Raw genomic sequence first — 57,671 nt, forward strand, 5'->3', positions numbered from 1 at the left:
AAATATGTTTTTATCTACTTACGAGAACAGAATAGACAAAAAGGGAAGGGTGTCAGTGCCAGCTAATTTTAGGTCTCACCTTTCAAATTTGGGATATAATGGAGTTATTTGCTATCCATCATTCAATAATCAATCTATTGAAGCTTGTTCACAAGACAGAATTGAAAAACTTTCATCAAGTATAGACTCTCTTAATCCATTTGAAGAAAAAAGAGACTATTTTGCAACATCAATATTGTCTGAAAGTATAAATTTACAATTTGATAGCGAAGGAAGAATTTCGCTTTCAACAAAATTATTAAATCATGCAAAAATAAAAAATAGCATGTTGTTTGTAGGTCAAGGTCAAACATTCCAAATATGGGAACCAACATCATTTGAAAAATTTAAGGTCAATGCTAGAAAAAAAGCGAATTTAAATCGTGCAAGCCTTAAATGGGAAAAACATTTTAATAATAATGAGGGGAATAAAAATGACAATTAACTTTAAAGCACCAGAGATAAAAGAATTGCAGCCACGATTACTAGTTGTGGGAGTTGGAGGTGCAGGTGGAAATGCACTTAATGAAATGATTGATAATGGATTGCAAGGGGTGGAATTTATTGCTGTCAATACTGATGCACAAGATTTAAAATCAAGTAAAGCAAAAGCAAGAATTCAAATTGGTTTAAATTTAACAAAAGGTTTAGGTGCAGGAGCCAAGCATGACATTGGTCAAGCAGCTGCAGACGAGTCTTTAAATGATATTATTAATACACTCCAGGGTGCAAATATGGTTTTCATTGCTGCTGGTATGGGAGGTGGAACTGGTACAGGAGCAGCACACGTGATTGCAAGAGCCGCCAAAGAATTAAATATTTTAACAGTAGGTGTTGTTACCCTACCTTTTTTATATGAAGGACCCTCAAGAATGAGAACAGCTCAGCAAGGTCTTGAAGAATTAAGAAAACATGTAGATACAATTATTGTAATTCCAAATCAAAATTTATTTAAAATTGCGAATGAGCAAACTACATTTGAAGAGTCATTCAAGCTTTCAAATAATGTTTTGATGCAAGGTGTACAAAGTGTAACTGATTTAATGGTTAGACCAGGGATAGTTAACTTAGACTTTGCAGATGTCGAAACCGTAATGTCATCAATGGGAAAAGCTATGATGGGAACAGGAGAAGCTGAAGGAGAAGATAGAGCAACAAAAGCGACAGATATGGCAATCAGCAATCCGTTGATTGATGACTATACATTAAAAGGTGCAAAAGGTTTGTTAGTAAACATTACTGGTGGAAAGGATCTTAAACTTTTTGAAGTTGATGAAGTTGTAAACAAGATAAGAGCCGAAGTAGATCCAGAGGCTGAAGTTATCATTGGAGCTATCACTTCTAGTGATCTTGATGGAAAAATCAGAGTATCAATTGTTGCTACTGCATTAGATGGACAGCAACCAGACAGTAAATCTGTGATTAATATGGTTCATAGAATACAAAATAGGAATCCTGGGTATTCAGACTTTAATACTACGGGTACAACTCAATCATTTAATTATTCATCTACAGTAACGAGTCCTATTTCAGATGGAGCAAATGCATTAAAGTTAGAAAATGAAATTATTGCAGAAACAACTATAAATAACTCATCATCAAAAATTATGAATGAACAGACTGTTGCAAATCAAGAAGTTGAAAGTATTGTTGGAGACAATAATCTTAATGACTATGAACAATCTTTTGCTGAGGAAGCAGTAAGTACAACTAGTGAAATTAAGGAAAAAAATGTTATGGAGACAAAGCATATTTCTAATGGATTGGAAAACTTTGGTGTAGAAGGCGAGAGTGCACCAGATTTATTTAATGCAGATTATGAAAATCCAGAATCAGAGAGCTTATTATCTTCGGAAGGTTTAGAAAATATTTCAGACGATGATGATCTAGAAATACCTGCATTTTTAAGAAGACAAAAAAATTAATGGTCTTCGAGAAAATAAATGATAGCCACCATAATACCAGATGTGAGAAGTCACTATCCGGTGTTACTAACTGAACTAATTAGTATTATAACCCCTCAATATGGTGGCACATTTATTGACTGTACATTTGGTCAAGGTGGATACACAAAAAAAATACTAAATTTTAAAAATACAAAAGTTATCGCTTTAGATAGGGATTTAGAGACTTTACAAAAAGTTGAAGAAATTCAAAATAAATATGGAAAAAGGTTTTTATTTAAAAATATTAAATTCAGTCAATTAAATAATTTAAAACTCAAAAATGAAAGCGTAAAAGGTGTTATTTTTGATCTGGGATATTCTTACACACAAATAAAAGATCCAAAAAAAGGTCTCTCCTTTGAAAGTACTGGACAACTTAATATGAAGATGGGAATTAACAATTTTTCTGCGAATGAAGCAATTAACATTCTAGATGAAAAAGAACTTTCTCAAATATTTAAGTTTTTTGGAGATGAAAAAGATAGTAATAGAATAGCACATAACATTGTAGAAGATAGAGAGACGAGAGAAATAACAACAGAAGAATTAGTAAGAATTATTGAGTCATCAAAAAGAAAAAAAAAATCGAAGACACACAGTGCAACAAAAGTTTTCCAAGCATTAAGAATTTTTGTTAATAAAGAAATAAGTGAACTAATTTATGGGTTAATAAATGCAGCAAGAGTTGTCAAAAAAGATGGAATTATAGCAGTTGTTACATTTCACTCATTAGAAGATAAAATAGTAAAATATTTTTTTAAAAGTTTATCAGAAAATAAAAGTGTTTCACGATACATGCCAAAGGGTGAAGAAAAAATTAATCTGTTTAAAACTATAAATAAGAAAGCAATCTTTCCATCAGAAATTGAAATTAAAAATAACCCTCCATCAAGATCTGCAAAATTAAGATATGTTATAAAGAAAGAAGATTTTTATGACTTTGAAACTGACATCCTAGAAAAATTTGATTATTTAATTAAAATTGAAAACTTTTCTAAAAAATTATGAAGAAAGTAGTATTTATATCTATCTTCATACTAATACTAGCTACATCACTAGTAAAGAATTCCACAAAAGAAATCGAAGATAAAATTTTTATGGTAAATGAAAATATCAGACCATTAAAATCAGAGTTAGGTGATGTACTTTTAGAGTATAATTACTTAACTTCCCCAGAAAAATTAACCCAATATCAAAATCAGTATTTTGAAAAAAATTTAATAAAAATTGATATTACTAAAATCAAAAAGTTAATTGAAATGAATACTCAAATCAAGATAAGTGACTATATAGAAAAAACTAACAATGAATGATAAAAAAAATAACGTTACTCTGGAAGAGTATGAAAATAAATTTTCATATAAAAAAAGTAAAACAAATTTAAATATAGAGTTTAATAGAATAGCCTTCATTTTTTTTTTATTTCTAGCAATTTCAATAATATACTCAATACAACTTCTTCATTTAGGATCATTAAAAATAAAGAATGAGAACAAACTTTTAAGTGTTAAAAAAAATTACAGAGCAGATATAGTGGATAGAAATGGAAATTATTTAGTCAAAACAGTTAGTTCTATAGATATCGGTATCAATCCTACAGAAGTTATTGACAAAAAAAAACTTTTAATCAATTTAAAACTGATATTTCCAAATAAAGATTACATTGATATTTCAGACAAACTCAAAAAAAAAAGATATTTTTATTTAGAAAAAAAAATATCAGCAGATAATTATGAAAAGATAATGTCACTTGGAGACAAGTCTATTAAGTCAGAAGAAAAATTAACAAGAATTTATCCACAAAAAAATCTTTTTAGTCATATTATAGGACAAATAGACGATAATAATAAAGGGATATCAGGTCTAGAAAAATCTTTTAATAAGAGATTAAAAGAAAAAAGGGAACCTCTTCAATTAACTTTGGATACCGATATACAGTATTTAATCAGAGAAGAGCTGGTAAAATTTCAATCAATATTTAGAAGCAAAGGTAGTACGGCAATTTTAATGAATGTTAATAATGGTGAAATACTTTCAATGGTTTCTTACCCAGACTTTGATCTAAACAAAAGAGAAGTAGTGAATGATTTAAATTTTATAAATAGAGCAACAAAAGGTGTGTATGAATTGGGATCTGTATTTAAAACTTTTACCGTTGCTGCAGGATTAGAAGAAGGTTTAATTAAAACTAATACAGAATTTTTAAATCTAGAAAAAAAATTAAAATGTGGAAAAAATAATATTTCTGAATATGATAATAAAATTCCATCAGATCTTACAGTTGAGCAAATTTTAATTAGATCAGGTAATATAGGATCTGTTAGAATTGGACAAAAGCTTGAAATTGAAAAATTAAAATCATTTTTACAAAAAATAGGTATTTTAAGTAAAATAAATTTTGACATAGAGGAGGTTGGTGTACCAATTCCTTTTAAGTGGGGTAAATGTAAACTAGCAACTGTCTCATTTGGGCACGGTATAACCACAACTCCACTCCAATTAGCAAAAGCTTACGGAATTATTGTAAATGGTGGTTTTGAAATTCAACCAAGTGTTATTAAAAAAAATTCAGAAAATAATCAAAACCAAAAAAGAATTATTAAAAAAGGAGTTTCAGAACAAATAAATGAAATATTAAGAAAAATTGTAACAACAAAAGAGGGCACAGCGGGATTGGCAAATATAGAGGGATATGAGGTTGGTGGAAAAACTGGTACAGCTGAAAAGGCTACTGTTGGAGGTTATACAAGAAAAGCAAAAGTTAATACCTTTGTATCCATTTTTCCTACATCAAAGCCTAAATACGTGATGATAGTATTACTAGACGAACCAAAAACATCAGAAGACTATATTTATAAATATAAGAATAAGAGTGGATCTTACAAAGGGACACCATTTAATACAGCTGGATGGACATCAGTTGAAGTTGCTGGAAAAATTATACAAAAAATTGGGCCTATTTTAGCCACAAAATATAAAGAAAATTAGCCTATTCATGATCATCAGCAATTTTATTAAAGAAATAGAATTAAAATATAAGAATCATTATTTTTCAGGTATTTGTTTTGATAGCACAAAATGCAAAAAAGATAATATTTTCTTTGCGATAAAGGGAACTAAAATAGATGGTAATAAATTTATTAACCATGCTATTCAAAAAGGTGCAAGAACTATTGTTTCTAATCAAAAATTCGAAGGTATAAAAAGGAATATACTATTTATAAGATCTTCTAATGTAAGAAAATCTTTAGCAGAATTTGCTTACAAAGTTTATAAAAATAAACCAAAAAACTTAATTGCTGTAACTGGAACTAATGGTAAATCTTCAGTAGCTGATTTTTATTTTCAAATTTTAAAGTTAAATAAAAAAAAAGTAGCTTCAATAGGTACTCTAGGTATTAAAACACAAAACTATTTAAAAAAAGTTTCAAATACAACTATCAATCCAATTACTTTAAGTAAAATTCTACACAAACTTAAAAAAGAAAAAATTAACAATGTGATATTAGAGGCATCTAGTCATGGACTTAAACAAAATAGATTAGATGGTTTGAAATTTAAAACAGGTATATTTACTAATTTATCTCATGATCATTTAGATTATCATAAAACATTTAGTGATTATCTTAAGTCAAAACTATATCTTTTTAAAAAATTACTTAAAAAAAAGGGGAACATAGTCACTGATGTAGAAATTCCCCAATATAGTAGAATTAAGAAGATATCCTTAAAAGAAAAATTAAATATTGAAACAGTTTCAAATAAAAAAGGGAACTTAGAAGTCATCTCTCATATATATCAAAATGAAAAACAAATAGTTGAAATAAAATATAAGAAAAATATTTATAAATTTAAAACAAAATTAATAGGAAAAGTTCAGGTTAAAAATATTTTAATGGCAATGATTGCGGCAACTAAAAGTAACTTAAGTTTTAAAAGAGTAATCAATACAATTGATAATCTTAAACCAGTAAGTGGAAGATTAGAACAAATTGGAAATATTAAAAATAATTCAAGAGTTATATTGGATTATGCACATACACCTGACGCACTGGAAGTATCTTTAAAGAGTATAAAAGAACAATTTAAAAATAGACAAATTTCAATAGTTTTTGGTTGTGGGGGAGATAGAGATAAAACAAAAAGACCAATGATGGGTAGAATAGCTAATCAATATTGTGATAACGTTTATTTAACAGATGATAACCCAAGATATGAAGACCCAAAAGCAATAAGAGCTTCCATTAAAAAAAATATTAGTCAATCTAAAGTAAATGAGATTCCAAATAGAGCTACTGCAATTAAAAAAGCAATATTTGACTTGAAAACAGGAAATATTTTAATTGTTGCAGGTAAAGGTCATGAAAAAATTCAAGAATATAAAAAAATTAAAAAATTATTTTCAGATCAACAACAAATATTAAAAAATATTACAATTAAAAATAAAACACTTTCAAGTAACCTTAAACTAAATATTTTAAAAGAATTAAGTAACACAAATAATATTTTTTCAAAAATAAAAATTAAAAATGCATCAATTAATTCGAAAGAAATTAGTAAAAACGATATTTTTTTTGCAATTAAGGGTAAAAATAAAAATGGCAATTTATTTGTTAAAGAAGCCTTTGCTAGGGGCGCATCTCTAGCAATAGTTAATAATCAAAAAAAATCTAAAAAAAAAATAATAGTAAAAGATACCTTAAAGTTGTTGACGAAATCATCTTCTATTTTAAGAGACAATCTATCAAGTAAAATTATATCAATCACAGGAAGTTGTGGTAAAACTTCACTCAAAGAATTAGCCGGAAGATCTTTAAATAAAATTAGTCAAGTAACCTATTCTCCAAAATCATTTAATAACAAATTTGGTGTTCCGTTAAGTTTATTTAATTTAAAAAAAAATGATGACTTTGGTATTTTTGAGGTAGGAATGGATAAAAGAGGGGAAATTGATTATTTATCAAAAATTATTAAACCTGATGTTGGTGTAATTACAAATGTTTCATACGCTCACATTAAAAATTTTAAAAGTATCAATCAAATAGCTTTAGCTAAATCAGAGATTATAAAAAATATAAAAGAGGAGGGTCACCTTATTTTAAACAAAGATGACCAATTTTTTAATTTTCACAAAAAAATAGGATTAAAAAGAAATTTAAAAATTCTTTCTTTTAGTTTGAGAGATAAAAGTGCAACAGTTAATTTAGACTCTATTTTAAAAAAGAAATCTAAATATAAAATCTCTATAGATATAGATAAAACAAAAAAATATTTTTATTTTAATTCTTTTTTTGAAAATGATTTAAAAAATTTATTAGCAACGATTACAATCATATCAATTTATAAGGATATACTTAAATTAGATAAGAATCTGTTTTATAACCACAAAGTAGCAAGTGGTCGTGGAGACTTAATAAAGGTAAAATTATATAACAAATTTATTTACCTTGTAGATGAAAGCTATAATTCAAACCCACTATCTCTAAAATCTGCGTTAAAAAATTTTAATATGATGAAAATTCATAATACAAAAAAACATTTATTACTTGGAGATATGTTAGAACTTGGTAAATATTCAAAAAAACTACACACTGAGGTTGGAAAAAGCATTAACAAAACTTCTCTCAAAAATGTTAATATTATTGGTAAGCACACTAAATGGCTATTCAATACTCTCGATAAAAGTAAAAGAGGAATTATTATTAAAAATAAATCTCAAATAATTGATTTGATTAAAAACGTTTTAAATAATAATGATTATTTAATGATTAAAGGTTCCAATTCTACAGGACTTAACAGTTTAACCAATCAAATCAAAAAAGGTAAATTAAATGCTTTATAGTCTCATTTCCCAATTAGTAGATCAGTACAGTTTTTTAAATGTTTTCAAATATCTTACTTTTCGAACTGGTTTGGCAATGTTCACCTCTATGATTGTAGTATTGTTAGTTGGTACACCATTTATTAAATTTTTTTCAGCAAGACAAATCTTAGATCCAATAAGAGAAGATGGTCCAACTGAACATATTGTAAAAAAAATAGGAACACCAACAATGGGAGGCGTTTTAATATTGCTTGGTTTATTTGCAGGAATACTTTTTTGGGGAGATTTATATAATTATCACATATGGTTTTTACTTTATATAGTAACAAGCTTTGGTTTGCTTGGAGCCTATGATGATTATAAAAAAATTAAATTTAAAAATTCTTCTGGAATTTCATTTAGATTTAAACTTATTTCACAAATTTTAATAGCAACAGTTGGTATTCTTGGGTTGTCTCAATTATCTCAAAATGATGAATTAACAAACTTATATTTTCCATTCTTTAAAAATTTAATTGTAAACTTGGGTTGGTTCTTTATACCATTTTCAATATTTATAATCATAGGTTCCTCAAATGCAGTTAATCTTACAGACGGACTTGATGGATTAGCAACAGTACCAGTTATATTAGTAGCAGGATGTTTTGCATTTATTAGTTACGTTACGGGCAATATAGTATTTTCAGAATATTTGAATATACCTTATCTAGAAGGTATGGGTGAGGTAGCTGTTTTTTGTGGATCAATCATTGGTGCATGTCTGGGTTTCTTATGGTTTAATGCACCACCTGCTAAAATATTTATGGGTGATACAGGATCTTTAGCGCTCGGTGGATCGTTAGGTGCAGTTGGTATAATTACTAAGCATGAAATAGTTTTAGCAATAACAGGTGGCCTATTTGTTTTAGAAGCTGTCTCAGTTATTGTGCAAGTAGTGTCATTTAAATTGACAGGAAAAAGAGTTTTTAGAATGGCTCCTATTCACCATCATTTTGAAAAAAAAGGTTGGCCAGAGTCTACTGTTGTAATTAGATTTTGGATTATTTCAATAATTCTTGCAATGATTGGGTTGGCGACATTGAAGCTTAGATAATGTTAAATAATCAAAATATTTTTTATAAAAAAAAAATTTTAATTTATGGTCTTGGAAAGAGTGGCTTATCAGCTTTTAAATTTTTAAAAAAAAATAATCAAATCACTACACATGATGATAAAATAAAAAGTGGTATAAAAAGAATAACATCTGTTAAATTTGATTACATAATAATCAGTCCTGGAATAGATATCCATAAATGCAATCTAAGTAAATTTTTAAAAAAAAATTCTAAAAAAATTTACACAGATTTAGATGTTTTTTATAGCCATCATAAACAAAATAATAAGATCACAATTACAGGAACCAATGGCAAATCTACTACAGCTAAAATTTTGTACGAGGTATTAAAAGATCAAAAAATAGATGTTCGTCTAGTAGGCAACATAGGAAACCCAGTTCTCTTAGAAAAAAAAGTTACAAATAAGACTGTTTTTGTCATTGAGGCCTCGTCATATCAGTTAGAATATAGCAAATTATTTAAATCTAACATATCTTTAATTTTAAATATATCGCCAGATCATCTTGAGAGACATAGGACTATTACCAGATATGTGGCTGCGAAATTTAAATTGATAAAAAATCAGTCTGAAAATGATTATGCAATTTTAAATACTAAAAATTTTTATATTAAAAGAGAATTAAAATTAAAAAATTTTTTGCCCAAGTTAATAAAAATTGAAAATAATATAGATGAGAGATTTTTAAAAAGAATAAATAATCAATATTTTAGTACAGATGGGAATAGAGAGAATATAAAATTTATTTTTGAGGTTACTAAAATATTAAAACTCAAAAAGAATATTTTAATTAAAACACTTAAAAAATTTAAAGGACTTAAATATAGGCAAGAAAAAATTTTTCAGTCAAAAAAGTTAACTATTATTAATGATTCAAAGTCTACAAGTTTTTCATCATCAGCAAGTTTGCTAAAATCATTAACTAATGTCCATTGGATAGTTGGAGGTCAAGCCAAAAAAGGAGATAAGCTATTGTTGTCTCAAAAAAATTGTAAAGATTTTAAAGCATATATATTTGGAGCTAATAAGAGTTTTTTTATAAGTAAAATAAAAAGACTTATGAAATACGAGTCTTTTGCAGATTTAAAAAGTTTAATTAAGAAATTATCTGTAGAGATTAAAACAGACAAAAAAATAGCTCATAAAACAATTTTATTTAGTCCATCAGCAGCATCATTTGATTATTTTAAAAATTTTGAGAAACGTGGAGAATATTTCAATCAACTGATAAAAAAATACTTAAATACTTAAATGCTTAATTTTAATTCTATATATAAATTTTATTATGAATGGTGGAAAAATCTAGATAAGGCTCTCTTTGTAATAATAATGTTTTTATTTAGCTTAGGGTTATTTTTTTCTTTGGTATCAACTTCTTTAATTGTATCCGACAGGTTAGACACTAACAATTATTTCTTCTTTTTCAAACATTTTATATATATTTTAATTGGAATCATCATTTTAGTATTTTTTTCATCATTGAGTGAGGATAATCTTTTTAAGATTTCTTTTTATCTTTTTTTTACATCTTTATTTTTTTTATTTTTGATTCCATTTTTTGGTACAGAAGTAAATGGATCCAAGAGGTGGCTTAACCTCTTTTTTTTACCAAGATTTCAACCAATAGAAATAGTTAAACCGTTCATAATAGTTTTTATTGCCACAATTTTATGTAGTGAAAAAAACTTTAATATTTATTTCAAATACTTATTGACTTTTTTTGCAATAATACCTGCTTGTCTTTTATTAATGATACAACCCGATATTGGTCAAACGCTACTCATTTTTTTAGCATGGGCTACGTTAGTTTTTATTTCAGGCATAAGTTTACCCATTATTTTAATTTTTTTTAGTTTTACATTGATATCCTTAGTTTACATGGTTTTTTTTATCTCAAAATTTGCCTACATAAAAAGTAGAATTCTATCTTTTTTTAATCCGAGTGATGGAACACATAATTTTCAATCTGATAAAGCAATTGATGCAATAAGTAGCGGTGGTTTTTTTGGAAAAGGGATTGGTGAGGGTACTTTAAAAAATAGAGTACCTGAGGCCCATACAGATTATATTATTTCAGTAATATCAGAAGAATTTGGTGTTGTAGCAATTGTGCTATTGTTGATTTTGTTCTTATTTTTTATCTATACTGTATTCAAAAAAATATATTTAGAAAAAAGTGAAAAAATTAAATTAATTTTAACTGGAACAATGTGTTTGATTATTTTTCAGGCTTTGATCCACATTGGAGTTAATATTAGATTATTCCCTACAACAGGCATGACCTTACCTTTTTTGAGTTACGGAGGCTCATCAATTGTAGGTGTATCAATATTATCTGGGATAATATTGAATTTAACAAAAAGAAAAATTGATTAAATGGCACAAAAAATTTTAATTAGTACAGGTGGATCAGGCGGGCATGTTGTGCCAGCCACAATACTATATGAACATTTGAAGAACCAATTTCAAGTATTTATGACAATAGATAACAGGGGTGTTAAATTTTTAGATAAAAATAAATATAATATAGAAATAATTGATGTACCACCGATATCAAAAAATTTTTTCTTATTGCCTTTTCAATTTTTTATGATGATTTATATAATTATAAAATCAGTAATTTTTTTAAAAAAAAAAAAAATAGATACATTAATTTCAACAGGTGGTTATATGTCTCTACCACTATGTTTGGCATCAAAAATTTTAAATATTAAACTACTTTTATTTGAACCAAATATAGTCTTAGGAAGGTCAAACAAATTTTTTATTAAATCTTGTAAAAAAATTTTTTGTTACACTGATAAGATTAAAAATTTTCCAAAAAAATATTTGAATAAAATTAATGTAATTCCAGCTTTATTGAGAAAGGAATTTTATGAAATTAAAAGAACTGAAAATATTGATAGTTGTGTCAATTTATTGATAGTAGGTGGAAGTCAAGGAGCACAAATATTTGATACGTTAGTTAAAAAATCAATAGTAGAATTGTCGAGAAAATATACTTTAAAAATTTACCAACAAACTAATGCATTTAATTTTGAAGAATTAGAAAAATTTTATAAAAATGAAAATATTAATCATTCAATATTTGATTTTGATGAAGATATTTCAAATATTATGAGTAGATCCAACCTATGTATTACTAGAGCAGGTGCCTCAACATTAGCAGAGATAGTTTTTTTAAATTTACCTTCTATTGTAATTCCATTACCTACTTCAAAAGACAATCATCAATTTGAAAATGCTATTTTTTATAACAAAATGGGATGTAATTGGATTTTAAACCAAAATGAAATTGAGGATGAGACTATTACAAATAAACTTGGTAATATTATAGATAACAAAGATGAATACTTATCAAAAAAATTGAATATGAAAAATTTTAGCTATCAAAATACTTGGAATAATATAAATCAGAAAATCACATTTGTTATTAATGAAAATTGAATTAGCAAAAACTGAAATTATACATTTTGTTGGTATAGGTGGGATTGGTATGAGCGGTCTTGCGCTCATAATGAGAAGAATGGGTTTCAATGTCCAAGGTAGTGATGTTTATATTAATAAGAATGTTGAGAGGTTAAAAAAAGACAAAATTAAAGTTAATATTAAACATACAAAAAAAAATGTAATAAATGCTACTATTGTGGTTGTTTCGTCTGCCATAAAAAAAAATAATCCAGAGTTAATAGAGGCTAAAAAAAAACAACTTCCAATTTACAAACGTGGAGAAATGTTAGCCAATATAGTGTCCTTAACAAAAAATATTGTTGTGACAGGGTCTCATGGTAAGACCACAACAACATCTTTATTGGCTGCAATATTCTCAAAAACAAAACTAGATCCGACTATAATAAATGGTGGAGTTCTTAATGCAATTAAAAGTACAGCAAAACTTGGAAAAAGTGATTGGTGCATATTAGAGGCAGACGAGTCAGACGGAAGCTTTATTTATGTTCCTCCAACTTATTCTATTGTGACGAACATAGATCGTGAACATATGGATTATTACAATTCAATGAACGATCTCAAAAATTTATTTATAAAATTTATTAATAAAGTACCTTCCTTTGGAAAGTCGTTTATTTGTATTGATAATAAAAATAATCGAGACTTATTAAAAAAGATAAAAATCAAAAATTTCTATACATATGGAATTAATTCAAATGCACAATTTCGTATTAAAAACATCAAACAAGCAAAAAATTTTTCAGAGTACGATTTAGCAATTAATTTACCAGGAAAAAAAGATACAGTTATTAAAACAATTAAGATTCCTCTTCTTGGTATTCATAATATATTAAATTCAACAGCAGCAGCAGCTGTTGGACTAACAATTGGAATTTCAAAAAAAATTATAAAAAATGGACTAAAAGAATTCAAAGGTGTTCAAAGAAGATTTAATAAAATTTTTACATATAGGGAAACTAACTTTTATGATGACTATGCGCATCATCCAACAGAAATTAAAGAAGTTTTAAATGGAGTTAGGGCCGCTTATAAGAAAGAGGAAGTTATATGCGTATTTCAGCCCCACAGAATATCTAGATTAAAAGATTTAAAAAAAGAATTTAGTTCTTCATTTAAAAAAGCAGATATAGTAATTTTATGTCCTGTTTATGCCGCAGGTGAAAAAATAAAATTAGGATTTGATTATAATAGTTTTGCAAAAAGTATAATAAGAAATTCAAAAGTTAAACTATTCATGATTCAAAACCAATATGAATTAGCAAAATTAATAAAAAATACTATCTATGGAAAAAAAATAGTTGTTGGCATGGGAGCCGGCTCTATTTCAGCATGGATGAGAGAATTACCAAGTTTAATATGATATTGTCAAAGGAAGTAAAAGAATTTTCAAATGAAGTTAGTAGTAAAATTTATTCTGATTATAATTTAAAAAAAAGCAATTGGTTTAACATTGGTGGCAAAACTAAAATCTACTTTAAACCTGATAATTTAGCTGATCTAATATTATTTTTAAAAAGATTTGGAAATAAAGAAAAAATACATATTTTAGGTGCAGGATCTAATACACTTATAAGTGATAAAACATTTGATGGTGCAGTTATTAAATTAGGAAAAAATTTTTCTAATATTTCTATATTACCTAGCGGTATAATAGTTGCGGGTAGTGCTTGTCTTGATAAGAAGCTATCAGACTTTGCTTTAGAAAATGAAATAGGAAATTTTGAATTTTTAGCATGCATACCAGGTACGGTTGGGGGAGGAATAAGGATGAACGCAGGCTGCTTTAATAAAGAATTTAAAGACATATTAATCTCAATACAAGCAATTGATAAAAATGGTAAGGTTTTAACAATACCAGCAAATGAAGTTATTTTTAACTATAGAAAAAATAATTTATCTGAAAATTTAATATTTTTAAGTGCCTCGTTTAGAGGAGAAAAGAAAGATAAAAATAAAATTAAAAAAGAAATTTTGAGATTGAAAAATAAAAAGGATGGTACCCAACCAACAAAAATTAAAACAAGCGGTAGCACATTTAAAAATCCAATTAATCAATCTGATAAAAAAGTTTGGGAATTAATAAAAGAATCAGTACCGTTGGACACAAGTTTTGGAGGCGCTTATATTTCTGACAAACATTGTAATTTTTTTGTAAACAAAAATAATGCTAGCTTTGAAGATATGAATAAATTGATAAAATTTGTTGAAGAATCTGTTAAAAAAAAAACAGGGATTGTTTTAGAAAAAGAAATTAAGATACTTGAATAGTTATGACAAAAAGAATTTTAGTACTTTGTGGTGGAATTTCCAAAGAACGTTTAATTAGTTTGGATACAGGAAAACAAGTAGCTAATGAATTGAGAAAAAATAGATATAAAGTTAAAACTTGTGAACCAGATTATACTTTATTAAAAAATATAAAATTATTTAAGCCAGATATAATTTTTAATGCATTACATGGGCAGTTTGGAGAGGATGGCTATATTCAAACAATTTTAGAAACTCAAAAAATTCCATACACTCATTCTGGGGTAATTGCATCATCTATTGCAATGGATAAAGAAATCTCAAAAAAAATTTTTATTAAAAATAAAATACTAACGCCAAAATATATTAAATTTGATTATAAAAAAAATAAAAAAAATATAATTAAAATTGTTGAAAAAAAATTAAAATTTCCTGTAGTATTAAAACCAATCAATGAAGGATCAAGTGTTCATGTATATATTTGTACTAAAAAAAACATAGTTAAAAATCTAAAAGCATTAAGTATATATAATCAAATTTTGATTGAAGAATTTATCGGAGGAAGAGAAATCCAAGTAGCTATAATGGGATCTAAAATGTTAGGTGCAATTGAATTAAAACCAAGAAGAAAATTCTATGACTACGAAGCAAAATATAATTTAAATGCAAAAACGAAACACATAATTCCCGTAAGTCTCAATAAAAAAGATTTAAAAAAAATTACTTCTATTACACATAAGGCTCATAAAATTATTGGCTGCAATGGTGTTACTAGGTCAGACTTTAAATTTTATAGAGGAAAATTCTATTTACTTGAAATTAATACTCAACCAGGAATGACAAAACTTTCATTAGTGCCAGAGATAGCCAGTTATGCAGGAATTAACTTCATACAATTAATTAAATGGATTTTAAAAGATGCATCAATTAATAGATAAAAAATTCAAAATAATTATATATTTACTATTTTTATTAATATTAAGCACAACAAGTAGAGAGTTTATAGAAAATCAAGATAACTATTTTTTTAAAATTAATCAAATTAATATTGAAGGACTTTCAAACAAAGATAACTTAAAAATTTACAATGAATTAAACATTTTACTTTATGAAAATATATTATCTATTCGTAAAAAAGAAATCCAAAAAATTATAAATCAGCATAATATAATAGAAGAACTTAGTATTAAAAAAATTTACCCATCAACAATTAAAATAAATATCAAACCAACCAGTTTTATTGCAAAACTTTCTGGTAGTGATCAACTTGTTGGTGAAAATGGTAAACTTATTAAGGATAAAGAAAATGTTAAGGTATTGCCTTATATATTTGGGGAATTTAGTTCTAAAGATTTTTTGATCTTCAAAAAAAAAATTGTGCTATCTAAATTTAATTTTGATAATTTTAAGATGTTATATTTTTTTCCTTCAAAAAGGTGGGATATTTTAACTTATGATGATATTTTAATTAAATTACCACAAGACAATATTTCTGATTCACTTAATCTTGCCTACAAAATTATAAATAGCAAAGATTTTAAAAAAACAACTCTTATTGATTTAAGAATGAATAACCACTTAATTACAAGAAAATGAATAATAAAAATTTTCAAACTTTTTTTGACTTTGGTTTTTCTAAAATTAGAGCTGGCACATTTAATACAAACAACCAAAATGAGTCCTTTTATCTTGATAGTGAATTCTTTACAGATCGATCAAATTTAGAATTAAAAATTCAAAAGATTGTTACGTCTCTTGAGAAAAAATCAAATGAATATATCAACAATATAAGCCTGATGATAGACAGTCCAGAAATGTTTTCTGTAGGCATTTCATTATCTAAAAAGTTTGATGGATCTATATTAAAAGAATCAAATATTCAATTTTTAGTTCAGGATGCTAAACAGCAAATTTTAAAACATTACATAAATTATAATGTTGTTCATATTATTATTAATAATTATAAAATTGATGGTGTTGATTATTCTTACTTTCCCGATGAAATTAAATGTAATTTTATATCTTTAGATATACTTTTTATTTGTTTGCCAACTGACTTTGTTCTTTTTTTTAAAACTATTTTTTCAAAATCCAATATTTTAATTGATCAAATAATCTGTTCAAGCTATGCAAAATCAATAAACCACAAAGAAAATCTAAAATTAAAAGAATATACTTCTTTTATTGATGTTGGATTTAATAAAACATCAATAATTTGCTACTTGAATAATAAGATTCTTTCTGTAGATGTTTTGCCAGTTGGTGGAAATCATATTACAAAAGATATTTCTCAAATACTAAAGATTGATATAGAACAGTCAGAGTACGCCAAGCACAATTTTACCCTTACTGATAAAGTTTTAAATCATAATGACGACTCAACTGAATTACTTCAAAAAACGGTTATAGCTAGAACAGATGAGTTACTTGAATTATGTGGTAAATTAATAGAGTCTAATTTACATACCTCAGATAAGTTTAATATGATGTTTATGGGTGAAGGTTCAAAAATATTTAATAACCAACAAAAAAATAAGAACTCTTTTTCATATGATATTAGTCTTATAGGAGAAACCTCCCAGGACATTTGTTTGTCTGGATTTAAATTTATACAAGGGTTAAATAAACAGGAGGTTGTAATGGTACCTAAAAGACAAATAAAACAGGGTTTTTTTGAAAAATTATTTCATTTTTTTTAGTTAAAATAGTATTTTACTGTAACATTTGTTGTGTTCCATAATTTTCTTGGAGAATTTATAAGGCTTGTGATGTCTTTATTGAATCAAAAAACTGTTAAAAAAAATATTATATTTAAAGGGATAGGCCTTCACAGTGGTTTGCTAGCAAATCTAACAATTAAACCATCAGAGCCTAACACTGGAATAATTTTTAAAAGAATGGACATTAAAAGTAACAACATTGTAATTCCTAATATTTTTAATGTTAGTAATGCCGCCTTTTGTACAACAATCTCAAATGATCATGGAATTACAGTTTCGACAATTGAACATTTAATGGGTGCATTTTATGGAATGGGAATTGACAACGCATTAATTGAAGTTGATAATCAAGAAATTCCTATTTTAGATGGATCTGCAAAAATATTTGTTGATGCAATTAATGATGTGGGTATTGAAGTCTCTAATACTCCAATTAAAATTATTAAAATAGAAAAAGAAGTAAGATTTCAAGATGGCAAAAAAATTATTACAGTTGAGCCAAGTAAAATGAGTTTGGACATAGACTTTGAGCTTAAATATGAAAACAAACTTATTAATACTCAAAGAAATATGATTAATATGTATGAGTCAGATCTAACTGATATTTATAATTCCAGAACATTCTGCTTATATGAAGATGTTGAAAAACTCAAAAAACTGGGATTGGCAAAGGGTGGTGATCTTCAAAATGCAATAGTAGTAAAAGATGACAAAATTTTAAATGAAGGTGGTCTTAGAAATGCAAAAGAATTTGTAAATCATAAAATTTTAGATTGTATGGGTGATTTATATTTATCTGGATATAAGATAGTAGGTAAAATTATTTGTTCTCAAGGTGGGCACAAACTAACAAATCAAATTTTAAGAAAAATATTTTCTAACAAAATTAATTACTCTATAGTTGAAATTAAAGAAAAAAACCTTCCACATACCTTGTTAAATAGAAAAATTTTACAGTCAATAGCTTAAACATTATAATTTCCCTAAAAATCTGATAAGTAAAATTATGGGCTTAAAAAGTTTTATATTACTGTTGTTTATATTCTTATTAAATTCATGTGGTGAAAAGAAACAGAAGGTAAGTGTCATTGTAGAGAAAGATATAAGATTGCAAATGATTGAAGCTTATGGAAAAGGAAAAAAAGCTTTAAGAGAAGGTGACACTTTCTATGCAGCAAAAATGTTTAATGAAGCTGAATTACTTTATCCACAATCTGAATGGGCACCAAAAGCATCATTGATGGCTGCATATGCATATTATTCTCAATCTTACTACCCGGATGCAATTTTTGAATTAGAAAGGTTTATAAAAATCTATCCAACAAGCCCCAACAAAGACTATGCTCATTTTATGTTAGCTCTTTGTTATTATGAAACAATTGTGGATGAAAAAAAAGATCTTGGACCACTAACTAAGGCGAAAGAAAAATTTGAATTCATAATAGAAAATTATCCAGATACTGACTTTGCTCTTGACTCAAAATTTAAAATTGATTTAGTTTATGATATTTTAGCAGCAAAAGAAATGTATATAGGAAAGCATTATTTAAAAGATAGAAAATGGATAGCTGCAATAAATAGATTTAAATATGTTATAGAAAATTATGAAAGAACAGCACATGTAGAAGAGGCATTATATAGATTGGTGGAGGTAAATTATAAAATTGGCTTGGTAGAAGAATCGAAAAGATATGCAAGCATATTAGGATATAATTATAAGTCTAGCGAATGGTATGACCAATCTTACAGAATTTTGAATCCAAAATATGTTTCTAAATTAGAAAAAATTAAAAAGGAAAAAAAAAGAAGTCAGAATTTTTTCATAAGAAAAATTAAAGATATACTTGAGTAAATGTCTATTAAAGAAATAAAAATCGAGTATTTCAAAAAGATTAAACTACTTCAAAAACACAATAAATATTATTATGATAAAAATAATCCCATCGTACCTGATCAAGAATTTGATTTACTAAAAAAAGATATAATAAATTTAGAAAATAAACATAAATTTTTAAAAAGTGAATATTCTCCAACTAAAATTGTAGGATACAAATCATCAAAAATTTTTCAAAAAGTAAAACATAAAGTTCCAATGTTATCACTTGGAAATGTTTTTGATGAAGATGACTTAAAAAATTTCGAAAAAAAAATAATTAAATTTTTAAGTTTAAAAGATACTAATTCTATTGAGTACAGTGCAGAACCAAAAATAGACGGAATATCAGCATCATTAATTTATCTCAATGGAAAATTTGTTAAAGGACTTTCTAGAGGTGATGGAGAAGAAGGTGAGGATATCACTCAAAATTTGAAAACTATTAAGGATATACCATCGGAGATTACTAAAATTAATTTTCCCAAAGAAATAGATATTAGGGGAGAAGTTTTTATAGAAAATAATGATTTTAAAAAAATTAGTAAAAAATTTGCAAATCCCAGAAATGCAGCCTCTGGATCATTGAGACAGAAAAATTCATTAATAACTGCCAAAATACCACTTAAGTTTATTGCATACACATATGGTTATGAAAAAAATATGAATATTGATGATCAAACAAGTTTTTTAGAAAAATTAAAGTCTTGGGGATTTAAAACAAACCAATTTAATAGAAAGATTACAGGTATTAAAAATTTAATAAATAACCATAAAGAATTAGAAGAAAATAGAAAAGAGTTAGCTTTTGATATAGACGGTGTTGTCTACAAAGTTAATAATTTTAATTTACAAAAAAGATTAGGTTTTGCAGCTAATGCACCAAGGTGGGCAATAGCACACAAATTTTCGGCCAACAAGTCAATCTCTGAAATAATAAATATTGAAATTCAGATAGGCAGAACAGGAGCACTCACACCTGTCGCAAAAATTAAACCAGTCAATATTGGTGGCGTAATAGTTTCAAATGCAACACTTCATAATGAGGATGAAATTGTTAGAAAAGACATTAGAATTGGAGATATAGTTACAGTTGAAAGAGCAGGAGATGTAATTCCTCATGTAGTTTCAGTGGACCTAAAAAAAAGAAAAAAAAATTCTAAAGAGTTTATTTTTCCTCAAAAGTGCCCATCTTGTGGAAGTAAAACAATCAAAGATTACAACGAAATAACTAAAAAAAAAGATGCAGTAAGAAGGTGTGCCAGTGAGGGCTATGAGTGTGAAAAAATTGCGATAGAAAAAATTAAACACTTTGTATCAAAAGATGCCTTTGATATAGAAGGTTTTGGAAAAAAAATTGTTGAAAATTTTTGGATATTAAAACTAGTTAAACTTCCACAAGATATTTTTAAACTTGATTATAATAAAATAGAACATCTTGAAGGTTGGGGAAGATTGTCAGTTGATAATTTAAAATTTTCAATAAATAAAAAAAAAATTATTTCTCTTGAGCGATTTATTTACTCATTAGGAATAAGACATATAGGTTTTGAGAATGCAAAGCTTATAGCAAGACATTTAAAAAAAGCTTCAAATTTTTTTAAACTTTCAATAGAAGCAGATATTGAAAATTTATCTAATATTGATGGAATTGGGACAACACAAATTAAGTCTATCAAAAAATTTTTTTTAAATAAAACTAATTTAAAAGTTTTATCTGAACTAGAGAAATGTCTTGATATAAAAAATGAAGTATTAGTAGACAATGAAGGTTTGTTAAAAAATAAAACTTTTATGTTAACTGGAAAGTTAAGTGGAATTAGTAGAGCAGAAGCTAAATCAATAATTGAGATAAATTCAGGAAAAATAATTAGTAATGTTAGTAAAAAACTTGATTATTTAATTTGTGGAGAAAAACCAACTCTAAAAAAAATGAATTTAGCTAAGGATTTAAATATAAAAGTTATAGATCAAGCAGAATGGTTAAAATTATTAAATAAGAGTAGCTAGCCATTTTCTCTCTTTTTTATTTAGTAAATCTGAAAATTCAGAATAAATATTTAAATGATATCTGAATAAGTAATTTTTTTCTTTTTCATTTAGCATATTGTAATTAATTAAATCTCTCTCTATTGGTGCTACGGTAAGATTATTAAAAAATAATTTATTTTTGAATTTTTCTACATACACTAAATTTTCTATTCTTATCCCAAAATGATTTTTTTTGTAATAACCAGGCTCATTACTTAAAATCATACCTTTTTGAATTTTTATATTATTATTTTTTGAAATTGACTGAGGACCTTCGTGCACATTCAAAAAGAAACCAACACCATGTCCAGTTCCATGTGCATAATCTAAACCTCTTTTTTTCAAGTATTTTCTAGCTCTGAGGTCTATTTTTTTACCAGTATTATCTTTATTCAAATCAGTAAGAGCTACAGCAATATGACCCTTTAAGACATTGGTATAAATATTTTTTATTGATGGTTTTTGGTCTGAGAAACAAATAGTTCTTGTGACATCTGTAGTTCCGTAATTATATTGTCCACCTGAATCAACTAATAAAATATCTTTTTTATTAATTTTTTTTGTAGTTTTATTTGTTGCTCTATAATGAACTATGGCTCCATTCGAACCAGTACCAGCTATAGTATTAAAACTTGGAAATAAATACTTTTTATTTAATTTTCTAAATTTTTCTAATTTATTCTGTGCTTCAACCTCAGTTATTTTTTTTTTATTTACATATTTTATCCAATAGATAAATTTTGTTAGCGCTAATCCATCTTTTTTATGTGCTTCAATCATATGATTTATTTCATGTGAGTTTTTGATTGATTTTAGTTTATAAATTGGGTCATCTTTTTTTAAAATTTTAAATTTTGACTTAATTATATTTTCATAAAAAATTGAACACGACTTATTATCAATTATAAATTTTTTTCCTTTTAATTTATAAATTAAGTTTGGAAGATTTTTAATATCAATAATATTCCCTTTATCTATAATTTTTTCTTTTATAATTTTTTTTAGATTATTTTTTTTTGCAATCAAAAATATTTTTTTATTTTTATTTATAATTAATCTAGCATTTGGTATTGGACTATTCGGATTATCGTATCCTCTTATATTCAAAAGCCACGCTACATTTTCTGGGGCACTAACAAATAAATAATCAGCTTTATTTAATTTTAGATAATTTTTTATTTTTAAAATTTTAGAATTAAATAATTCACCTACTATATTTTTCTTTAATGAATAAAATGGTTTAGTTGTCTTTTCTTTAAATTCAATAATTTGATCAATTAAATTATTATCAATTGGAATAAGATTATTATTTAAAAAATAATTGTTTAGATTTTTTGATGTAAATATCCTTGGATCATAGCCAAGATTAAGATTTTTAATAATAGTGTGGGGCAGCTTTTTATGAATTTGAATTATATTAAAATTTTTGGCTGACTCTTTTTCTGCTTGTAAAGTGTATCTTCCATCAACAAATAAATAATTTTTTTTTTTAAGAATAATAGCAATACCAGCAGAGCCTGAAAAATTACTGATATTTTTTAATCTATCATTTTCTGGATATTCAGAAAAATATTCATCATTTTTAGGAATTATGTAACCATCAATTTTGTATTTTTTAAATTTTTCTTTTAATTTTTTTATTTTCTTATTAATCATTTGATTCTTTTTTGGTATCTCATCCAGCCTGGACTTCTTTTTTCTTCATCAATTTCAAAGTCTTGATTGAATTCAAAGTCATCATCATCACTTTTTGTATCATCAAAAAATGAATTTTTTTCTAAATATTTTTCTGGTAACTCATCAATAAATCTTGAGGCCATACTGTCAATCCAATTACCTTGATAAAATCTATTCATTGAAAAAGATATTAGTGCTTTATTTTTGGCTCTAGTTATGCCGACATATGCTAACCTCCTTTCTTCTTCAAGACCATTTTGTCCTTTTTCTTCTATAGATTTTTGGTGTGGAAATAGACCCTCTTCCCATCCAGGTAAAAACACCACATCAAACTCAAGACCTTTTGAACCATGCATTGTCATCATATTAATTTTTTCTCCTTCCCAGTCTTGATCTATTGAAGTTGCTAATGCTACATGCTCTAAAAAAGCTTCTAAACTATCAAACTCTTTCATAGCACTTAAAAGTTCTTTAATGTTTTCTAATCTATTTTCGTTTTCTATATCTTTTTTATTTTTAAGCATAGCTGAGTAACCAGATTCATCTAAAACTATTTGTAAAAGTTTAACGTGGTTAATTTTCTTAGTATTAATATCATTTCTCCATTTATTTATTAAAAATAAAAAAGTACTCAAACTTATTTTTGTTTTTGGTTTAATTTGATTCTGTTCAATTAATTTTTTTGAAGAAATTTCTAAACTTACCGAGTTAATTTTTGAAAATTCGTGTATTAATTTTATAGTACTTTCTCCGATTGATCTTTTAGGATTGTTAACTATTCTTCCAAAAGCTAAATCATCTTTTGGTTGATGAATTAATCTTAAATAAGCAACACAGTCTTTAATTTCTGCTCTTTCATAAAATTTTGTTCCACCTAAAATTCTATAAGGTAATCCAATTTTTAAAAAACGCTCTTCAAATTCTCTTGTTTGAAATATTGCTCTAACTAAAATTGCTATATTATTAAATGAATATTTTTTTTTTAGTTTTTTTTCTATCTCGTCAGAAATTCCTATAGCTTCATCTTTTCCATTTTTGAAACAATTTAGTTTAACAAGCTCTCCTTCTTGCATTGTAGTTCTTAAGGTTTTGCCAACTCTATTTTGATTATTGGATATTAAACCAGATGCTATTGATAAAATATTTTGAGAGGACCGATAATTTTCCTCTAACCTTATAACTTTTGAATTTTTATAAACTTGATCAAATTCTAAAAAATTTTTTATTTCTGCACCCCGCCAACTATAAATAGATTGATCATCGTCTCCAACACAGCAAATATTTTTATGCTTTTCAGTTAATAAAAAAAGCCATCTACTTTGAATATAGTTTGTATCTTGATATTCATCCACCAATATATATTTGAAGTTATTTGAATATATTTCTCTTATATCTCGATTTTTCTCTAAAATTTTTACAACGTGTAAAATTAAGTCACCAAAATCACAGGCGTTTAAATCTAATAACTTTTGTTGATAAATTTTATAAAGAGGAAGTATAGTTTTTTCAAAAATATCATTTTTATTAATTATAACTTCGTTAGGATAAAAACCTTTATTCTTCCATCTATCAATAATTGATAAGATATATTTTGGAGCCAGCTGTTTAATATCAATATTTTCTCCTTTACATATATTTTTTATCAATCGAACCTGATCATCTGTATCAATAATTGTGAAGTTGGATGTCAATCCCACAGCAAGCGCGTGTTTTCTTAGTAGTTTTGCACAAATAGAATGAAAAGTGCCAAGCCATGTTAAGCCTGTTGCTCCAGAATTAAGTATCGTACTTACTCTATTTTGCATTTCTTTTGCTGCTTTATTAGTGAAGGTGACAGAGAGTATTTGATTGGGGAATGCCTTTTTTTCATTTATGATATGTGCAATTCTAGAGGTTAACACTTTAGTTTTTCCTGAGCCAGCTCCAGCTACAATTAATAGTGGACCATTAAGAGATAAAACAGCTTCTTTTTGGGCTTTATTCAGGTTATCTAAATATTCTGAGTTTATCATTTTAAAATTTTAACTATAAACTTATCAAATTTTATGAAAAATATTAAATTTATTTACAAAAGACTTGTTAAATACTTTAACTCCTTTATCAACAAAATTTTATTAAAATACCTTACTAAAAAAAAAAAAACTTTTTTAAATAAGGAAAAAATTAAAATTAGTAATTATAATAAGGCTTTCATAACGATAATTTGCTTATTATTTATTTATTTATTTTATCTAATAATTCCTGTTTCCTATGATAAAGTCTGGGTTCAAAAAAATTTAGAAAAAATATTACTGGAAGAATTTGGAGTTAATTTTAGTGTCTCTTCAGAAATTACATACGAAATATTACCATCTCCACATTATAATGTTAAGAATGCAAATATTTTAGATAATAATCCTAAAGAAATACAAAAATTATCAGAAATAAAGATATTAAAAGTTTTTGTATCTCAAAAAAATTTTTTTAAAAAAGAAGAATTAAAAATAAATAAAGTTTTGATTAAAAACGCTAACTTTTATATCAATACAAATGATTTTGAATTTTTTAAAAATCTTGTTGATAAAAAATTTTCTACTAAAAAAATTAACATTAAAAAAAGTAGATTTTTCTTAAAAAATACTAATAATGAGATAATCACTATACTAAGTGCACCTAGGCTTTCCATGTTTTATGATGATCAAGAGCTTTCAAACTTATTAAATCTAAAAGGTGAAATTTTTAATATGCCCTTTAAATTAAAGTTAAATAAAGATTTTACAAAACTAAATCATTATAAATGGATTATTAAATCTAATAAAACTAAATTAAATATTTTAAATGAGTCAAATAAAAATTCTAATAATATTACCTTGGGATCAAATACAACTTCTATCCTTAATTCTACATTTGTTACGAATTATAAATATGATAAAAACTTAACTTCATTCAAATCATCAAAATCTAAGTTAGCAAATTTTAGTTTTGATTATGATGGTGAATTATCCACAAATCCTTTTGACCTTGTTTTAAATATAAATTTAGATAAATTTAAGATTTACAATTTAATAAATCCTAATTCTATTTTTATAGAAATTTTGAAAAATAAAATTTTATTCAATGAAAACATTAGTGCAAAGATTTCAATCAATCAAAAAAATCAAAAAAGTAATTCTTTTTTTAATTTGTCTAAAATAATTTTAAATATTAATAATGGACAAATTAATTTTGATCAAACAAATCTTGTTAATAAGAAAATTGGATCTCTAAAAGTAAATAGAAGTAATTTGTTTTTTGAAAAGAATGCTTTATTGCTAAATAGCAATGTTACTTTTGAGGTAAAAAACTTAAAAAAACTTTATTTCTTTTTTCAAACACCAAAAAAACATAGAATAGAATTCTCTAATATGCGCATTAATTTTGATTACAATCTTTTGACTGAAAAAGTGACTATAAATAATATTAAATTTGATGAAATAAATCCTAGCAAAAGATTAGACGACGTAATATCTGCTTTTAATATCCAGGAGATGAATAATATAAAAAATTTAATTAGAAATAAAAATTTATTTAATAGAATTATAAGTGCCTATTCAGGATAAATCATTTTTCTTGGATCTACTATTCGTTTGTAATCTTTTTCTTTAATGAGTCCTGTTTTAAGAGTTTCATGTTTCAATGTAGTTCCATTTTTTAAAGCTATTTTTGCTATTTTAGCTGCAGTATCATATCCAATATGAGGGGCTAGAGCTGTAACTAGCATTAAAGAATTATCCAAATGTTCTTTAATTTTTTTTTTGTTAGCTTTAATTCCTTTAACACAATATTGAGCAAAGTTTTTAGTACTATCGGCAATTAAGTCTATTGATTGAAGGATGTTATGAGCAATCATTGGTTTAAATACATTAAGCTCAAAGTGTCCATGGGAACCAGCAACTGTAATTCCGGTATGATTGCCTATCACTTTAACACAAACCATTGTTACTGCTTCACATTGAGTAGGATTAACTTTTCCAGGCATAATAGACGAACCAGGTTCGTTTTCAGGAAGTGTTAACTCACCATATCCTGCTCTAGGCCCTGAACCTAAAAATCTTATATCATTTGATATTTTCATTAATGATACAGCACATGTATTTAATGTTCCTGAAAAGTTTACAATTGAGTCATGGGCTGCTAATTCTGCAAACTTATTATTAGCTGGTTTAAAAGGAATTTTGGTATACTTGGCAATTTCTTTAATAATCTTTTTATCAAATCCTTTTTTTGAATTAATTCCAGTTCCAACTGCAGTACCACCTTGTGCAAGAAAATATATTTCTTTAAGCGCAATCTCTATTCTTTTAATGCACTGTCTTAATTGAGCGTGATATCCAGAGAATTCTTGACCAAGAGATAATGGTGTTGCATCTTGTAAATGAGTTCTTCCAATTTTAATAATATTTTTAAATTCTTTAGATTTTTTAGCCAATTCCTTTTCTAAAATTTTTAAATTTGGTAATAATTTAGATATTGTTTCTTGAGCTACAGATATATGCATAGCTGTTGGAAAAACATCATTTGTAGATTGTGATTTATTTACATGATCGTTTGGATGGACAGGTTTTTTTGAACCTTTTTTCCCACCCATAATTTCTATTGCCCTATTAGCAACTACTTCATTAACATTCATATTAGTTTGAGTACCAGAGCCTGTTTGCCATACTTTTAAAGGAAAATTTTCATCTAGTTTACCTTTGATTATTTCTTCTGACGCTTTTATTATAGAATTTGTAATTTTTTTTTCAATCTGCTTTTCTTTAAAATGAACTATTGCAGCAGATCTTTTAATAATTGCTATAGATTTTATTATTGAAATATTTACTAAAATTTTACCAATATTAAAAAATTTATTAGATCTCTGAGTAGATGCGCCCCAATATTTATCATCTGGTACGTTTACACTTCCTATACTGTCAAATTCTTTTCTTAATTTCATTGATTATTTCTAAATTAACAATTTAATATACTTATACATTAAATTTTAAAAACTTACAGGAGCTAAATGTCTAATTTTAATAAAGTAAGAACTTTCATGGAAACCTTTGGACAAGAGGTCAAAACTAAACCTTCTTTTAGTAATGAAAAAACCAATAAACTTAGATATGATTTAATTAAAGAAGAATTAAATGAGTTAAGTGAAGCAATGAAAAATAAAGATCTTTTAGAGGTAGCAGATGCTCTGACAGATATATTATATGTAACTTATGGTGCCGGACATGCTTTTGGAATTGATCTTGATAAGTGTTTTGAGGAGGTTCAAAATTCTAATATGAGTAAGTTAGATGAAGATGGTAAACCAATCTATAATGAGTCTGGAAAAGTTATGAAGGGACCAAAATATTTTAAACCCAACTTAAATAAGTTTGTGAATGATTAGGGGTGTTCTGTTGCCAGATGCCGTTAACTGCTTAAAGTTATACAACAATTCTAGATCATAAAAAATGTTAATTTCTTTGATAGGTGAGTCCAATTTGCGACCAGAATATCGTATGTTATTTTTAATGAAAAAATTTTTGTTAATAGTTCTCACATTTTTTATGATGGCTGCTTGTGATCAATCGAAACAAGATTTCGAGAATTATTGAAAACTATTATTAATTTTATTAATTATTTTGTTTTGGAGTCACAGCATTTGCAAAAAAGTGATAAGATAATTTGATGAAAAGTGAAAAAATTAGTATAGATAGCTCTGGTTTTTCAAAAAATAGAATGAAATGAGCTTATAAAATCATTTGAACACATTGATAAAATTATGAATCAATTTATGAAAAAAGATATTCTTCCTTCAAATAGAAATTTTGGAATAGTATTTACAATTGTATTTCTTATTATTTCATTTTGGCCATTATTAAAAAATGGAGATATAAGATATTGGTCTTTAATAATTTCATTAATTTTTTTTGTTTTAGCTTTAATAAATTCAAAAATATTAACACCTTTAAACAAAGTATGGATGAAATTTGGTTTAATTCTAGGAAAAATTGTTTCTCCATTAGTAATGGGACTTATATTTTTTTTCGTCGTTACTCCTACGGGGATTATTATGCGCCTTTTAGGAAAAGATCTTTTAAATTTAAAAAAAAAGAGTGCAAGCACATACTGGATAAAAAAAGAAAATAAAAATAATAATATGAAAAACCAATTTTAAATGAGTTTTTTAAAAGAATTTTGTGAATTTTTGAAAGTTAGAAAAAAATATTGGCTGCTTCCAATAATATTTGTTTTGGTGTTGTTTGGGGGTTTAATTATTTTAAGCCAAGGTTCAGCTATAGCTCCATTTATTTATACAATATTTTAGTGACTAGTATATTAGGAATTTCTGCTTTTTATCATGATAGTGCCGCATCAATAATAAATAATGGAAAAATAATATCTGCTGCGCAAGAAGAGAGATTTACTAGAATAAAACACGATTCTAAATATCCACATAATGCAGTCAATTTTGTTTTAAAACATTCAAATCTTAAACTGTCAGAAGTCGATCACATAGTATTTTTTGAAAAACCATTTCTTAAATTTGAAAGATTGCTTGAAACATACGTAGCTTTTGCTCCCAAAGGTTTTTTACAATTTACAAAATCAATGCCAATTTGGCTTAAAGAAAAATTATTTCAAAAAAAATTACTTTTTAACCATTTAAAAGAACATGATAGTGATTTTAATAATGAAAATAAAATATGTTTTTCTGAACATCACTTAAGTCATGCAGCAAGTGCTTTTTTTCCATCACCATTTGAAGAAGCTGTTATTTTAACTGCCGATGGAGTAGGAGAATGGGCTACAACCACTGTAGCAGTTGGAAAGGGCAATCAATTAGAAATTAAAAAAGAGATCCATTTCCCTCATTCACTTGGACTTCTTTACTCTGCGTTTACTTATTACACGGGATTTAAAGTTAATAGTGGAGAATATAAACTTATGGGGTTAGCTCCATATGGCAACCCAATTTATGAGAATAAAATAAAAAAACTAATAGATATTAAAGATGATGGATCTTTTATGTTGGATCAAAATTATTTTAATTATTCAACAGGATTAACAATGACTAATACAAAATTTAACCATTTATTTGGCCAAAAACCTAGAGATCCTAAAAAAGATCAGTTGACCCAATTTCACATGGACATTGCAGCTTCAATTCAAAAAGTGACAGAGGAAGTAATGATTAAATTAGCGAAAGCTATTCGTAAAGAATATAATATTGTGAATTTATGCCTCGCTGGTGGTGTGGCTTTAAATTGTGTAGCTAATGGAAAAATTCTTAAGCAGAAAATTTTTGAAAATATTTGGATTCAGCCTGCGGCTGGAGACGCTGGTGGGTCATTGGGAGCTGCTTTAGCCTTATGGCATATTGAACAAGGAAATAAAAGAGAGGTTAACCAAGAAGATGATATGAATGGTTCCTATTTAGGATCTGAATTTTCTCAAGACGAAATTGAGAAAGAGTTAAATTCTATTGGAGCAAATTACCAAACTTTTGATTATGAAAATTTAATTAATGAGACTTCCGAACACTTGTCAAAGCAAAAAATTATTGGATGGTTTCAAGGAAGAATGGAATTTGGTCCAAGGGCCCTAGGAGGAAGGTCTATTTTAGGAGATCCAAGATCTGACAAAATGCAAAAAAACTTAAATTTAAAAATTAAATATCGAGAAAGTTTTAGACCATTTGCACCATCAGTTTTGAGGGAAGATTTATCCAACTGGTTTGATATGAATGTTGATAGTCCTTATATGCTGCTAGTCTCTGACATTAATCCAGCAAAAAAATTCGAAATGAATGATGAACAAAAAGAACTCTTTGGTATTGATAAACTAAATATTAAAAGATCAGAAATACCTGCTGTTACTCATGTTGATTATTCAGCAAGAATTCAAACAGTAAATAAAAAAACTAATAAACGTTATTACGATTTAATATCAAAATTTAAAGAAAAAACTAGTTGTCCTGTAATAGTTAATACTTCATTTAATGTAAGAGGTGAACCAATTGTAAATTCACCAACCGATGCATTTAATTGTTTTATGGGAACTGAACTAGATTATCTAGTTATCGGCAATTGTATTTTAGACAAAAATAAACAAGATCCTAATCTTAAAAAAGACTATACAAAAGAATTCGAATTAGATTAAGTAAATTGATTTAATTTTTTTGCAAAGTCTAAATAAATTTTTGAAATATTATGTTATGGTTTACTTTCAACAATAGGAGTTCCTAAATCCCCAAGCCTAATGACAAGGTTCACGAGAGTTCGAGTCTCTCTGATTGCATCATCTTTTTTATTATTTTATTTATTAATAATTCGGTCATTTAAAAGTCTACTTCTTATTGCCTCTCCAATAAGCTTGTAACCGGTTGAATTGTAATGGACGCCTATTTCAAATGGAAATAGAGACAGTGGGTTTGGGTGAGGTTTAAAAACATTTTTATGTATATCAATAATTGGAATATCTAAATTTTTAACAATTTTGAATATTTCATCAAGATTATGATATTTCTCTTTTTTTGAATATCTTTCTAAAGGAGGCAAATAAACAAAATACATCTTTCCACCCCATTCAGAAATATTTTGTTTACTCATTGACAGTATATTCTTAAATACAGGGGATATTTTTGGTCTTAACTCAAGAAGTTTTCTTGATTGAGATAATTTTATGAAATTTATTAATTTTTTATTAAAACTTTTATTAAAATTAAAAGATTTTTCTTCTTCAAAATTTTGAATTTTATCTTTTTCTGAGATAATAAATTCTTCTAATATTTCATCGATGTCTGATTGTTTGTCTCTTAAATTCTGAGAAAAATTTTTATCATAGTAATATCTTTTTAAAGTTGACGATTTCATTTCATTTTTAAGATCACTTAGGTCATTCATGTAAAAAAACCACAGGACAATTTTTGGTCTTAATGGTAGGGCATATTCTCTAAGTATTGCCATTTCTATAAGTGGTCCACTTCCACCCTTTCCTAAATTAATTACATTTAAATTAAAATTTCTTAATACAGCACTAATATCTTCATTTTTTTTTGACGCGTAACCTTCCACAAATGAGTCTCCAATCATTGCAATGATTTCTGTTTTGTCTTGGTAAATACTATCTGGGTTGTTAAAACCAAATCTATCAGTTTTAATAACTGTATAAATTCCTGTTTCGTTACTTAGAACTGATAAAGATTTTGCAATTGAACCTAAAGGATAAATTTTTTTGTTATTATGATAAAAACCATCAGTATCAGCAAAATGTAAAGGGTTTATATTTGGATATGCTTTGTAACCAGACTCAATTAAATCATCAATTACTTCTATTTTATCTCTATCATCATAGGGTTTGCCCGTTTGTTTTGCCAAGTCTTTAATATTTATTTTTAATCTATCTGTTTTTAAAAGATAACTTTTATTTAAAAAAATCAAAGAAACCTCTAAAGTATAAAAAGTAATACCTAAAGATAATAAAATTAAACTAATATTAATTTTGTTGTTATCACTAGTATATTTATAAGATGTAAATATAAATATTATTAATATTATGCTAAAAATTAGACTTATTGAGTAAAATTTTAAAGATACAAATTCTGGTGGATATAAAATTCTATTTATTGAGTATGAAAATAATATTAAAGAAAATAAAAAGCTTATAAAAAAAATTAATTTAGAAAATATTAATAATTTTTTTGTTATTTTTTTATTTTTTTTTTCCATTTTAAAAAAAGTAAGGGGCGTTCTGTTACCCGGTGCCCCGGACCGTGCTTCTATAATTAACCTAAGTTAATTATGCAGCAATAGCGTAACTTTCGTTAGCATTTAAAGTTTAGCCCGTTACGGTGGAACAATCCCGAACGAAAGAATAGCCTTTAGTCACCCGTCGATCCTGTTTCACCCCCATAAGTTGCAATGGTGGAGGTGGTGGGTACTGCCCCCACGTCCGTAATGGTTATTACGAAATTCGTTTATCGTCGTAGTTGGCAAGCCAACAAAACTAATATAGATCATATAAAATTATAATCAATTAATTATGTATATTTAGATTTTTATGTCAGAAAAGTTTAAAAAATTTACAGATAGAATAGAAAATCCAGAAATAAGAAAACTTTGGTATGAGTTTCCTGGCGTAAAGAAAAAATTTTTTGATTTTTTTTATGTAGAATTGATGAAATTTGAAAACCCAAAAATTTTAGAATTTGGAGTAAGACATGGTGTTTCTACTTCTTTATTTTTAGATGTCTGTGGTCAAAATAATGGCAATTTGTACTCAGTGGATGTTGAGGATTATTCATATCAATTTAAAAATGAAAAGTGGAAATTCATACAAAGCAAAGATGATAATTTTGCCAAAATTGAAGCAGAAATACCAAAAGAATTTGATGTTATTTTTTTAGATACCATCCATAAGTCAGAGCATGTGTCTAATATATTTTATTACTATTATAAAAAACTTAAAGTAGGTGGGTTATTTATTATTGATGACATAAGTTGGCTTTTGTACACTAAAAATAACAAGCATGATCATTTTTTTAAAGAAATTAATAATCATGAAACCTTTAAAAAAATTTTGAACATTTATAATTCTAATCAAGAAAAATTTGATATTCATTTTAACTTTTGTGATACTGGAGCTGTTAAAATTATTAAGAGAAAACATGATAAACTAAACGAATCAAAAATAATATATTCAAGAGAAAATACGCTTAAGAATTATTTAAGAAAATTGTATATAAAATTTAAAAAGTAATATAAAATTTAGTTCTAAAAGATTCTAATAAAATTATGAAATTAACTAAAGAACAATCACAAGAGATTAAAGATCAACAGTCTCAAAAAAATCAAACAAAAAGAGTTACCGCCCTAGGCCTTGAAAGTATTCTTTATGATGCAATACCAGCTTTAGACCATGGATTTGTAAGAGTGGTTGATTACATGGGTGATGATACATCTATAGTGCAATCGGCTAGAGTTTCTTATGGAAAAGGAACAAAACAAGTTTCTACAGATAGTGGTTTGATCAAATATTTAATGAGACACTGGCATAGCACTCCATTTGAAATGTGTGAAATAAAATACCATGTTAAACTTCCAATTTTCATCGCGCGGCAATGGATTAGACACAGAACAGCGAATGTAAATGAATACTCAGCAAGATATTCCATACTTGATAAAGAATTTTATTTACCGACAGCAGAAAATTTAGCCGCTCAATCTGCAAGCAACCGACAAGGCAGGGGTGATGTTGTTGATGGTGAACAAGCAAAAGAGGTTTTAGAACTTTTAAAAAATGATGCTGAGAGAACTTACGATAACTATGAATTAATGTTAAACGAAAGATTTGATGGAACTACTATTGATGAGAGCAAAAAAGGTTTAGCCAGAGAACTTGCAAGAATGAACTTAACTTTAAATACCTATACTCAGTGGTATTGGAAAACAGATTTATTAAATTTAATGAATTTTTTAAGACTTAGAGCGGATAGTCATGCACAATATGAAATAAGAGTGTATGCAGATATCATGTTAGATACTGTAAAGAAATGGGTTCCAATTACTTATGATGCATTTATGGACTATAGAGTTGGTGGCACAGAAATTTCAGCAAAGGGAAAATTAATTATTAAAAAATTAATTAGAGGTGAAAAAGTTTCTCTCGAAGACTCAGGCTTGTCAAAAAGAGAATGGAATGAATTGATGGAAGCTTTTGATCTCAAAAGTATGCTAATTTAATTATTCAAATAAACTATAAAAAAGTTGAAAAAAAAAGCTGCAATTTTAATCTCTGGAAATATTCGGCTTTTTGAAGAAAATAAAAAATTTTACCAAAAAATTTTTGAGAATTATGATTGTGATGTATTTGCATCTGTTTGGGACAATCAAGAAAACTATAGTAATTTTGTTGATATTTTTAAACCAAAATTAATTGAGACTAAAAAAGTAAAGAACTGGGAACATGAAATTGAAAAAATTAAATATGTTACAGGTGAAGAAGGAAGAAGTTATAATATAAAAAATTCTTTTAATATGTGGGACTCTATAAGGAGTTCTATTCAACTCTTTCAATCATATGATGAAATAGAAAAATATGATATTGTGTGCAGATATAGATCAGATTTAAAGTTATTAAATTTTCCAGATAATTATTTATTTAACCTGAAAAATAACCAGATCCTAGTTCCTGATTGCAACCATTATAGAGGTGTGAATGATCAAATTTTTTTTATGAAACCTCGGTCAATTTTAAAATTGATAGATTTAATTCCATATATAATAAAATTGACAGAAAAAGGTTCTGTTTTTCACCCAGAATATTTACTTTATAGATTTATAAATAGTCAAAACTTTAAAATTAATATTATTAAAAATTTTAATTATTTACAATTAGGCCCAAAAAAACATCATATGTATGAAATTAAACCTTCTAAAAAAGCACACATACCAATCAAAGATAAATTTTATATGAAAAAAATTAAGTATTTTTTTAGAATTAAAAGATATTTTTAAGTAATGGTATTTTATATTTAATTAAAGATAAGTTGATTTAATTTTTTTAGCAAAATCTAAATATATTTTAGAGACTTCATGATTAGGATTTGCCTCTACTATTGGCTTTCCATTATCTCCACATTTTCCAACTTCAGGGTTTATTGGGATTTCACCTAAAAACTCTTTACTAAATTCTTCAGCAGTTTTTTTAACTCCACCTTCACCAAATATTTTATATTTTTTTCCATCATCTCCAATAAAATAACTCATATTATCAACTAAACCTAAAATCTTAACTCCAAGCTTGTCAAACATTTTAATTCCTCTTTTAACATCTAGAAGAGCAACTTCTTGAGGAGTAGATACTATAATTGCCCCATCCATTTTAATTTCTTGAGAAAAAGTTAATTGAGTATCTCCAGTTCCTGGAGGCATATCAACAATTATAAAATCTAAATCTTTCCATGAAACTTTTTGTGTAAAAGTTTTAATAGCACTGGTAACCATAGGGCCTCGCCAAATCATTGGAGTTTGTTGGTCAGCAAGAAAACCAATTGACATACACTGAATATCATATTTTGTGATTGGAGTTAAAGTTTGACCATCACTTTTGGGTTTCTCATTTATATCAAACATTTTTGGAATTGATGGGCCATAGATATCAGCATCAAGCAAACCAACTTTACAGCCTATTTGTTTTAAAGCCAGTGCTAGATTTGTTGCAAAAGTAGATTTACCAACACCACCTTTGGCACTAGATATAGCTATTGTAAATTTTGTTCCTAAAATTGGGTTCTTTATGAATTTTTTGGGCTCCAATTTAGTTTTCATTGCGTCACTTAGTTCTGGCTTTTTATCTGTCATAACGTCATCATTACTTGTTTTTTACCTCAAAGACATTATATAGTTTGTCATATGCCAGATAATTTTCAAGGTAGAGGTGGAAGTCCCTGGGGAACACCTCCAGGAGGAGGAAATGGTTCAGGAAAAGGACCAACTCCACCAGATATTGATGCATTGATTAAAGACATTCAGAATAAAATAAATAAATTTTTGCCTGGTGGAAGTTCATCAGGAGGAAAACCGATAGGTTTAATTTTAATTATTATAGCATTTGTATGGCTTGCAAGTGGACTTTATAGAGTAGGACCAGATGAGCAAGGTGTTGTTCTTAGATTTGGGAAATTTATAAAAACTACTCAACCTGGATTACATTATCACATTCCACTGCCAATAGAGACAGTTCAGACACCAAAAGTTACAAAAGTAAATAGAATTGATATTGGGTTTAGATCAGAAAGAGACAGTGGTTTTTCTTCGGGAGGAGGTGTTGCAGATGTTCCTCAAGAAAGCTTAATGCTTACCGGTGATGAAAATATAGTTAATATAGACTTTTCAGTATTTTGGGTGATTAAAGATGCAGGTAAATTTTTATTTGAAATACAAGACCCAGAGGGCACAGTAAAAGCAGCAGCAGAGACTGCAATGAGAGAAGTTATTGCAAAAAGTGATATTCAGCCAATTTTAACTGAGGGAAGAGCAAAAATAGAAGTTGAAACTCAGGAAATTATCCAATCTATATTAGATGAATATAATAGTGGTATTCAAATTACACAAGTTCAAACACAAAAAGCAGATCCACCTGATCAAGTAATTGACGCTTTTAGAGATGTACAAGCTGCAAGAGCAGATATGGAAAGATCTAAAAATGAAGCTGAAGCATATGCTAACGATGTAATCCCAAGAGCAAGAGGTGAAGCGGCAAAAATCATGCAAGCAGCAGAAGCATACAAACAAAGAGTTGTTGCAGCATCAGAAGGTGAAGCTAGCAGATTTGTGTCAATTTTTAATGAATACGCAAAAGCCAAAAAGGTTACTAAAGACAGAATGTATTTAGAAACTATGGAAAAAGTTTTAGCTGATATAGATAAAGTAATTATTGATAAAAATGCAGGTTCAGGAGTAGTTCCTTATTTACCACTTCCTGAATTGGGAAAAAAGAAAGTGATAAACTAATGAAAGTAAAAAAAATTCTATTACCAGTAATTATTGCAATAGGGGCATTAGCCTTTTTCTCTGTATTTGTAGTTAAAGAAGTTAATCAAGCCATTGTATTACAATTTGGTGATCCTAAAAAAATTATATTAAAGCCAGGCTTGAATTTTAAAATACCTTTTATACAAAATGTTGTTTTTCTAGATAGTAGGATTTTAAATCTTGATACACCACCAGCAGAAGTTATTGCTTCTGACCAAAAAAGATTAATTGTAGATGCGTTTGCAAGATTTCAAATTATAGATCCTTTAAAATTTTATATTTCTGTTGGAAATGAGAGAGTTGCAAGATCAAGATTATCAACGATTATTAATTCAAGAATTAGGAATGTTTTGGGACAACAAGAATTACAAACATTACTTTCAAAAGATAGATCTAAACAAATGTCTTTAATTCAAGAAGGTGTAAATGCAGAAGCTCAAAAATTTGGAATTAAAATTGTAGATGTTAGAATTAAAAGAGCTGATTTACCTCAAGCTAATAGTGAAGCAATTTATAGAAGAATGCAAACTGAAAGAGAAAGAGAAGCTAAAGAATTCAGAGCAAGAGGTGCAGAAATGGCTGTAACAATTACTTCAACAGCAGATAAAGAAGTTTCAGTAATACTTGCTAATGCCAACAAAGATTCTGAAATTATGAAGGGTGAAGGAGATGGTGAAAGAAATGCAATTTTTGCAGATGCATTTGGAAGAGATCCTGAATTTTTTGCATTCTACAGAGCGATGCAAGCCTATGAAACTGCATTAATAGGTGGCGATACTTCACTAATTTTATCACCAGACAGTGAATTTTTTAGATTTTTTGGAAATACCAAACCCCAAAATTAAGTCTATTATATGAAAGAGTTAATTATAGCTTTTGGGCTATTCCTTTTTATTGAAGGGATTTTATACGCTTTATTTCCATCAAAAATGAAAAGTATGTTATTGAAATTAAATGAAGTAAACAATAGTCAATTAAGAAGTGGTGGATTAATTTTTGCGGCTATAGGATTTTTACTTATTTGGTATATTAAAAATTAAGATGAATAGAATTATAAAATTATTAGTAGTATTTTTTACATTATCTTTTGCAGTACAAACAAGTGCAAAGGATGCACCAGCATCATTCGCTGATTTAGCAGAAAGATTGATGCCATCGGTTGTAAATATTTCAACAACGACAACAGTAACAACTAACTCCAATCCATTTCCAGGATTTCAATTTCCCCCAGGATCACCCTTTGAGGATATGTTTAAAGAATTTGGAACACCCCAAACTAGAAAATCTGCAGCATTGGGATCTGGATTCATTATAGATGAAAAAGGGATTGTGATTACTAATAATCACGTGATCCAAGATGCAGAAGATATTGTGGTTAAAGTGGGGGGTGAAAAAGAATATAAAGCAACAATTATAGGTGCAGATCCATTATCTGACATTGCAGTTCTTCAAATAGATTCAAAAGAAAAATTTACTCCAGTTCAATTTGGAGATTCTGATAAAGCAAGAATTGGAGATTGGGTAATAGCTATTGGAAACCCATTTGGTCTAGGTGGAACAGTTACTGCAGGAATTATTTCAGCAAGAAATAGGTCGATTGGCCTTTCTCGGTATGAGGACTACATTCAAACAGATGCATCAATTAATTCTGGAAATTCTGGTGGTCCATTATTTGATATGAACGGAAATGTAATAGGAATTAATACAGCGATTTTAGGAAAAGGTGGATCGATTGGTATAGGCTTTTCAATACCAGCCAACAGTGCAAAAAAGGTTGTAAGTCAATTGATAGAGTTTGGTGAAACCAAAAGAGGATGGTTGGGTGTTAGAATTCAAGTGGTTACTAAAGAAATAGCAGATATTGAAAAATTAGATGAGCCGCGTGGTGCATTAGTTGCGAGTGTTGCTGAAAAAAGTCCATCCGACAAAGCCGGAATTAAAGCTGGAGATATTATTTTAGAATTTAATGGAACAAAAATAAATGTAATGAAAGAATTGCCACAAATTGTTGCACAAACAAAAGTGGGTAAAATTGTTGATGTTAAAATTTGGAGAAATAAAAAAGAAGTTATAAAAAAAATTAAATTAGGAAGATTAGAAACATCTAGCGATTTTAAAAAAGAAAAAAAAGAAAAAGAAGAAAAAAAAACTGAAATGCCAAAAATTTCAGAAATTAAATCTTTAAAGATTATGGCAAGATTGTTAAATAAAAAAGATATTAATCAAAGAAAACTTCCAAATCAAACAACAGGTTTAGTTATAACTAATATTGGTAAAAATAGTCCTGTGAACTATTTAAATGTAGGTGATATTATAATTGAGGCTCAAAAGAAAAAAATTAAATCTAAAAAAGATCTTGAGGACATAGTTAATAAAGCTTTAAAATCTAATCAAAAAACTATTTTGATTGTGATTTACAATAATCAAAACCAAAGAAGATATATTGGTGTTAAATTAGATTGACAATGGACAAGCAGTCCAAGATTATTTTAATTTCAGGCCCAACTGCTTCAGGCAAATCAAATTTTGCATTAAAAATAGCTAAAAAAATTGATGGTGAAATAATTAATGCTGATAGCATGCAGGTTTATAAGCAACTTAGAATATTAACTGCAAGACCAAATAAAAAAGAACAAAAAAAAATTCAACATCATTTGTATGGCATCATTGATTTAAATAAAAAATTTTCTACTGGGCAATGGTTAAAAATAACAATTAAAAAAATAAAGAATATTCAAAAAAGAAAAAAAATTCCAATCTTAGTAGGTGGTACTGGATTATATTTTCAATCTTTAATTAAAGGATTAGTAGAAATTCCTAAAATACCCTTAAAGTTTAGAAATAAAATTAGATCAATGCAAAAAAAAGAGGGACAGAAAAAATTTTATAAGAAACTTTTAAAAGTTGATCCAATGTCCAAAGATAAATTTGATCCAAATGATACCCAAAGAACAATTAGAGCATTTGAGATTAAATTATTCACAAAAATTTCTATGTATGAATGGATGAATAGAACTAAATCTGAATTCAAAAAGGATACATTTTTAAAATTATATATTGATTTTAAAAGAGAAGACTTAATTAAAAAAATATCACTAAGATCAATCAAAATGATGAACGAAGGAGCAGTAAAAGAGGTAAAAAATTTTATAAAATTGAAAATAAAAAAAGATTTAAGTGTAAATAAGATAATTGGGATTGACGAATTGACACAGTTCTTAAATAAAAAAATCAATCTAGATCAAGCACATGAATTAATTTCAATTAAAACAAGACAATACGCCAAAAGGCAAGCTACATGGGCAAGAAGCAGGATGACATCTTGGAAAAAAATTAATCCAAGTAAGATTGATAATTATATAAAAAAATTAAATAAATCACTTCTTAAACTTGACCAATGAGCACAACTTCAGCTAGATTGCTCAGATGGGTAATTTATACACAGGCGCTGAAATTGTATTTAAATGTTTGGAAGACCAAAAGGTAGAGCATATTTTTGGATATCCGGGTGGTGCGGTACTTCCAATTTATGATGAGTTAAAAAATCATCCATCAATAAAACATATTTTAGTCAGACATGAACAAGGAGCTGGTCATGCAGCCGAAGGTTATGCAAGATCAACTGGAAAACCAGGTGTTGTATTAGTTACATCAGGACCAGGTGCTACTAACGTTGTAACTGCATTAACGGATGCTTATATGGATTCAGTTCCTTTAGTTTGTATATCAGGTCAAGTACCAACACATTTAATAGGGACAGATGCATTTCAAGAATGTGATACAACTGGAATTACTAGACCATGTACAAAACATAATTGGTTGGTTAAAGATATTAATGATCTTCAAAGAATAATGCATGAAGCATTTGAAGTTGCAACAACTGGAAGACCAGGACCAGTGCTAGTTGATATTCCAAAAGATATTCAGTTTGCAAAAGCAAAATATTCTAAACATAAAAAAGAAAAAAAATTAAATGGAAAAGTTCTCAATAAATTTAGCCAAAAAGAAATTGATCAATTAGTAGACTTAATGAAAAAAGCATCCAAACCAGTTTTTTATACTGGAGGTGGAGTAATTAATTCTGGTCCAAAGGCAAGTGAACTTTTAAGAGAATTAGTGGCCTTAACTGGATTTCCTATTACCTCAACTTTGCAAGGACTAGGTGCTTACCCAGGGGATGATAATCAATTTTTAGGAATGTTAGGCATGCATGGAACTTACGAAGCTAACAATGCAATGCATGATTGCGATTTATTAATTAATATAGGCGCAAGATTTGATGATCGTATCACAGGAAAGATAGATGAGTTTTCTCCGAAATCTAAAAAAGTTCATATTGATATTGACCCATCATCTATAAATAAAATTGTAAAAGTTGACCTTTCTATTGTTGGTGATGTTTGTGATGTAATAGGGTCAACTACCAAAACTTTAAAAAAGAAAAACTTAAATTTAGAAAAATCAAATAAACAAAAAATATCAAAATGGTGGCAACAAATTCAAAAATGGAGAACAAAACAATCTTTAAATTTTATAAATAGTGATAAAATTATTAAGCCTCAACATGCGGTTCAAAGACTTTACGAATTAACTAAAAATCAAGATACATATATTACCACAGAAGTTGGACAGCATCAGATGTGGGCAGCGCAACATTATAAATTCAATAAGCCCAATAGATGGATGACATCAGGTGGACTTGGAACTATGGGTTATGGATTACCAGCGGCAATAGGAGTACAGGTTGCTAACCCCAAAAAATTAGTCATAGACATTGCTGGAGAAGCTTCAATTTTGATGACTATGCAAGAGATTTCAACTGCAGTTCAATATAATTTGCCAGTAAAGATATTTATTTTGAACAACCAATACATGGGAATGGTTAGACAATGGCAGGAGTTACTTCATGAAAAAAATTATTCAGAGAGTTATTCTGAGGCATTACCAGATTTTGTCAAATTGGCTGAGGCTTACGGTTGTGTAGGAATTAGAGCAGAGAATCCAGATGAATTAGATGAAAAAATTGAAGAAATGATCAATATAGATAGACCAGTTATTTTTGATTGTCATGTAGATCAAGCTGAGAATTGCTTTCCAATGATTCCCTCAGGAAAACCTCACAACCAAATGTTGTTAGGTCCAAAAGACCAAAAAGAAAACAAGATAACTGGAAAAGGAAAAGCATTAGTCTAAAATGGAAAAATCTAAATCAGCATATAGTGTACCCACAAAAAAAGGGAAGATCGATACTCATATTTTCGTAGTCTGGGTTGATAACGAAGCAGGTGTACTTGCTAGAGTTGTGGGTTTATTTTCAGGAAGAGGCTATAATATTGAATCTTTAGCTGTTGCAGAAGTTGATCAAAAAAAAAACCTTTCTAGAGTTACAATTGTAACAACTGGAAGCCCAGAAGTAATCGAGCAAATAGCATTACAATTAAAAAAATTAGTACCAGTACATAAAGTGGCTAATTTTAAAAGAGAGGATAAAAAGGTAATTTTTAAAGAGATGGCCCTATTAAAAATTGTTACAAACCCCAATAAAATTAAAAAAGCCTTAAATACTTGTAGAAAATATAATCCAGTTATATTAGATCATACAAAAAAATCTGCTGTAATTCAAATAACAGCATTAAGAAGAGAGATAGACAAAGTGATAAAAAATTTAAAACCATTTGGTCTTGTCAGTGCCTCAAGAACTGGAGCAGTTGCAATGACAAGAGGTGCAGAGATTTTTAATTAATTATAAAGGAGAAAAAAAAATGAAAATGTTTTATGAAAAAGATGCAGATGTAGATTTAATTAAAAGTAAAAAAATAGCAATTTTTGGTTATGGAAGTCAAGGTCACGCTCATGCACTAAATTTAAAAGATAGCGGTGCTAAAGAAGTTGTTGTAGCTCTTAGAGATGGCTCAATAAGTAAAGCAAAAGCAGAATCAAAAGGATTGAAAGTTATGAATCTGTCAGATGCTGCTGAATGGGCTGAGGTTGCAATGATACTTACACCAGATGAATTACAGGCGTCAATTTATAAAAATCATATTGAACAAAGAATAAAAGAAGGAACAAGTTTAGCTTTCGCTCATGGATTAAATATTCATTACAAGCTTATTGATGCAAGAAAAGATCTAGATGTATTTATGGTTGCACCTAAAGGACCTGGGCATTTAGTAAGAAGTGAGTTTGAAAGAGGAGGGGGGGTACCTTGTTTATTTGCAGTTCATCAAAATGGAACAGGCAAAGCTAGAGATCTTGCACTATCATATGCCTCGGCTATTGGTGGAGGAAAATCAGGAATTATTGAAACAACCTTCAAAGATGAATGTGAAACAGATTTATTTGGAGAACAATCCGTACTTTGTGGTGGACTAGTTGAATTAATTAAAAATGGCTTTGAAACTTTAACTGAAGCTGGTTACGAACCTGAAATGGCATACTTCGAATGTTTGCACGAAGTTAAATTGATTGTTGATCTAATTTATGAAGGTGGAATTGCTAACATGAATTACTCTATTTCAAATACAGCAGAGTATGGAGAGTATGTATCAGGAAAAAAAGTTGTAGACAGCGAAAGCAAAAAAAGAATGAAAGAAGTATTGGCTGATATTCAATCTGGAAAATTCACTAAAGACTGGATTAAAGAGTGTGAAAGTGGGCAAAAAAACTTTTTAAAAATGAGAAAAGATCTTGCTGATCATCCAATTGAAAAAGTGGGAGCAGAACTTAGGGCCATGATGCCTTGGATTGGTAAGAAAAAATTGATAGATAGTGACAAAAAATAAGAATAAACTTCTATTAAAATAATTAAAAATGACAAAGTCAGATCTAGATTTTTTTCTCAATCAAAATGTTCAGATAGAGCTATCTAATTTTGTATTAAGTCTATTTTGTGCAGCTATTTTAAGTTTTATAGTTCACTTGTTTTATATAAAATTTTCTTCAACACTTTCTAATAGAATTGAATTTTCAAAAAACTTTGTAGTGTTGGGTGTTGCAACGTGCATAGTTATTATGATTGTTAAAAGTTCCCTGGCATTATCTTTAGGATTAGTTGGAGCGCTATCAATAGTTAGATTTAGAGCTGCTATTAAAGAACCAGAAGAGCTAGTATACTTATTTTTAATTATTGCTATTGGTTTAGGGTGTGGTGCAAATCAATTAATTATAACTATAGTTGGAATATTTTTTGCTTTAGCAACAATCCTGATTTATTCAAAGTATCTTAAGAGCAAAAATATTGATTACAATGAAAAGATAAATATGGGAATAATAATTGATGAAAAAATTTCAGATATTCAAATTAATAATCTTATAGATGAATTAACTAAAGACTTAGTTGAATTAAAATTTATTTCAATGTCTAGGACTAATATTAACACTAGCATTAATATTGATTTAAAAACTAGCGACTTTAAAAATTTAACAAAGATTACTGGCAAGATTCAAAAGCAATACCCCAATTCAAAAACAATTTTAGCACACAATGAAGATCTTTCTTTATGATCCTGAAAAAGGAAGGTAAAAAAAAAAAAAAATATAATTTAAATAAATTTCTTTTTATATATTTTTTTTCGACAATAACTGCTGGTATAGTTTTAATTATTTTTACATTTAAGTCCCAAACCTTTGAACAAGCGAAGTCAAAATATTTAGATCTTTTTTCTAAGGGGGGAAGATTTGAATTTTTATATCTACCTAATATAACTTTTCAAGCAATAAAGAGCAATTTTTATAAATTAGAAAAGCTTGATTTAGAAATTAAATTTAATGACTCATTAATTTTAGAGAATGTAAGAAATGAAGCTATAAAAAATGGAACACTTCCAGCAACAGAGTACAACACTTTAGTAAATTTTAATCTCATTCATAATAACACAAAATATTCTGGAGATATAAGATTAAAGGGAGATAGAAAGGCCCATTTTTTTGAAAAGGAACATTCTTCATATAAAATAAAACTAGATAAAGAAAATTATATTTTTGGATTATCAAAATTTTCATTACAAAAACCAAGAATAAGAAATTATATTCATGAGTGGATTTTTCATCAAATGGCAAAAGACTTTGACATCATTAAAATTAAGTACGAATTTTTAGATTTATCTATTAATGGAGAAAACAAAGGCCTTTATGTTTTAGAAGAAGGATTTGGAAAAGAGTTAATTGAAAGAAACAAAAGAAGAAATGGTCCTATTTTTGGTTTTGATGAAGATTTACTTGTTGATGAAGAAGATCTTATTTTTGAAATTTATAATAAAAAATATTGGAGCAAAAAAGAAAACATTGCATTGGCAAAAACCGCATCTCAAAAATTGAGAGATTTTTTTAAAAAAAAAGTACCGTTAGAAGATGTATTTGATGTCGAAAGATGGGCTGCTTATTTTGCTGTAGTAGATATGACCTCAACTTATCATGGAGCTTTTCTTAAAAGTGTAAAATTTTATTATAATCCTATTAATGGTTTATTTGAGCCGATACCATATGATGGTCATAGATTAAAACCCAATTATCATAAACAACATTTAAATTATGATAATAATATATTAATAGATATTGTTGAATTATCATTTACAGAAAAAAACAAAAAAGGGTGGAAGTGGTTACAAAATTTTTTTTATAATAGAGATGGAAGTTTAAATTCATCTTTTTATAATTTATATTTAAAAAAACTAAATCAAATTAGCTCTAAAAAATATTTAGATAAATTTTTAAGTGAGAATTTAAAAAAAATAAAAATAATCAATTCACATATTTATTCTGACTATTTTTATTATGACAATAGCAGAACTTATGGAGTTGGATTGTATTATTTCTTACTTTCTGATTTTTTTTATCATGCCAATAATATCAAGAAAAAATTAAAATTAAAAAAACAAATACAAGTTATAAGAAATAATGAGTCAGTTTTTTTAGTTAAAAATTATTATAAAAATTATGGGGCACTTAGTGTTGATAAATTAATTTGTAACAAAAACGAAAAAAAGGTTGAAATTAAAATTACAAAAATTTTAAATAATTTTTCAAATACAGTTATAAAATTACCTGAAATACAATCAAATAACCTTGAATGTACTCATATGAAATTTATAGAAAAATTTGACAAAAATTCATTTGTATTAAAAATTGATGATATAAATTCCAAATATCGATATAAAAGCTTTAAGAACCTAAAAACAAATACTTTAGATAAATATTTTATTAAACAAGATGATAAATTATTTTTAATTAAAGATGAAATAGAGATTGATGAAAACCTTCACATTACTAAAGGATTTAATGTTATTGTTAAACCTGGTCAAAAAATTTTACTTATAAATAATGCTTTTGTAATTTCGGAGTCTCCCTGGATTATTGGAGGAAAAAATAAAGAAACAACAATAACTGGTAAAAAAAACAATCTAGGGGGTGGGTTGTTAATTTTAGATAATAATAAATTATCTAAAATTCAAAATACAAATTTCTCTTTTTTAAATGGATATAATATTGAGTCAAGTTCAGAATATATAATTTATGGAGCTTTAAATTTTCATCAAACTAAAGTTGAAATTAATAATGTAAATTTTAAAAATATTACTTCAGAAGATGCATTAAATATATTTAGGTCAAAATTTAAGATTAGCAATTCAAACTATGAAAATATTTCTTCTGATGCAATTGATATAGATTTTAGTGATGGAGACATATCTTCAGTAAATTTTAAAAATATTAATAATGATGCAATGGATTTTTCTGGTTCAAATGTAAATATCTATAACTCATACCTAGAAAATGTAAATGATAAATTGATAAGTGGAGGTGAAGCTTCAAATATTAAAATTTCGAAAATTACAGCAAAGAATTCAAAATCTGGAATAATTAGTAAAGATGGATCAAAAGTATATTCAAAAAATATTTTATTTGATGGAGTAAAAATTCCTTTTGCAGCATATCAAAAAAAAAAAGAATATAATTATGGGCTTTTAGTTGTTGAAAATTTTGATGTGAATAATTTTTTAGTAAAATTTGCCAAAGATGAAAAATCTAATATTATTTTAAATGATGTAATTCAAAAAAATAATAATGGTAACGCAAAAATATTAGCTATGATTAATCAATAAATTTAATTGAAAAATTAATGATAAATAAAATCGATAGATTTGAAAGAAAATGGATATACAGGAAAAGTGATAATTTAACTTTAATTAATTCTTTGATCAGATCAAAACTTTTTTTTAATTTTCATCATCCTAGCAGAAAAGTAAATTCTATATATTTTGATACAAATAATTATTCTTCTATTAGACAAAATTTAGATGGGATTAGTGAAAAAAAAAAAATTCGTGTTAGGTGGTATGGAGATAAAAAAAATATAACTGATCCTATTTTGGAAATTAAAAGCAAAAAAGGATCTGAAACCAAAAAAGAAATTTTTAAAATAGATGAACTAAATGAATTAAAATTTCCTGATTTTAATAATTTGAAATTAATTAAAGATATTGTAAATTCAAAAAATAAGTCAAAAAATATTTTACATCCCATATTAACAACTAACTATGATAGACATTATCTCGTTTCAAATAGTGGCATTGTTAGAGCAACAATTGACTATAATTTAAAAAGCATTTATTTAAAAAATATGAGTCAAATAGAGATAGTTAAAAATTTTGCCTCAACTTGTATTCTGGAGATAAAATATCCAACAAACTTAGATAAATATGTAAGGCGAAACTTAAGTGAAATTACATTGCGCTTATCAAAAAACTCGAAGTTTATTAATTCAGCATTTACATTGCCTTCCTATTTTTCTTAAGAAATTTACATTTATTTTGCAAAATTTATTATAGATTGTATTATAATTATTTAAATAATTCCTATGACTGATAAAAATAAAATTTTTATACTTGATACTACTATGTGTGATGGTGAACTATCACCTGGCCTATCAATGAGTCTTGAAGAAAAAATTAGTATATAGTGATAAAAAATAACAGCACACTAAAATACCAGATTAAAGAATACTCTAAACTATTCTAAATATAGAACCATTAATAGACAGAATGAAAAAAAAAATTCTTATATTCATAATAACTTACAAGGCATCATTTAGATTGAAAAAAGTTTTCGAATTAATCCAATTCAAAAAATTACAAAATTATAAGATTAAAATATTAATTAGTGAAGATAATTCAAGAGACGACACTTTAAAAATTGCTAAACAGATTAGAAAAAAAAATAAATCAATTGTTTTTTTAAAAGATAATAAAAAAAGACTCAATTATGGAGGAAATATTAAATCTTGCTTAAATTATGCTTTAAAGAATAATTTTCACTACGCTTTAATGGTTCATGGGGATGGCCAATACCATCCCAAATATATTTTACCAATTATTAAAAAATTAGAAAAATTTGATTGTGCTGCTGTTTGTGGGTCAAGAATGATGATAAGAAAGAATGCTATCAAGGGAAATATGCCTTTTTATAAATTTGTAGGAAATATTTTTTTAACGAAATTATTTAATCTACTCTATTCAACAAAGTTTACTGATTGTCATTCTGGATACTGGATTTACAATTTTAAATACATTAAAAAAAAAATGTTAAGTAATTTAACAAATAATTTTAATTTTGATAACCAAATGAGAATTAAATTAGTTAAAAATAAATTAAGTATAAAAGAAATACCAATCAGAACAATTTATGGTAATGAGAGATCTTCAGTTCACTTAATATATGCCTTAAGATTCTTTTTTGAAACTATAATTAAAAAATTTTGCTAAATTGAAAGTGATTATACTTTTACTTAGTTGAAAAAAACTCAACACCTCTATCCAAAACGAGGATAGCACAATTTTGACCCTCTTGTTTGATTGAGGCTGACTTATTTTGCACATTAACATTAGAAATTTTAATTTTAGGAACTATTGTGTTTTTACCTTCTTTTCTTAACATTACCCAAATAGGATATTCTAAGTAATGATTTCTATGATTGTCTAAGCCAATTTTTTTACAATTTGAATCTTTTATTAAATTGGCTGTTTTGACATAATAATTAAATATATCTCTTGAGTTATAAAACTTATCAGCAACAAAATATAATTCATTTCTTTTATTTTCTAAAAAAAAGGGTTTGTAAAAAATTTTTTCTTTATTATCAAAGTTTAGGCTCGCTAATAATGGTCTACTTTTATTAAATAGGAGATAGGGTATTGAATATAAACACAAACATATAGTTAGAGCGCTCATCAATTTATTTAATTGAAATTTATAAAGAACAAAACTTACTATTGGGGAGCATAAAACAAAAAAACTAAGCAACAACCTATTTTGTACACCAGTCCATTTTAATAAAAAACATATTAAAAGAAATCCAGCTATAAGTGAATAAAGATAATATTTTTCATTATATAATAATTTTTTTTTATAAATAATAAAAAGTGCTAATAAAAAAATGATAAAATGAGGGGTGTTTGGAGCAGAACTCTCATAAAAAGAAAATGGAATATAGTAACCGCGATGTGGAATTTTAGTTGTTTCAGGATTATTGACTGACATATTTAAACCTTCTAAAAAGACACTAATTTTTTTAGCTGTAAACATATTAACTTTCTTGTTTGGGACAGCTAGGTTTAGTCCAATATTTCTAAATATGTTTACTGTTAAACTTTCTAAGTTTTTTGTTTTATTTGTCCAATCAACACTTTCTTTGCTCAGACCCAAAGGGTTATTATATAAATTAATATTTCTACTGTAGTGACCAAGATTAAGGAAAAGCATTATTAATGGTATTGCAAACAAATAAAAAAAATGTTTACGATTTTTTATAACTACATGTAGACCAAGCCATATACAAAAAGGTAAAGCATAAATATAAAATGTCCCTTTTGTTAGTACTCCAATTCCTAATGCAACTGCAAAAGCAAATATATATTTAAGCATTCCTTGATTAATGTATTTTAAAAAAAAATATACCATGATTGATAGCCACATAGAGGTTACATAATCAGTCTGGGTGCTAGTAGCCTGTAAAATTCCCATTGGTATTGTTGCACAAAATAAAGAACTAAAAATTTGAAACTTAATATTACAGCCCAACTCTTTTGCAATTAATGAAGTAGTTATGCAACTAATTATCATTGAGTACCATTGGACCAAATTAAAAAAATGATCACCATTAAATAATAACTGTAAATGTAAAATTACAAACTCTGAAAATGGAGCTAAAATTAATTGATTCAAGTGATGCGTGGGGTAAAAATCTAGATTATTATTCTGAGCCCAGTGCATCACTTTTGGTAAATGATACGTCATAGCATCTAAAGTATTTGGTGGATAAATTACAGAATTTATAAAAGTTAGAAAAAATATTAAAAAAATAAATATAATTTCAAATCTTGGCAAATTTGATATTTTTCCTAACAAGTTGATATGAATTTTTATCTTAATTAAGTAGAAGAATATAAAAAATAAAACTGTAATTATTACAATCCAAAGAACTTTAATTGATAGATCGTTTATAGCATCAAAAAAACTCAATAATTCTGTAAATACAGCTATTAATAAACCAAGAACGAGGGCCTTCCAGATGAGAAAATTTCTAATGCAATAGTTCATAATAGTCTTTAAACCAAATAGTTTTTCTTTGTTTCATACAGCAATATATAATACGAATAGGCTTAATAATAAAATTTTAAACTAAAACCCAATTCGAACTAAAAAAAATTGAAGGAAAATACTACATTTATTTTGCAATCTCTATTATAGATTGTATTATAGTTTTTCTAAAATTATTAGCTATGAACGACAAAAATAATGTTTTTATATTTGATACTACGATGCGCGATGGTGAACAATCACCAGGAGCATCCATGAGTCTTGAAGAAAAAATTCAAATAGCAAGAATTTTTGATGAATTAGGAATAGACATTATTGAAGCTGGTTTTCCTATTGCATCGCCTGGTGACTTTGAAGCGGTAACAGCTATAAGCAAAATTTTAAAAAATGCAATTCCATGTGGGCTATCTAGAGCTAGTAAAAAAGACATAGACGCATGTCATCAAGCTTTAAAGGCTGCTCCAAGATTTAGAATACATACTTTTATTTCAACAAGCCCACTGCACATGAAACACAAATTAAACAAAACTCCAGAGCAAGTTTTAGATGCGATAAAAGAGAGTGTAACTTATGCGAGAAATTTAACAGATGATGTTGAATGGTCTTGTGAAGATGGCACAAGAACTGATATGGATTATATGTGCAAGTCAGTTGAACTTGCAATAAGTTGTGGTGCTAAAACTATAAATATTCCAGATACGGTTGGTTATACTATACCTTCAGAATTTACTAAAATTATAACAACATTAAAAAATAAAGTTCCAAATATTGATAAAGCAATACTATCAGTTCATTGTCATAATGATTTAGGATTAGCTGTAGCAAATTCTTTAGCTGGTGTTTCAGCTGGTGTAAGACAAGTTGAATGTACTATTAATGGAATTGGCGAGAGAGCAGGTAATGCTGCACTAGAAGAAATTGTAATGGCGATAAGAACAAGAAATGACTTAATGCCTTATACAACAGGAATTAAAACTGAACTATTAAGCAAAGCCTCGAAAATTGTCTCAAATGCAACGTTTCCAGTACAATTTAATAAAGCTATTGTTGGAAAAAATGCGTTTGCTCATGAAGCAGGCATTCACCAAGATGGAATGTTAAAAAACAGAGAAACATATGAAATTATGACACCAGAAAGTGTTGGAGTCAAAAAGACTTCATTGGTGATGGGAAAACATTCTGGAAGACATGCGTTTAAAGAAAAATTAAATGACCTTGGTTATACAGATGTAACAGATGATGTAATACAATCTGCTTTTGGGAAATTTAAAATTTTAGCTGATAAGAAAAAGCATGTTTATGATGATGATATTGCAGCTTTAACTGATGAAAGTATGGTCTTAGATAAATATGTAATTAATTTGAAATCTTTAAAAGTTTTTGCAGGAACAGGTGAGCCTCAAAAAGCAGAAATGACACTCGATGTTTATGGCGAAATTAAATCAACTTCAGAAACAGGTGATGGCCCTGTAGACGCAATCTTTAAATGTATAAAAGTTTTGTACCCACATGATGTTAAGTTACTGCTATACCAAGTTCATGCTGTAACAGAGGGTACTGATGCTCAAGCAACTGTAAGTGTCCGAATTGAGGAGAATGGAAAAACAACAGTTGGACAATCAGCAGACACTGATACTTTAGTAGCTTCAGCAAATGCATATTTAAGTGCATTGAATAAAATGATCATCAAAAGAAAAAAAACTGCTCCAATAGAGCATGAAACAGATAAAATGAAGGGAATATAAGATGACTAATTGGTTTAAAAGTCTAACAAATGTATGGAGTCAAGATATGGCAATTGACCTAGGAACAGCTAACACACTTGTTGTATTAAAGGGAAAAGGTGTGGTACTTAATGAGCCGTCTGTAGTTGCAATAGCTGAGAATATGGGGAAAAAAACAGTTTTAGCTGTTGGTGATGAAGCAAAAACAATGCTTGGAAGAACGCCAGGTAACATTAGTGCTATCAGACCATTAAGGGATGGTGTTATTGCAGACTTTATTGTTACAGAAGAAATGATCAAACATTTTATAAAAAAAGTACATAAGAATAGTACATTTGCAAATCCTAGAATTTTAATTTGTGTTCCTACAGGGTCAACACCAGTTGAAAGAAAAGCAATTCAAGATAGTGCACTCGCAGCTGGTGCAAGAAGAGTACAATTAATTGAAGAACCTATAGCAGCGGCAATTGGTGCTGGTCTTCCAATTTCAGAAGCAACAGGTTCAATGGTTGTAGACATTGGTGGAGGTACAACTGAAATTGCAGTTATGTCTCTAGGTGGTCTTGTATACTCTAAATCATTGAGAGTAGCTGGTGATGCAATGGATACCGCTATGATTAATTACATGAGGAAAGAATATAATCTTATGATTGGTGATAGTACTGCTGAAAAAATTAAAAAACAAATTGGTACAGCTATTCCATCAAATAATAACACTTACGCGGTAAAAGGCAGAGACCTAAGATCTGGCACTCCTAAAGAAGTCAATATTACTGAAGAAGATACAGCTGAAGCGTTAAATGTTATTTTAAAAGAAATGGTGAATGGCATAAAAGATGCATTAGAAAATACACCTCCTGAATTATCTGCGGATCTAGTTGATATGGGCTTAACTCTTACTGGTGGTGGAGCATTACTTAAGAATATTGACAAAAGATTTTCTAAAGAAACGGGACTACCAGTGCATGTTGCAGATGATCCTTTGGCATGTGTTGCAATAGGCACGGGAAAAGCATTAGATCAAGAAGAGACTTTCTCTACTATGCTATCTGAATATTAAAAAAGATGGAAACAAGCAGAGATGATTTTGTAATTGCAATAAGATCTGCTTTTTTAAAAAAAGGAACACAGCAAAGGTTTTCATTACTTGGATTAATACTCTTTTCTATAATATTTTTAGTTTTAGGAAGTTTCAATTTTAAAGTTGTAGATTGGGTAAAAATTTCGATTAAGGAAATAGTATATAGATCATCATTTATAGTATCTGGCCCAGAAAAACTTATACAAAATAGCCTTAATAGCATTACTAGTCATTATAATTTTTATGATGACTATCAAAAAATAAAATTTAAATTAGGAGAATTTGAGACTGCAGATCTGTCTAATCAAATCTTAATACTTGAAAATATTAAATATAAACAATTAGTCGATGACTATTTTATTAAGGATAATGAGATATTTGCAAAAGTATTAATTGATAAAGGCAGTCCTTTTTTGAGATCAGTAGTTCTTAATAAAGGTAGTAAAAATAATATTAAATTAGGAATGGCAGTTCTTGATGAAGAATATCTAGTCGGCAAGGTAGTAGAAGTAAATTTTTTTACATCGAGAGTTTTATTACTTTCTGACATTAATTCTAAAATTCCAGTAAGCGTGTCACCTGGTGAAGTGCAAGCAATTATGTCTGGAGATGGAAAACAGGATGCTAAGCTGCAGTATATTAAAGATATAAATCTTAAAGATAATGAGAAAGAAATGATAGTGACTACTTCAGGGGCAGGTGGACTATTTAAGAGCGGTATACTTATTGGTAAAATTCTTAAAAAAGATGCTGTATTACCAGTAAGTGATTTAAGAGTTGATCTTTATAAAAACTTTACACAACTTAAATACGTAAAAGTGGTATCTTTTTCTAAGGTAAGAACAGCATTAGATCTTTCATCTAAAGAAAATTTAAAGCAAATGGATGATCAAATTGCAGAAGCTAATAGGCAACAAGAAAATATAAGAATATTGCTAGAACAAAAAAAAATTGAAGAGGAAGTAAGATTTAAAATTCAAGAAGAAAATGGCTTATTAAAAAATAAAGTTTTCAATTTACAAAATGAACTTTCTATTACAAAAGAAAAAGTTATAGAAAATAAAGAAAAAAAAAGAAACATAGAGTTTCTAGAATTAAACTTACTATTTGGTCATAAATGTAGAAAAACTATATTCAACAAACTTTATAAGGTTGGTACACCTGAGTATGAAGCTTGTGTTTTTAGAAAAGGAAAAAATTAGATGGCCAATATAACAAAAAGTAATTTAACAGTTGTTTTGTATAATAATTTTCCAATAATTTTACTTTTTATATCTGTGATTAATGATTTTGATTTTAATAATTTAGGGTTAAAGTATTTTTCTTTTAATTTTAGTTACATCCTCATTTTTTGTTATACTTTAAAAAGAAGAGAGGGGCTGGGTTATATATATCTTTTTATGGCTGGATTGTTTAATGATGTAATTGCTGGATTACCAATGGGAATTAGTAGCTTACTTTTTTTATTACTGTGTGGTTTTGCATCTTATTTAAGAAATATAACATTAAGACCTAATTTAGTAAAAGATTGGATTTTTTTTCTTATTACTATTTTAGTTTTAAATTCGTTATCTTATATTTGTTTAGTCTTTATTTTTGATTATGAAATCAATTATATAGACAAGATTGTAAATATTTCATTTACTTTTTTATTTTATATTATTTTTAGATATTTTTTTGATTTTATAGAAAAGTTTTTTGGAAGGTATCGTAATGCAGGGTAGTTATTTTGGTGGAGAAAAGCTTCAGACCATTAATAGAAGAATGTTCATAATAGGTGCAGCAAAAATAATTGTTTTTACTGGAATTGTAGCAAGATTATTTTCATTACAAATTACAGAAAATAAAAAATATCTAACTTTATCTGACAAAAATCGACTACGTGAATGGAGACTGCCTCCTGTTCGTGGTGAATTTTTAGATTATTTTGAAAATGTTATAGCAGGAAATTTAAAAGTATATCAATTGCACGTTATTCCCGAAGAAGTAGAAGATTTTAAATACTTAATGATGAGACTAAAAGAAATATTAACTATTAGTAATAGTGAATTTAAAAAAATAATAAGAAAAAAAAATTCACAAAAAGCTTGGGAAACTCTAATTATATCTAAAAATTTAACTTGGGAACAATTTACAAAAGTAAATTATTTCTTACATGATCTAGTTGGAGCAAAACCAGTTTTATCAGTTTCACGTGATTATCCATTTGATGAAAATTATACTCATGTTTTGGGTTATGTGAGTGAAGCTAGTGAAAAAGATATTTTGAATAATGAAACGATACAAAGTAAACATGTACCAGGTCTAAAAGTTGGAAAAACTGGATTAGAAAAAACTTTTGAAAGTGAATTGCTTGGTACAAATGGTATTCAAAGGTATGAGGTTAATGCATATGGAAAAAGAATTAGTCAACTTGACCACACAGAAGGATTAAAGGGCAAAACAATTCGACTCACATTAGACACAGAGGTGCAAAAATTATGCAATGATCTTTTAAAAGATAAGGCTGGCTCAATAAGTGTAATGGATGTTTATACAGGTGAGATTATAGCCATGCAATCATCTCCCTCATTTAATCCCAATTTATTTCTTTTTGGAATAAATCAAGATGATTGGCAGCTAATCAGAAACAATCCACTAAAACCTCTTATTAATAAAACTTTATCTGGTTTATATTCGCCAGGCTCAACATTTAAACCTATGGTAGCTCTATCTGCTTTAGAAAATGGAATTGTTGACCAAAACTTTAAAGTTAATTGTACAGGAAAAACTGAAATGTATGGTCAAACTTACCATTGCTGGAAAAAAAAAGGCCATGGTGTAGTGAATTTAAAAAAAGCAATGAAGCAGTCTTGTGATACCTATTTTTATGAAATAGCGAGAAAACTTGGTGTAGATCGTTTAAAAGAAACTTCTCTAAAGTTTGGTCTTGGTGAAAAGGTTTTAAATAAAACATTTATGAACGAAAAAAAAGGGTTAATTCCTGACACTAAGTGGAAAAAAAATAATTTAGGAAAAGGTTGGGTTATAGGTGAAACATTAATTACAGGTATTGGACAGGGTTATACTCAAACTACACCACTTCAATTATGCAAAATGACAGCTCAACTTGCAAATGGTGGATTTAGAATTTATCCAAAAATAGTAGTAGACGAAAACAGCAACACAGCAGAAGACATTAGAGTCATAATGAATGATAACCGTAAAAAACTGGAATCTGAAAATAATGGGCTAGAAGATGCAACAAAACTTTTGGATTTTATAAATAAAAAAATACATGAGCCTTTATTTAAAAATATTAAAAATATAAAACTAGTTCGTGAGGCAATGTTTGCTTCAACTAATGAACCCAGGGGAACATCTTATTCTTCAAGAATTGAAGATCCAAAGTATCAATTTGCTGGAAAGACAGGCACATCTCAAGTCAAAAGAATTACAGAAAAAGATAGGGAGCTTGATTTAAAAACATTCGAAATTCCCTACGATGAAAGAGATCATGCATTATATATAGCTTTTGGACCATATAAAAATCCAAGGTATGCATTAAGTATTGTAATAGAACATGGTGGGTCTGGTAGTTCAGCTGCTGCACCAATGGCAAAAAAACTCTTTAAATTAGTTATAGATAGACATGAACTCAGAGAGAAAGCTAGAAACAAAAAAAGTATAAAAATATAAATGAAAAATCGTTCATTTAATTCACAGTTAACTTTTTTTCAGAAGATACGAAATTTCGATTATATTTTGCTATCTTGTATTTTATTGCTTGGATTTATTAGTACTTTGTCCATGTATTCAACCGATGGAGGT

50 protein-coding genes and 1 other RNA gene (1 of these 51 cut by a window edge) are annotated in these 57,671 nt (G+C 27.3%); 44 read left to right on the forward strand and 7 right to left on the reverse strand.

The genetic code is table 11. The annotated features are described in order from the left end of the window. The first annotated feature begins 4 nt into the window (after positions 1 to 4). From mraZ to ligA, 18 genes are all read left to right on the forward strand, one after another. A complete protein-coding gene (gene mraZ, locus VP91_RS03615) occupies positions 5 to 484 on the forward strand; it encodes a division/cell wall cluster transcriptional repressor MraZ (RefSeq protein ID WP_169036068.1) in 480 nt (159 codons plus the stop codon). Continuing rightward, positions 474 to 1,964 carry a cell division protein FtsZ gene (gene ftsZ, locus VP91_RS03620; RefSeq protein WP_169036069.1) on the forward strand — a complete coding sequence of 497 codons (1,491 nt, stop codon included), beginning with the start codon at positions 474 to 476 and terminating at the stop codon, positions 1,962 to 1,964. Before mraZ ends, ftsZ begins: the two co-directional genes overlap by 11 nt. Before the next feature lie 18 nt (positions 1,965 to 1,982). Further along, entirely contained in the window at positions 1,983 to 2,993 is a 1,011-nt protein-coding gene (gene rsmH, locus VP91_RS03625; protein ID WP_169036070.1) for a 16S rRNA (cytosine(1402)-N(4))-methyltransferase RsmH, read from the forward strand. Then, positions 2,990 to 3,298 carry a cell division protein FtsL gene (locus VP91_RS03630; RefSeq protein ID WP_169036071.1) on the forward strand — a complete coding sequence of 103 codons (309 nt, stop codon included), beginning with the start codon at positions 2,990 to 2,992 and terminating at the stop codon, positions 3,296 to 3,298. Before rsmH ends, VP91_RS03630 begins: the two co-directional genes overlap by 4 nt. Further along, on the forward strand, positions 3,291 to 4,973 hold the full coding sequence (locus VP91_RS03635) for a peptidoglycan D,D-transpeptidase FtsI family protein (protein WP_169036072.1): 1,683 nt from the start codon (positions 3,291 to 3,293) through the stop codon (positions 4,971 to 4,973). Before VP91_RS03630 ends, VP91_RS03635 begins: the two co-directional genes overlap by 8 nt. Before the next feature lie 7 nt (positions 4,974 to 4,980). Further along, entirely contained in the window at positions 4,981 to 7,827 is a 2,847-nt protein-coding gene (locus VP91_RS03640; RefSeq protein WP_169036073.1) for a UDP-N-acetylmuramoyl-L-alanyl-D-glutamate--2,6-diaminopimelate ligase, read from the forward strand. Further along, positions 7,817 to 8,902 (forward strand): phospho-N-acetylmuramoyl-pentapeptide-transferase, encoded by a 1,086-nt coding sequence (mraY, locus tag VP91_RS03645; RefSeq protein ID WP_169036074.1) that lies wholly within the window; start codon positions 7,817 to 7,819, stop codon positions 8,900 to 8,902. The genes VP91_RS03640 and mraY overlap by 11 nt, the downstream gene beginning before the upstream one ends. Beyond that, positions 8,902 to 10,173, forward strand: a complete 1,272-nt coding sequence (gene murD / locus VP91_RS03650; RefSeq protein ID WP_169036075.1) for a UDP-N-acetylmuramoyl-L-alanine--D-glutamate ligase — start codon at positions 8,902 to 8,904, stop codon at positions 10,171 to 10,173. The genes mraY and murD overlap by 1 nt, the downstream gene beginning before the upstream one ends. Next, on the forward strand, positions 10,174 to 11,298 hold the full coding sequence (locus tag VP91_RS03655; RefSeq protein WP_169036076.1) for an FtsW/RodA/SpoVE family cell cycle protein: 1,125 nt from the start codon (positions 10,174 to 10,176) through the stop codon (positions 11,296 to 11,298). Then, positions 11,299 to 12,369, forward strand: coding sequence for a UDP-N-acetylglucosamine--N-acetylmuramyl-(pentapeptide) pyrophosphoryl-undecaprenol N-acetylglucosamine transferase (locus tag VP91_RS03660; RefSeq protein ID WP_169036077.1), 1,071 nt, complete (start codon positions 11,299 to 11,301; stop codon positions 12,367 to 12,369). It abuts the gene before it with no gap. Then, on the forward strand, positions 12,359 to 13,753 hold the full coding sequence (gene murC / locus VP91_RS03665) for a UDP-N-acetylmuramate--L-alanine ligase (protein ID WP_169036078.1): 1,395 nt from the start codon (positions 12,359 to 12,361) through the stop codon (positions 13,751 to 13,753). The genes VP91_RS03660 and murC overlap by 11 nt, the downstream gene beginning before the upstream one ends. Beyond that, complete coding sequence (gene murB, locus VP91_RS03670) at positions 13,750 to 14,661, forward strand: UDP-N-acetylmuramate dehydrogenase (RefSeq protein ID WP_248289214.1); 912 nt, start codon at positions 13,750 to 13,752, stop codon at positions 14,659 to 14,661. The genes murC and murB overlap by 4 nt, the downstream gene beginning before the upstream one ends. Positions 14,662 to 14,663: 2 nt before the next feature. Beyond that, positions 14,664 to 15,578: a D-alanine--D-alanine ligase gene (locus tag VP91_RS03675; RefSeq protein WP_169036080.1), complete on the forward strand. Its 915-nt coding sequence runs from the start codon at positions 14,664 to 14,666 to the stop codon at positions 15,576 to 15,578. Further along, entirely contained in the window at positions 15,559 to 16,236 is a 678-nt protein-coding gene (locus tag VP91_RS03680; protein ID WP_169036081.1) for a cell division protein FtsQ/DivIB, read from the forward strand. Before VP91_RS03675 ends, VP91_RS03680 begins: the two co-directional genes overlap by 20 nt. Continuing rightward, positions 16,233 to 17,339, forward strand: coding sequence for a cell division FtsA domain-containing protein (locus VP91_RS03685; RefSeq protein ID WP_169036082.1), 1,107 nt, complete (start codon positions 16,233 to 16,235; stop codon positions 17,337 to 17,339). Before VP91_RS03680 ends, VP91_RS03685 begins: the two co-directional genes overlap by 4 nt. A 69-nt stretch (positions 17,340 to 17,408) precedes the next feature. After that, positions 17,409 to 18,329 carry a UDP-3-O-acyl-N-acetylglucosamine deacetylase gene (lpxC, locus tag VP91_RS03690; RefSeq protein ID WP_169036083.1) on the forward strand — a complete coding sequence of 307 codons (921 nt, stop codon included), beginning with the start codon at positions 17,409 to 17,411 and terminating at the stop codon, positions 18,327 to 18,329. Positions 18,330 to 18,366: 37 nt separating this feature from the next. Next, entirely contained in the window at positions 18,367 to 19,212 is an 846-nt protein-coding gene (locus VP91_RS03695; RefSeq protein WP_248289215.1) for an outer membrane protein assembly factor BamD, read from the forward strand. Further along, complete coding sequence (ligA, locus tag VP91_RS03700; protein ID WP_169036084.1) at positions 19,213 to 21,243, forward strand: NAD-dependent DNA ligase LigA; 2,031 nt, start codon at positions 19,213 to 19,215, stop codon at positions 21,241 to 21,243. On the opposite strand, the gene VP91_RS03705 is transcribed toward ligA, so the two are convergent. Together VP91_RS03705 and VP91_RS03710 are read right to left on the reverse strand one after the other, a co-directional pair. Then, positions 21,226 to 22,920, reverse strand: coding sequence for an aminopeptidase P family protein (locus VP91_RS03705; RefSeq protein ID WP_169036085.1), 1,695 nt, complete (start codon positions 22,918 to 22,920; stop codon positions 21,226 to 21,228). The genes ligA and VP91_RS03705 overlap by 18 nt on opposite strands. After that, positions 22,917 to 24,953 (reverse strand): ATP-dependent helicase, encoded by a 2,037-nt coding sequence (locus VP91_RS03710; protein WP_169036086.1) that lies wholly within the window; start codon positions 24,951 to 24,953, stop codon positions 22,917 to 22,919. Before VP91_RS03710 ends, VP91_RS03705 begins: the two co-directional genes overlap by 4 nt. A 33-nt stretch (positions 24,954 to 24,986) precedes the next feature. Between VP91_RS03710 and VP91_RS03715 the strand changes: the two genes are divergently transcribed. Then, entirely contained in the window at positions 24,987 to 26,519 is a 1,533-nt protein-coding gene (locus VP91_RS03715) for a hypothetical protein (RefSeq protein WP_169036087.1), read from the forward strand. Here the strand turns inward: VP91_RS03715 and fumC are convergent. Further along, on the reverse strand, positions 26,507 to 27,895 hold the full coding sequence (fumC, locus tag VP91_RS03720; protein ID WP_169036088.1) for a class II fumarate hydratase: 1,389 nt from the start codon (positions 27,893 to 27,895) through the stop codon (positions 26,507 to 26,509). The two genes, VP91_RS03715 and fumC, sit on opposite strands and share 13 nt — an antisense overlap. Positions 27,896 to 27,961: 66 nt before the next feature. Between fumC and VP91_RS03725 the strand changes: the two genes are divergently transcribed. The 4 genes from VP91_RS03725 to VP91_RS06985 all read left to right on the forward strand — a co-directional run bounded on the left by VP91_RS03725 (position 27,962) and on the right by VP91_RS06985 (position 31,092). Next, a complete protein-coding gene (locus VP91_RS03725; RefSeq protein WP_169036089.1) occupies positions 27,962 to 28,336 on the forward strand; it encodes a nucleoside triphosphate pyrophosphohydrolase family protein in 375 nt (124 codons plus the stop codon). Between the two features lie 387 nt (positions 28,337 to 28,723). Continuing rightward, positions 28,724 to 29,107, forward strand: a complete 384-nt coding sequence (locus tag VP91_RS03730; protein ID WP_169036090.1) for an SxtJ family membrane protein — start codon at positions 28,724 to 28,726, stop codon at positions 29,105 to 29,107. Beyond that, positions 29,108 to 29,257 (forward strand): DUF5989 family protein, encoded by a 150-nt coding sequence (locus VP91_RS06905; RefSeq protein ID WP_248289216.1) that lies wholly within the window; start codon positions 29,108 to 29,110, stop codon positions 29,255 to 29,257. Then, the gene (locus VP91_RS06985; RefSeq protein WP_169036091.1) at positions 29,257 to 31,092 is read left to right on the forward strand and encodes a carbamoyltransferase N-terminal domain-containing protein; all 1,836 of its coding nucleotides are present in this window, start codon (positions 29,257 to 29,259) and stop codon (positions 31,090 to 31,092) included. Before VP91_RS06905 ends, VP91_RS06985 begins: the two co-directional genes overlap by 1 nt. 155 nt (positions 31,093 to 31,247) lie before the next feature. On the opposite strand, the gene VP91_RS03740 is transcribed toward VP91_RS06985, so the two are convergent. Next, positions 31,248 to 32,660: an SGNH/GDSL hydrolase family protein gene (locus tag VP91_RS03740; RefSeq protein ID WP_169036092.1), complete on the reverse strand. Its 1,413-nt coding sequence runs from the start codon at positions 32,658 to 32,660 to the stop codon at positions 31,248 to 31,250. 9 nt (positions 32,661 to 32,669) lie between these two features. Beyond that, positions 32,670 to 32,971: a transfer-messenger RNA gene (ssrA, locus tag VP91_RS03745) on the reverse strand. 20 nt (positions 32,972 to 32,991) lie between these two features. Between ssrA and VP91_RS03750 the strand changes: the two genes are divergently transcribed. Genes VP91_RS03750 through VP91_RS03760 form a run of 3 tightly spaced genes read left to right on the forward strand, consistent with a single transcriptional unit; the run spans position 32,992 to position 35,447 of the window. Further along, a complete protein-coding gene (locus VP91_RS03750; protein ID WP_169036093.1) occupies positions 32,992 to 33,690 on the forward strand; it encodes a class I SAM-dependent methyltransferase in 699 nt (232 codons plus the stop codon). A 35-nt stretch (positions 33,691 to 33,725) separates the two neighbouring features. Beyond that, positions 33,726 to 34,673, forward strand: coding sequence for an FAD-dependent thymidylate synthase (gene thyX / locus VP91_RS03755; RefSeq protein WP_169036094.1), 948 nt, complete (start codon positions 33,726 to 33,728; stop codon positions 34,671 to 34,673). A 24-nt stretch (positions 34,674 to 34,697) separates the two neighbouring features. After that, complete coding sequence (locus VP91_RS03760) at positions 34,698 to 35,447, forward strand: hypothetical protein (protein WP_169036095.1); 750 nt, start codon at positions 34,698 to 34,700, stop codon at positions 35,445 to 35,447. 21 nt (positions 35,448 to 35,468) lie between these two features. Here the strand turns inward: VP91_RS03760 and VP91_RS03765 are convergent, their stop codons facing one another. Then, positions 35,469 to 36,293, reverse strand: a complete 825-nt coding sequence (locus tag VP91_RS03765) for an Mrp/NBP35 family ATP-binding protein (RefSeq protein ID WP_169036096.1) — start codon at positions 36,291 to 36,293, stop codon at positions 35,469 to 35,471. 51 nt (positions 36,294 to 36,344) lie between these two features. Here VP91_RS03765 and hflK point away from each other — a divergent pair, with 51 nt between their 5' ends. The 12 genes from hflK (at position 36,345) to VP91_RS03825 (ending at position 49,222) form a co-directional block, all read left to right on the forward strand. After that, positions 36,345 to 37,445 (forward strand): FtsH protease activity modulator HflK, encoded by a 1,101-nt coding sequence (hflK, locus tag VP91_RS03770; RefSeq protein WP_169036097.1) that lies wholly within the window; start codon positions 36,345 to 36,347, stop codon positions 37,443 to 37,445. Further along, complete coding sequence (hflC, locus tag VP91_RS03775) at positions 37,445 to 38,311, forward strand: protease modulator HflC (RefSeq protein WP_169036098.1); 867 nt, start codon at positions 37,445 to 37,447, stop codon at positions 38,309 to 38,311. Before hflK ends, hflC begins: the two co-directional genes overlap by 1 nt. 9 nt (positions 38,312 to 38,320) lie before the next feature. Further along, the gene (locus tag VP91_RS03780; protein ID WP_169036099.1) at positions 38,321 to 38,506 is read left to right on the forward strand and encodes a DUF2065 domain-containing protein; all 186 of its coding nucleotides are present in this window, start codon (positions 38,321 to 38,323) and stop codon (positions 38,504 to 38,506) included. A gap of 1 nt (position 38,507) precedes the next feature. Next, positions 38,508 to 39,929 carry a Do family serine endopeptidase gene (locus tag VP91_RS03785; protein WP_169036100.1) on the forward strand — a complete coding sequence of 474 codons (1,422 nt, stop codon included), beginning with the start codon at positions 38,508 to 38,510 and terminating at the stop codon, positions 39,927 to 39,929. Positions 39,930 to 39,931: 2 nt separating this feature from the next. Continuing rightward, the gene (miaA, locus tag VP91_RS03790; protein WP_169036101.1) at positions 39,932 to 40,867 is read left to right on the forward strand and encodes a tRNA (adenosine(37)-N6)-dimethylallyltransferase MiaA; all 936 of its coding nucleotides are present in this window, start codon (positions 39,932 to 39,934) and stop codon (positions 40,865 to 40,867) included. A gap of 25 nt (positions 40,868 to 40,892) precedes the next feature. Then, complete coding sequence (locus VP91_RS03795; RefSeq protein WP_169036102.1) at positions 40,893 to 42,659, forward strand: acetolactate synthase 3 large subunit; 1,767 nt, start codon at positions 40,893 to 40,895, stop codon at positions 42,657 to 42,659. Between the two features lies 1 nt (position 42,660). Then, complete coding sequence (gene ilvN, locus VP91_RS03800; protein WP_169036103.1) at positions 42,661 to 43,209, forward strand: acetolactate synthase small subunit; 549 nt, start codon at positions 42,661 to 42,663, stop codon at positions 43,207 to 43,209. A 19-nt stretch (positions 43,210 to 43,228) separates the two neighbouring features. Beyond that, on the forward strand, positions 43,229 to 44,248 hold the full coding sequence (gene ilvC, locus VP91_RS03805; RefSeq protein ID WP_169036104.1) for a ketol-acid reductoisomerase: 1,020 nt from the start codon (positions 43,229 to 43,231) through the stop codon (positions 44,246 to 44,248). A 28-nt stretch (positions 44,249 to 44,276) separates the two neighbouring features. Further along, complete coding sequence (locus VP91_RS03810; protein ID WP_169036105.1) at positions 44,277 to 44,969, forward strand: DUF4956 domain-containing protein; 693 nt, start codon at positions 44,277 to 44,279, stop codon at positions 44,967 to 44,969. After that, the gene (locus VP91_RS03815; RefSeq protein ID WP_169036106.1) at positions 44,966 to 47,563 is read left to right on the forward strand and encodes a hypothetical protein; all 2,598 of its coding nucleotides are present in this window, start codon (positions 44,966 to 44,968) and stop codon (positions 47,561 to 47,563) included. The genes VP91_RS03810 and VP91_RS03815 overlap by 4 nt, the downstream gene beginning before the upstream one ends. Before the next feature lie 17 nt (positions 47,564 to 47,580). Beyond that, positions 47,581 to 48,255 (forward strand): VTC domain-containing protein, encoded by a 675-nt coding sequence (locus VP91_RS03820; RefSeq protein WP_169036107.1) that lies wholly within the window; start codon positions 47,581 to 47,583, stop codon positions 48,253 to 48,255. A gap of 247 nt (positions 48,256 to 48,502) precedes the next feature. Beyond that, positions 48,503 to 49,222, forward strand: coding sequence for a glycosyltransferase family 2 protein (locus VP91_RS03825; RefSeq protein ID WP_169036108.1), 720 nt, complete (start codon positions 48,503 to 48,505; stop codon positions 49,220 to 49,222). Between the two features lie 19 nt (positions 49,223 to 49,241). Here VP91_RS03825 and VP91_RS03830 read toward each other — a convergent pair whose 3' ends face one another. Further along, positions 49,242 to 51,056: an ArnT family glycosyltransferase gene (locus VP91_RS03830; protein WP_169036109.1), complete on the reverse strand. Its 1,815-nt coding sequence runs from the start codon at positions 51,054 to 51,056 to the stop codon at positions 49,242 to 49,244. A 182-nt stretch (positions 51,057 to 51,238) separates the two neighbouring features. Between VP91_RS03830 and VP91_RS03835 the strand changes: the two genes are divergently transcribed. The 6 genes in view from VP91_RS03835 to rodA are tightly spaced (at most 5 nt apart) and all read left to right on the forward strand, a layout consistent with a single transcriptional unit that may run on beyond the window. Further along, a complete protein-coding gene (locus VP91_RS03835; RefSeq protein WP_169036110.1) occupies positions 51,239 to 52,801 on the forward strand; it encodes a 2-isopropylmalate synthase in 1,563 nt (520 codons plus the stop codon). Position 52,802: 1 nt separating this feature from the next. Continuing rightward, positions 52,803 to 53,840 (forward strand): rod shape-determining protein, encoded by a 1,038-nt coding sequence (locus tag VP91_RS03840; RefSeq protein WP_169036111.1) that lies wholly within the window; start codon positions 52,803 to 52,805, stop codon positions 53,838 to 53,840. Between the two features lie 5 nt (positions 53,841 to 53,845). Beyond that, on the forward strand, positions 53,846 to 55,063 hold the full coding sequence (gene mreC, locus VP91_RS03845; protein ID WP_169036112.1) for a rod shape-determining protein MreC: 1,218 nt from the start codon (positions 53,846 to 53,848) through the stop codon (positions 55,061 to 55,063). After that, on the forward strand, positions 55,064 to 55,585 hold the full coding sequence (locus VP91_RS03850) for a rod shape-determining protein MreD (RefSeq protein WP_169036113.1): 522 nt from the start codon (positions 55,064 to 55,066) through the stop codon (positions 55,583 to 55,585). Next, on the forward strand, positions 55,575 to 57,539 hold the full coding sequence (gene mrdA / locus VP91_RS03855) for a penicillin-binding protein 2 (RefSeq protein ID WP_169036114.1): 1,965 nt from the start codon (positions 55,575 to 55,577) through the stop codon (positions 57,537 to 57,539). The genes VP91_RS03850 and mrdA overlap by 11 nt, the downstream gene beginning before the upstream one ends. After that, on the forward strand, positions 57,540 to 57,671 hold the 5' portion of the coding sequence (gene rodA / locus VP91_RS03860; protein WP_169036115.1) for a rod shape-determining protein RodA. The gene runs 990 nt beyond the window's last position; the window shows 132 of its 1,122 coding nt (coding positions 1-132); it begins with the start codon at positions 57,540 to 57,542; its stop codon lies off the right edge, out of view.

Source organism: Candidatus Pelagibacter communis, from assembly GCF_012932795.1.
In the GTDB taxonomy this organism is placed as follows: domain Bacteria; phylum Pseudomonadota; class Alphaproteobacteria; order Pelagibacterales; family Pelagibacteraceae; genus Pelagibacter; species Pelagibacter ubique_S.

Bases quoted from the DNA above. Each gene is read 5' to 3' on its own strand.
- mraZ (WP_169036068.1), top strand. From the start codon at position 5: ATGTTTTTATCTACTTACGAGAACAGAATAGACAAAAAGGGAAGGGTG.
- ftsZ (WP_169036069.1), top strand. From the start codon at position 474: ATGACAATTAACTTTAAAGCACCAGAGATAAAAGAATTGCAGCCACGA.
- rsmH (WP_169036070.1), top strand. From the start codon at position 1,983: ATGATAGCCACCATAATACCAGATGTGAGAAGTCACTATCCGGTGTTA.
- VP91_RS03630 (WP_169036071.1), top strand. From the start codon at position 2,990: ATGAAGAAAGTAGTATTTATATCTATCTTCATACTAATACTAGCTACA.
- VP91_RS03635 (WP_169036072.1), top strand. From the start codon at position 3,291: ATGAATGATAAAAAAAATAACGTTACTCTGGAAGAGTATGAAAATAAA.
- VP91_RS03640 (WP_169036073.1), top strand. From the start codon at position 4,981: ATGATCATCAGCAATTTTATTAAAGAAATAGAATTAAAATATAAGAAT.
- mraY (WP_169036074.1), top strand. From the start codon at position 7,817: ATGCTTTATAGTCTCATTTCCCAATTAGTAGATCAGTACAGTTTTTTA.
- murD (WP_169036075.1), top strand. From the start codon at position 8,902: ATGTTAAATAATCAAAATATTTTTTATAAAAAAAAAATTTTAATTTAT.
- VP91_RS03655 (WP_169036076.1), top strand. From the start codon at position 10,174: ATGCTTAATTTTAATTCTATATATAAATTTTATTATGAATGGTGGAAA.
- VP91_RS03660 (WP_169036077.1), top strand. From the start codon at position 11,299: ATGGCACAAAAAATTTTAATTAGTACAGGTGGATCAGGCGGGCATGTT.
- murC (WP_169036078.1), top strand. From the start codon at position 12,359: ATGAAAATTGAATTAGCAAAAACTGAAATTATACATTTTGTTGGTATA.
- murB (WP_248289214.1), top strand. From the start codon at position 13,750: ATGATATTGTCAAAGGAAGTAAAAGAATTTTCAAATGAAGTTAGTAGT.
- VP91_RS03675 (WP_169036080.1), top strand. From the start codon at position 14,664: ATGACAAAAAGAATTTTAGTACTTTGTGGTGGAATTTCCAAAGAACGT.
- VP91_RS03680 (WP_169036081.1), top strand. From the start codon at position 15,559: ATGCATCAATTAATAGATAAAAAATTCAAAATAATTATATATTTACTA.
- VP91_RS03685 (WP_169036082.1), top strand. From the start codon at position 16,233: ATGAATAATAAAAATTTTCAAACTTTTTTTGACTTTGGTTTTTCTAAA.
- lpxC (WP_169036083.1), top strand. From the start codon at position 17,409: ATGTCTTTATTGAATCAAAAAACTGTTAAAAAAAATATTATATTTAAA.
- VP91_RS03695 (WP_248289215.1), top strand. From the start codon at position 18,367: ATGGGCTTAAAAAGTTTTATATTACTGTTGTTTATATTCTTATTAAAT.
- ligA (WP_169036084.1), top strand. From the start codon at position 19,213: ATGTCTATTAAAGAAATAAAAATCGAGTATTTCAAAAAGATTAAACTA.
- VP91_RS03705 (WP_169036085.1), bottom strand. From the start codon at position 22,920: ATGATTAATAAGAAAATAAAAAAATTAAAAGAAAAATTTAAAAAATAC.
- VP91_RS03710 (WP_169036086.1), bottom strand. From the start codon at position 24,953: ATGATAAACTCAGAATATTTAGATAACCTGAATAAAGCCCAAAAAGAA.
- VP91_RS03715 (WP_169036087.1), top strand. From the start codon at position 24,987: ATGAAAAATATTAAATTTATTTACAAAAGACTTGTTAAATACTTTAAC.
- fumC (WP_169036088.1), bottom strand. From the start codon at position 27,895: ATGAAATTAAGAAAAGAATTTGACAGTATAGGAAGTGTAAACGTACCA.
- VP91_RS03725 (WP_169036089.1), top strand. From the start codon at position 27,962: ATGTCTAATTTTAATAAAGTAAGAACTTTCATGGAAACCTTTGGACAA.
- VP91_RS03730 (WP_169036090.1), top strand. From the start codon at position 28,724: ATGAAAAAAGATATTCTTCCTTCAAATAGAAATTTTGGAATAGTATTT.
- VP91_RS06905 (WP_248289216.1), top strand. From the start codon at position 29,108: ATGAGTTTTTTAAAAGAATTTTGTGAATTTTTGAAAGTTAGAAAAAAA.
- VP91_RS03740 (WP_169036092.1), bottom strand. From the start codon at position 32,660: ATGGAAAAAAAAAATAAAAAAATAACAAAAAAATTATTAATATTTTCT.
- VP91_RS03750 (WP_169036093.1), top strand. From the start codon at position 32,992: ATGTCAGAAAAGTTTAAAAAATTTACAGATAGAATAGAAAATCCAGAA.
- thyX (WP_169036094.1), top strand. From the start codon at position 33,726: ATGAAATTAACTAAAGAACAATCACAAGAGATTAAAGATCAACAGTCT.
- VP91_RS03765 (WP_169036096.1), bottom strand. From the start codon at position 36,293: ATGACAGATAAAAAGCCAGAACTAAGTGACGCAATGAAAACTAAATTG.
- hflK (WP_169036097.1), top strand. From the start codon at position 36,345: ATGCCAGATAATTTTCAAGGTAGAGGTGGAAGTCCCTGGGGAACACCT.
- hflC (WP_169036098.1), top strand. From the start codon at position 37,445: ATGAAAGTAAAAAAAATTCTATTACCAGTAATTATTGCAATAGGGGCA.
- VP91_RS03780 (WP_169036099.1), top strand. From the start codon at position 38,321: ATGAAAGAGTTAATTATAGCTTTTGGGCTATTCCTTTTTATTGAAGGG.
- VP91_RS03785 (WP_169036100.1), top strand. From the start codon at position 38,508: ATGAATAGAATTATAAAATTATTAGTAGTATTTTTTACATTATCTTTT.
- miaA (WP_169036101.1), top strand. From the start codon at position 39,932: ATGGACAAGCAGTCCAAGATTATTTTAATTTCAGGCCCAACTGCTTCA.
- VP91_RS03795 (WP_169036102.1), top strand. From the start codon at position 40,893: ATGGGTAATTTATACACAGGCGCTGAAATTGTATTTAAATGTTTGGAA.
- ilvN (WP_169036103.1), top strand. From the start codon at position 42,661: ATGGAAAAATCTAAATCAGCATATAGTGTACCCACAAAAAAAGGGAAG.
- ilvC (WP_169036104.1), top strand. From the start codon at position 43,229: ATGAAAATGTTTTATGAAAAAGATGCAGATGTAGATTTAATTAAAAGT.
- VP91_RS03810 (WP_169036105.1), top strand. From the start codon at position 44,277: ATGACAAAGTCAGATCTAGATTTTTTTCTCAATCAAAATGTTCAGATA.
- VP91_RS03815 (WP_169036106.1), top strand. From the start codon at position 44,966: ATGATCCTGAAAAAGGAAGGTAAAAAAAAAAAAAAATATAATTTAAAT.
- VP91_RS03820 (WP_169036107.1), top strand. From the start codon at position 47,581: ATGATAAATAAAATCGATAGATTTGAAAGAAAATGGATATACAGGAAA.
- VP91_RS03825 (WP_169036108.1), top strand. From the start codon at position 48,503: ATGAAAAAAAAAATTCTTATATTCATAATAACTTACAAGGCATCATTT.
- VP91_RS03830 (WP_169036109.1), bottom strand. From the start codon at position 51,056: ATGAACTATTGCATTAGAAATTTTCTCATCTGGAAGGCCCTCGTTCTT.
- VP91_RS03835 (WP_169036110.1), top strand. From the start codon at position 51,239: ATGAACGACAAAAATAATGTTTTTATATTTGATACTACGATGCGCGAT.
- VP91_RS03840 (WP_169036111.1), top strand. From the start codon at position 52,803: ATGACTAATTGGTTTAAAAGTCTAACAAATGTATGGAGTCAAGATATG.
- mreC (WP_169036112.1), top strand. From the start codon at position 53,846: ATGGAAACAAGCAGAGATGATTTTGTAATTGCAATAAGATCTGCTTTT.
- VP91_RS03850 (WP_169036113.1), top strand. From the start codon at position 55,064: ATGGCCAATATAACAAAAAGTAATTTAACAGTTGTTTTGTATAATAAT.
- mrdA (WP_169036114.1), top strand. From the start codon at position 55,575: ATGCAGGGTAGTTATTTTGGTGGAGAAAAGCTTCAGACCATTAATAGA.